Origin of the sequence: Pseudomonas sp. FSL R10-0056 (assembly GCF_009600105.1) — a bacterium.
GTDB lineage: Bacteria > Pseudomonadota > Gammaproteobacteria > Pseudomonadales > Pseudomonadaceae > Aquipseudomonas > Aquipseudomonas bubulae.
Genome location: NZ_WIWL01000248.1, coordinates 1 through 57671, shown reverse-complemented (window position 1 = coordinate 57671; position 57671 = coordinate 1). Strand labels below are relative to the sequence as shown.

Here is a 57671-nt window from a genome sequence, read left to right as displayed (position 1 = left end):
ATGCCCGGCATACCAGGCACGCAGTAAACGATCGGACATGGCCATCAGGGAGTCGTCTGCGCCTCAACCGTGGTCATGCGCAAATGGCTAAAGCCGAGCTTGCCGGCCGCGTCCATCGCGGTGATGACCGCCTGATGTTGCGTTTTGCCATCGGCGCTGATCGACAGCGGCAAACGGGTATCGCCACCGGACTCTTTCTGCAGGGCCTCCATCAGGCTGGCCAGATCATTCTTGGGCAACAACTGGTTATTCACCGAGAAAACCCCGTCTGCGCTGATGGCGATATCCAGTTGCTTGCCATTCTGCTCATCGCTGGGTGAACCGCTGACAGCCTCCGGCAGATCGACGCGCAACTGGGTTTCGCGGGTGAAGGTGGTGGTCACGACAAAAAACAGCAACAGGATAAACACCACGTCAATCAATGACGCGAGGTTGATATCAACTGTTTCCCGTGGCTTGCGGCGAAATTTCACGCTTTACTCCCGACCATATCGACTTCACGGTCGCCCTGAACCACTTCAACCAGCTTGATTGCCTCCTGCTCCATGCCAACCACCAGGTCGTCAACACGACGCTGCAGGAAACGATGGAAGAATACGGCCGGGATACCCACCATCAGGCCTGCGGCCGTGGTGATCAGCGCCTTGGAAATACCACCCGCCAGCACCGCAGCATTGGAGGTCATTCCCGAGCCCATGAACGAGCTGAAAATATCGATCATGCCCAGCACCGTACCCAGCAGCCCCAGCAAGGGCGCCATTGCGGCAATGGTGCCCAGGGTATTGAGGTAGCGCTCAAGCTCATGAATAACGCGCGCGGCGGCCTCTTCAATGCACTCTTTCATGATTTCGCGACCATGACGGGAGTTGGCCAGGCCCGCGGCAAGAATCTCACCCAGAGGCGAATCGGCACGCAATTGCTTGAGTTTTTCCTTGTCCATTTGCTTGTCTTTGATCCAGACCCAGACCTGACCGAGCAGATGCTCCGGGGTCACGCGACTGGCACGCAGGGTCCACAGACGCTCGACAATAATGCCCAGCGCGGCAACAGAGCTCAGAATGATCGGCAACATCATCCAGCCGCCGGATTTGACCAGTTCCCACACAGTGACAATCCCCTCGAAAAAGTGTGCCACTCTACCACAGGGGCAGCGTCAATCGCGCCAGAACCGGCGTTGGTCGCGCATGCTTTCAGCCTTGCCCGACGCCCCCAGGCGAAACTTCACCGCACCCTGCTCGGCGCTGTCCAGTACCTGCACCCCCAGCGCCTGATACCGGGCCATCACCTGTGGATGGGGATGACCGAAGCTGTTGCCATGCCCCCGGGAGATCAGCACGATTTCAGGCGCCAGGGCCTTGAGAAACACCATCGACGACGAGGTCTTGCTGCCGTGATGAGGAGCCTGCAACCAGCGGGTAGGCACGCCCAGCGGGCTTTGCAGCAAGGCACGCTCGGCCCTGGCATCGATATCCCCGGTCAGCAGCAACCGCTCATCACCGGCCTGCACCTGCAACACGCAGGACTTTTGATTACTGTCGCTGGCCCCCGCCCACTGCCAGAGTGAAAAACTCACACCATCCCATTCCCAAGTTTCCCCACTGACACAGGGTTGCGCCCGCAACGGCTCCGCCAGCCCCGGCACATCGCCGCTAATCACCCGTTTCACGCTGACGCCCCGCTGCACCGCCAGCGCCCCACCGGCATGATCCGAATCGGCGTGACTGAGCAGCATCAAATCCAGCTCGGCCACCCCCAATGAACGCAAAACCGGCACCACCACCCGCTCGCCCTGATCCAGATTCCCTGACTTGGGGCCTGCGTCGTACAACAGAGTGTGATTGCGGGTACGCAAGGCAATCGCCAGACCCTGACCAACATCCAGCTGCAGCACCTCGACCTGACCGCGGGGGATCTGTTCACGGGGCGCAAACAGCGCCAGCAGCACCAGCGGCCAACCCAGCGGCCGCAAGACCATCCCCGCAGGCAACAACAGGATCAGCACTCCGGCCGCACTCAACAGCCAAATGTAAATCGGCACGGATACGGGCAACCACGGCGTAAACACATCGGCCAGCAGGCTCAAACCCTGGACCAACCCATCGATCAGGCCACCTGACAGCCACAGCAGGTTTTCCCCCAGCCAGGGCACAGACAACAGCAAGGTCCCCAGCAAAGCTGTTGGCAGCACTGCCAGGCTGATCCAGGGGACGGCTATCAGATTGGCCAGCGGCCCGGTCAGGCTGATGGGCAGATCGAGTATCCACAGCATCGGGAACAAGCCCAGGGCGATCAGGCCGTGAGGGCGCAACCACATGGCCCGCCACCCCCACGCCCCCAAGCGGCCACTGAAGGTAAAGAGAAGCACCGCCACGGCGCTGAATGACAACCAGAACCCCGCCCGCAAACTCGCCAGCGGCTCGACGATCAGCACGGCATTGAGCGCCAGCAAAAAAGGCAGCCACACGCCCAGTTGCCGAAACCACAAACGCCATGCCAGCACCAGTCCGAGCATCATGCACGCGCGCTGCACCGGCACTTCAAAGCCCGCCAGCACGCCGTAACCCGTGGCGCCAATAAACGCCAGGGCACAAGCCCAGGGTAACCACGGCAAACGACGTGGCCACAGCCCATAACGCGCCAGCAAGGCGATAAATCCATAGATCAAGCCGGCAAACAGGCCAATATGCTGGCCCGAGATCACCAGCAGATGCACCGTGCCGGTCGCTTGCAACAACGTCCAGTCATCGCGACTCAGACCCGATCCATCACCCAGTACCAGCGCCGCCAACCACGAAGCCCGGCCCTGGGCATCAATGCGCAGCAGACGCTGACGCAAGCCGTCACGCCAGGCGTGACTGGCAGCCTCCTGTAAATGCCCCTGCTTGACCGTACCGGTCGCACCGATGCGCTGCGCCAGTAACCAGGCCTCAAAATCAAACCCCTGAGGATTGAGCAAGCCTTTGGGTTTCTTGAGTTTGACCGCCAGCCGCCAGCGCTCGCCGCTGTTCACCGCAGGGCCGCCATACCAGCTCAGCCTGATAGTCGCGGGCAAAGCACCGTGGCGCGACTTTGCCCCCTGCAATTCAAAGCGGACGGATGTTCCAGACTGCTGCGGCAAGCCGATCACACGCCCTTCGACCCAGAGCGTACGCCCGTCGAATGAGTCAGCCAGACGGTTATCCAGTGCCCTTTGCCCCTGAAAGCAGGCCCAGCACAGCCCAAGCACATAAAGCCCCACCGGCCAGCCCCTGCAGGCCAATAGCAACACCCCCGCCGCCGTCGCCATCAGCAGCAACCACCCGGCAGACGGTAAACCAGGTAAAAACCGCAGCGTGATCAGGCCCGCTGCCAGCGCAAACATCCCTGTGTACATGCCTATACTCAACTTATCCCTTTGACTCGGATTAGCTGGAATCCCGGGGCCGCGCTTAAGAAATTGTCACAAAGTCTAAATAGGCATCCTGTCGAATTTGGGCATACTGCCCCCTTGACCTAGGGAGAGGCCCATGCCACGGCGTTTGATCAAACGTTTCATGCCAGATCCGGCCCTGATCAGGGAACACAAGTCCTTACGATTTTTGGGCACCTTGCTCCATGACCCCAACCTCTGGCACCTCAACCGTCACTCCGTGGCCCGGGCAATGGCGGTGGGCATTTTCGCGGCCTTTATACCCATGCCGTTCCAGATGCTTCTGGCGGCCTTTCTGGCAATAAGGGTTCGCAGCAATATGCCGATCTCCGTGGGCCTGGTATGGCTGACCAACCCCATCACCATGCCCCCGGTGTTTTATTGCACCTACCAGCTGGGCGCCTGGCTGATGAACGTGCCGGCGCGCACCCTGCCCGACGAACTGACCTGGGAATGGATCAGCGGCCAGCTCTCTACTGTGTGGCAGCCATTCTTGCTGGGCTCGGTGGTCTGCGGCGTGGTGCTCGGCGCATTGGCCTATTGCCTGACCATGCTCTATTGGCGCTGGTGGGTCAGCCATAAATGGAAAGCCCGCAAAAACAGACACCCATAAAAAAGGCCCCGAACAGGGGCCTTTTTTATCCGCATGTCACAACAACTACTGACGCATCCCGCGCCCGCTGACCAGCAGCCTGGCGCAGCCGAAGTAGAGCACGATGGTCGCCACCACCATAAAGGTCAGCGCGACACTGATCTTGATGTCCGAAACGCCCAGGATGCCGTAGCGAAAGGCGTTGACCATATGCAGCACCGGGTTGGCCAGCGACACGCTCTGCCAGAACGGCGGCAGCAGGGTGATGGAGTAGAAAACCCCGCCCAGATACGTCAGCGGCGTCAGTACGAAGGTCGGAATAATCGAAATATCGTCGAAATTGCGTGCAAAAACGGCGTTGATAAACCCCAGCAACGAGAAAATCGTAGCGGTCAGCACCACCACCACAATGGTCAGGCCCAGGTGATGCACCTGCAGATGGGTAAAGAACAGCGACAGCAGGGTCACGATCAGGCCCACGATCAGGCCGCGCAAGATCCCGCCCACGGTAAAACCGATCAGGATCGTGTGGGGCGACACCGGCGAGACCATCAGCTCTTCAATCGAACGCTGGAACTTGGCGCCAAAGAAGCTCGACACCACGTTACCGTAGGAGTTGGTGATCACCGACATCATGATCAGACCCGGCACAATGTACTCCATATAGGTGAAGCCACCCATATCGCCGATTTGCCGACCAATCAGGTTACCGAAGATCACAAAGTACAAAACCATGGTGATCGCAGGTGGCAGCAGGGTTTGCGGCCAGATCCGCATAAAGCGGCGGACCTCACGGTAAATAATGGTGTTCAACGCAATCAGGTTGGGACGCAGCTCCGAGCTCATACCGCCACCTTTGCCAGGTTTTTCTCGACCAACGACACAAACAACTCCTCAAGGCGATTGGTTTTGTTGCGCAAGCTCACCACTTCAATATTTTGCGCGGCCAATTGAGTGAACAGACCGGTAATGCCCACCACCTTGTCGACCTGGACCTCCAGGGTCGCGGCATCGAGCAACTGGCTCGGGTAGCCGATCAACTGAGGGGCAGCCTGCAGCGGTTGCTTCAAGTCGAGCAAAAAGGTCTCGACATGCAACTGCCCAAGCAGTTGGCGCATGCTGGTGTTTTCGACAATGGTGCCGTGATCGATGATCCCGATATTGCGGCACAGCTGCTCAGCCTCTTCCAGATAGTGGGTGGTGAGGATGATGGTGGTGCCCTGCTCGTTCAGCCCGGTGAGGAAGGACCACATCGAGCGGCGCAGCTCAATGTCGACACCGGCGGTAGGCTCATCGAGGATCAACAGACGCGGCTCATGCACCAAAGCCCGGGCAATCATCAGGCGGCGCTTCATGCCACCGGACAACGAACGCGATGGCGTGTCGCGCTTGTCCCAGAGCCCTAACTGCGTCAGGTATTTTTCGGCTCGTTCCTTGGCGATTTTCGCCGGAATACCGTAGTACCCCGCCTGGGTCACGACGATATCGAAGGTCTTTTCAAACTGGTTGAAGTTGAATTCCTGCGGAACCACACCAATCGAACGCTTGAGGGCTGCGGGATTGCGATCAAGATCATGGCCAAAGATATTCACCGTGCCGCCGGTCTTGTTGACCAGGGTCGAGAGAATGCCGATGGTGGTGGATTTGCCGGCACCGTTAGGGCCCAGCAAGGCAAAAAAGTCACCTTCGGCGACATCCAGATCGATACCACTCAGGGCCTGGAAACCGTTGCCGTAGGTTTTGGTTAGCTGCCGTATGGACAGAGCGGAACTCATATCGGATTACGCACCAAGATGGGGGAAAGGGGAATTGTAAATAAGGGCGAACAGCCTGTAGGACAAGTCCGACAAGACCCTATGGTGCTTGGCCTCGCCGCACAAGTACAGTCGCCCGTATTAATAGTGGCTATTAAGTCAACGCGGTCATGACGGCATTTCGATAGGCCGGACGCTGCTTCAAGCGCTCATACCAGGCACTCAGGTGCGGCAGGGGCGGGCGTTCGATGGGCATTTCAAACCAGGCGTAAATGAAGCTACCCAGCGGGATATCACCCATGCCGATTTCATCACCGGACAAGTAGGGTTTTTCAGCCAGGGCCCGATCGGCCACGGCAAGCAATTCGCCGCTGGCCTTGATTGCGGCGTTGATTGCCACCCAGTCCTGCTGCTCGGCAGGCGTACGCAAGACACCCCAGAACACCGTGCGAAACACCCCGGCAAAGGAAGTGCTGGTCCAGTCCATCCACTTGTCCGCCTGCGCCCGCACACGTGCATCGGTTGGGTACCATGACGTATCCGAGCCATATCTGGCAGAGAGGTAACGCACGATGGTGTTTGACTCCCACAGCACGAAGCCGTCGTCCTCTTCAATCACAGGCACCTGGCCATTAGGGTTCAACGCCCGGTACTCAGGGCTGTTGACCACCCCAAAGGCGCCGCCCGCCTCTACCCGGCTATACGGCAACGCCAGCTCTTCAACACACCACAACGCCTTGCGCACGTTTGACGAATTCTTGCGACCCCACACTTTCAGCATGATCTGGCTCCTGATTGATAGACGCCGAAGGAGTCTACGCCGGGATGACGAACTCCGTCTCCAGCGCGAGGTCACTATCCCTACAACCCTGATCGAAAGTTGCGACTAAGCTCACAAGGGTGCACGCCCCTGATTTCATGGAGGATTGAATATGCTGTTGTTGTGGATACTGGTTCTGATTGTTGGCATCGCCTATATGGCCCATCGCCGCATCGCCCCCCTGACGATCATTGCCGTGGTCGCGGTGTATTTACTGGCCATGGGGGTTATCGGCCATGTACCTGGCGGGTTGCTGGCAATCCTCTGGCTGCTGCTGGCCGCGCCCACGGCCCTGCTGCTGTTGCCCGAACTTCGTCGCAAAATCTTTACCGCCCCCCTGTTCAATTGGTTCCAGAAGACCCTGCCGCCGATGTCGCAAACCGAACGCGATGCCATCGATGCCGGCACCGTGTGGTGGGACGGCCAGTTGTTTAGCGGCCGCCCCGACTGGAACCAGCTGCTGGCCTACCCCAAGGCCCGGCTGACCGAAGAGGAACAGGCATTTATTGACGGCCCCACCGAAGAGTTGTGCGCAATGGTCAGCGACTGGGAAATCGGCCAGGCCATGGACTTGCCACCGCAGGCCTGGGCGCACATCAAGGAGCATGGCTTCTTCGCCCTGATCATCCCCAAAGCCTACGGCGGTAAAGGGTTCTCGGCCTACGCCCATTCCCAGGTCGCCATGAAACTGGCCACCCGCAGTGGCGATCTGGCTTCCACCGTAATGGTGCCCAATTCCCTGGGCCCCGCTGAACTGCTGCTGCATTACGGCACCGATGAACAACGCGACCACTATCTGCCACGCCTGGCCCGTGGTGATGACATCCCCTGCTTTGCCCTGACCGGGCCCCTGGCAGGCTCAGATGCCGGGGCAATGCCCGACACCGGGATCATTTGCAAAGGCCAATGGCAAGGTGAGGAAGTTATCGGCCTGCGCCTGAACTGGGAGAAACGCTATATCACTCTTGGCCCCGTCGCCACGCTGCTGGGCCTGGCGTTCAAGGCCCATGACCCGGACCATCTGCTGGGCGACAAAGAGGACCTGGGCATCAGCCTGGCATTGATCCCTACCGACACCCCCGGCGTCGAGATCGGCCGTCGCCATCTCCCCCTGGGCGCAGCCTTCATGAACGGCCCGAACTCGGGCAAAGATGTGTTTATCCCGCTCGACTACCTGATCGGCGGCCAGGAAATGCTCGGCAAAGGCTGGATGATGCTGATGAATTGCCTGTCGGTGGGACGGTCGATTTCGTTGCCGGCAGTGGGCACCGGCGCGGCCAAGTTCACCAGCCTGGTGACCGGCCAATATGCTCAGGTACGCGAACAGTTCAATGTGCCACTGGCCGCCTTCGAGGGCATTCAGGAGGCGCTGGCGCGTATCGGCGGCAATGCCTGGCTGATGGACAGCGCCCGCATGCTGACCGCCAACGCGGTGGATCTGGGGGAAAAACCCTCGGTTCTTTCGGCCATTCTCAAGTACCACCTTACCGAACGCGGCCGCGAGTGCATCAGCCATGCGATGGACGTGCACGGTGGCAAAGGCATCATCATGGGCCCCAACAACTACCTGGGGCGTAACTGGCAAGGGGCTCCGATCTTCATCACTGTAGAGGGCGCCAATATCCTCTCGCGCAACCTGATGATCTTCGGTCAGGGCGCCATCCGTTGCCATCCCTTTGTGCTGAAGGAAATGGCCTTGGCCGGGCGGGAAGATAAAGATCAAGCCATGCTGGAGTTTGACGCCCTGCTGCTCAAACACATTGGTTTTGCCATCAGCAACGCTTCCAGCACGCTGGTGTTGAACCTGGGCATTGGCCGTTTCGAAGCTGCGCCCGGCAACCCGTTGAGCCAGGGTTACTTCCGCGCGCTCAACCGTCAGGCGGCGGCGTTTGCCCTGCTCGCGGACCTGAGCATGATGCTGCTGGGCGGTGAGCTCAAACGCCGCGAGCGCTTGTCTGCGCGCCTGGGCGATGTGCTGAGCCATTTGTATCTGGCGTCGGCCGCCCTCAAGCGTTATCACGACCTCGACTCGCCGCAATACCTTGATCCGCTGTTCAAATGGGCTATGGAAGAAAGCCTGGGCCACGCTGAGCGCGCACTGGATGAACTGTTGAAAAACTTCCCGAGCCGAACGCTGGGCTTTTTGTTGCGCGGCGTGGTATTTCCGTTTGGGCGCCGGCATACCGGTCCGTCGGACGCACTGGATGCCGAGGTCGCTGCAGTGTTGGGCCGCGCCAAAGGGGATCCGGCACTTGAAGCCGTGCTCGCTGGCTGCTACCGCCCGCAATCGCCGGATGACGCTGTGGGCGCCCTGCAACATGCCAGCAACCTGCTGAGCGAAGCGCGCCCCCTGCACAAAAAACTCCACGAAGCGCTGAAAAGTGGCCAGGTAAAACCCGCTGCAGGAGAACCGTCCATCGATGCCGCGCTGCAAGCCGGGGTACTGCAACCGGCCGAAGCTGAAACCTTGCGCACCGCCGAAGCCGCACGACGCAAGGTCATCGACGTGGATGACTTCAGCAAGGAAGAACTCAGCCACACAGAAGGAAAGATTCGATAACAGGACAGCGAGCGCGATGAGCTTTATACTCTCGCGCCCGTTTTACCCTAGAGGACACCCGCAATGGCCACCAACGATCTGAACCACAACCTTGTCCTGCTCGACATTCTGCGCAGCATCCTGGTTGCTGTCGGTGACGCTGAGCAGATCCCCGAGGAAAGCCACGCGCTGTTCCTGGAGCGTTTTGACGACATGCGCAGCTCGTTGCCGGTTGACCCGATCAACAGCCAGTACCTGGGCCAGGACATCATGTGCCAGGTAATCGAGCGCTATCCGCAGATCGCCCACCTGGTCCCGCGCGACCTGCTGTGGTACTTCGGCGGCGCCTGCTTCAACTTCCTGTCGGATGAAGAGCTGGACATGTATCAGGCCCTGGAAGAGCGCCGCCACGAAGCCGAACTGAACGATGAGCCGTTTGACTGGAATCAGGAAAAACAACTGATGGCGCTGCCCACGACACAAGACAGCCCGCAGCACTGATCGCAGTCCGACCCAAAAGCCCGCCCGGTTTTGCCTGGCGGGCTTTTTTTGAAGAAGCAAAAGCTCTGTAGCCGTTCCAACGGCTGCGTTCGGCGGCGCAGCCCTCGGCAGCTGCTACGGATTACGCCACATCTCCAGCGTCGGTTCCTGCGCCATCCGCTCCACCAGAAAGTCGATAAACACTCGCAGCTTGGGCGGCAAATACCGGGTGGGCGTTTGTAGCAACCACACGCCGCCGTGGTAGGAAGCAATAAAATTCCACTCGGGCAGCACCTGCACCACCACCCCCTCCTCCAGCGCCTGGCGTGCCGTAAAGTACGGCAAGCTGCCGATCCCGATATGCTGCAACACCGCATCCAGGCGCACGCCCGTATGATTGGCCGCATAACGTCCGCGCACCCCCACCGTTACCGACCTGCCACCCTGCCTGAATTTCCAGCGCGCATCAGCCGGGGTTTCCCCCAGGTAAATGCAACTATGGTCACGCAAGTCCTCAGGCTGCTGCGGTACCCCGTGCCCGGCCAGATACTGCGGTGTGGCGCAGAGTAAATGCTCGATCGGGAACAGTTGGCGCCCCACCAGCCCCGGTGGCGGCTGGTCGGTAATGCGAATGCTCAAGTCAATGTTGTCATCGATCAAATCGACATAACGATCCTCGAGGATCAATTGCACATCAACCTTGGGGTAACGGCGCAGAAACTCGGGCATATGGGGATGTATCACATACCGCCCCACGGCCTTGGGCACGCTCAGGCGAATGAGCCCCTCGGCCTCCCGGGTAAAACGCCCGCTCAGGTCCATCACCGCCTGAGCCGAACAGGCCATTTCATCGCAACGTTTGAAAACCTCTTCACCTGCATCGGTCAGGCCGAGCTTGCGGGTTGTGCGTTGCAGTAAGCGAATGGCCAGGGCTTTTTCCAGTCGGGCAACACTGCGACTGACCGCCGAAGGCGATGTGCCAAGCTGACGAGCGGCTTCAGAGAAGCTGCCTGCCTCGACCACTTTCACAAACACGACCATTTCAGCCAGTAATGACAACGGGAGATTTATGCTCACAGCGCACAGGTCCATTGAAAATTTGATGGATTATCACACTCCTGGCTCCCCCCTATACTAAAAACGAAACCCGCTCAGGAACACCTCCATGACCCAACGCCTGTTTTTCAATGACGACGCCGTGAGCTGCGAGGTCGAAGTCATCCACTGCGCGCCCCAAGAAGACGGGTTTGCCGTCATCCTCTGCGCCACCCCCTTTCATCCCCAGGGCGGCGGGCAACCCAGCGACACGGGCTGGATCGGCGACAGCCAGGTCATCAAGGTTGTGCAGGGACAGGATGCTATCGTGCACCACGTCAGCGTGCCCGTACCGACAGGCCGGGCACAGGCTCAGGTCGACGAAACCCGCCGTCGGTTGCATGCCCGCCTGCATTCGGCCGGGCATTTGATTGGTGTATGCGGCGAGCAACTGGGCTGGGTACCCACCAAAGCCCATCACTGGCCAGGCGAATGCCGGGTAAGCTTTGTAGCCGGCGACAATCCGCAACCCCTTGAGGCCGACGCCGTACAGCACACCCTGGCACAATGGATCGCTGCCGACCTGCAAAGGCATACCTGCCTGGACTCGGAGCAGCGCGCCATCCGTTTTGGCGAGCTGCCGGGCTATCCATGTGGCGGCACCCATGTGCAATCCCTGGCTGAACTGGGCACCGTCAACGTGTTGTCCGTAAGTCAGAAAAAGGGCGTGCTCTCAGTACGCTACGCTCTGGCCTGACGCAATCAAGGAAGGGATAAAAAAAGCCGCTGCGCCATGGCCCGATCCAGTTTGGCGCGATACACCGCGATATAGTCATGGGAACTCTGTGCCCGGGCGTACAACGCCTGTTCACTCAGGGTGCGCTGTTGGGCCGTTTTCAAGTGGGCCACGTCAAAGTCGGCGGCGAGTGTGTCCATTGCCTTGTAATGAAAATGTGCAAACCACAACTCATTACCCTCCAAAGTGCTAATGGCGTATTCCTCAAGATAATCCTTGCGCTGGCCTTTGGACAAAAACCGCCGCCTCCCCACGCGGGTAATGTTTACCTCGCCCTGGGCCTTTAAATACTCGACGTTGGCACCCGTTGGCGGCAGCCGCTTGATAATGCTGATGCGCAGGCTTCGGCCCTCGGCGCGCAACCTGCCGGCCGCCGCCTTCAGGTCGGTAATTAATGCCAAAGCGCCAGCTCTGCGCTCTTGAGTCAGGGGCTCAACCTCAGGGCTGGATGTGAGCACAATCCGCTCCATCTTCTGCGCCACCTCGTCGAGTGAGCTGGCTTTGAAGCTCAGAATTTCTTCTATTTCGATCGGTATTCTGGATGTTGCAGCGCTTGCCCTGTTCTGTGCAATGACTCCCGAAATCCGCTCCAGCAACGTGCGGGCGTCAGCCTGGAGTCGGGATAACGACTTGGCTTGTGAAGCCTGAAGAGTGGGTGGTCTGCTGCTACCGATTTCTTCCCATTCTCCCGCCTCTGTTTTGCGATAGGAGCGGATATTCATTTGATCGATGCCCTCAGTCACATCGACGATTTCATCTTCAGACTCCGAGGACGGAGGACGACGCTGCCCTACCAGCGTCAGGTTTTTTGTGGTCTTGATTACTTGCTGAGTCCCGCGGGACGATCCTGCCCCGGCTCCTGGCTCATTGATCAGGCGACTGGGGCCTGGCCGGGGCTCTTCTGCTTCAGAAGAGGAGCTTTCGGACTCACGGATAACATTCTGCATCTGGGCTTCTGCAAACGTTCTCAGGCTGCTTAGAACCTCAATAATGTCGGGCAGATATTCATTACGGAAATGCTCGGAGCCAAGACTGACAAGGTTCTGGCAAACGCCTTCCGCTGCGTCGTATTTTTCGATGGTCTTATCGAAGAAATCGAGATGCTCTCCGGGATACTTCGTCTCTTCACGGCGCAAGCTTAATTGCGACCAGGCGGTATCAATCAATGTTCCTTGCCCGAACAGATCAAATGCATATTGCTCTTCAGGTATGAGGTTGACCGCATCACGGCGGATCACCAGTTCGCACAGGGTTTCCAGGTAGGCGGCGGACCAGTGGCGGTCGAAATAATCCCGATTGGGTTGATTGATTATCTCTTCCAGTGCGCTGTATCTGGGCAACGGCCTGGTTCTGACCTCATCAAGGGCATCGCACTCGCGCAGCGAGTTTTTATATAACCGCGCCTCTAGCCGTTCGGCCTGTTTCAAGTTGGTAATCCAGCGCTCATAGGGAGCACTCGAGCCATTGTTTATCTCTGCCAGAACCTCCAGCAGCGAAGCGGTATAAGAGACCCTGGAGTTGGATACCGGCAGTTCACGGAGCGCTTCTTCCAGGTAGTTCTGTAATTTGAACAGCCTCAAGGTCAGCTGTACCCAAGTCTCCTGTGTTCTGGCCTCAAAGCCCTCCAGGGGGATAATTTGGTTCGACCTGGTTTTGACGTTGATCATGTCCAGCACACCCGCGCGCCACGCTTCCAGCTCAGCTTCGTAGCGATCAACAAACGTCGCTCGCCGATCGGGAAATTTAGTCAGCAACTCTTCAGTCAGTTTCAGCACTCGGTCGCGCCTCAGAAGCTCTTCGTCCAGGCGTTCGGCCTCTTGCTGCAACGCGGCCACTTTCTGGGTCTTTTTCTCGCGCAATGCCTGAATGGTTTTTTTGGGACCGCCGCCGCGCAATCCCAAACGCAGATCGAGTTGCCACTGCCCGGCCTCATCCCTTCTCAGGCGCGGGCCAAATCTTTCAGGCTGCCTGTCGTCCTGGATCACCAGCCCATCCGCGTCACGGCCAACGCGATAGGTTTTGGCACCGATCTGCACATATGACTTGCCCTCATGGTTGATAACACCTTTTAAGGGGCCTACTTCGATGCGCGTGCCCTGGCTCAAGTCCAGATCCAGCACAAAAGTGTCCAGGCTTGCCTGCTGCAGCTCTGTCAAACGGGGCTGAGCACTGAACCATGAGAAGTCCAGGGACGAATACTGGCTGGCAGCACGGGGTTCAATATCGGGCTGTTTCTTTTGCGCGATAACGCTAGCGGACACTGGCTCAACCGCCGGGAGGGCCTCAGGTTTATAGATCGTAAACAACGGTTCATCGACAGGGGCACTCAAGCGTAACCGGGCATTGGCTTTTGCCTTGAATCTCAGACCTTCGTGCAGAAGTGCCAGGCTGATATTGAATAAAAGATCGATAACCGTTTGTTGCCCCGCCTCTTTATCGCCATCAATTCGCGCCTGCAAACCGCTATCAAGGCTCAACAGGGTCTGAAAAAGCCAGGCGGCTTTCTGCAAGGGCCCACTGAGGAAAAACGTCAACCCGTTAAACAGGCTCCAGCCATAGTGCTTGAGCAGCATCCAGCGACGCTCAGAGGTCGACACCGTCTGGTTGTCCGCCATGCTCATCAACGCACTGACGTTGGCGTCAAACATCGCCCCGTAGTAGTTGCCCACCAAGCTACGCGTACTCAAGGTCGCCGGGCGACGTGGCAACAGGGCCAAAAAACCCTCCAGCAGTACATTCTCCAGATGCGGTCGCGCAAAACCGCCGTCGGCGTAATAACCACGGGCGTCATCGTCCAGCCAGGTCAATATGCTTTCTTGCAGCTCACCCGGATGCTTGATGGCGTCAAACAATGCGGGCCAGCTGGCATACTCCAACAAGGGTTCAGGGGCAAAAGGCCGGTACAGGATAAAGGGCCCTGTCTGGATATTCAGCGAGCCGAAGACAAACATGTTCGCCGCCGTATCAACTCTGGCCCCTTCATAGGCGTAAAAGCCCAGGGGCCGCACGCACACATAGTCATGGCTGACCGACCGTTGCGCGTCGTGGCGCATGACCTGGGTGACCACATGCAAGCCCTGCGGGGTAAAACCGGCTTGCCCCCTGATTTTTTCTCCAGGGCCAACAGCGGCAATTGAATTCTCAGTTGGGCCGCATATAACGCCTCGCGCTGCATGACTTGCTTGTCGTCGTCCACCAGGTAACCCTTGAGTAGCGCGATATAGCCCACTCCCACATCCAGCTCATCCACAAGGCTTTTCACGTAGCCACTGGTCAACCAGTCAGGTACTGGGGCGCCTGTGCGATCCTTGACCGCGATCAGGCCGACTGGCCAGCCGCCTCTGTAGCCAAGGACAAACTCGACAAAAGACAGCACATCGTCGCTGAAAACAGGCAGCTGCAAGTTTTCGACCCCCACGTCATGTATCTCAATGTGCGAGATATCGAGGCCTGACCGCGGATGATCGCGCTCGATGCGTTGCCTGATCATTTTCTCGGCGTACACCGGCAATGCATCAATACCGTCCAGAAAGGTGCGGCCCCGGGTCTGGCGCTGCCAGATCACTTCTGCGCTCATCAACCTGCTGTAGTCCAATTGATCCACGGAGCTGGCCTGCTTGAGCCACTCGGGCAATACGGAGATCACATTCTCCAGGTGCGGGCGTTCCTGCTCGCTGAAAAACGGGAACATCGCAGCCGCTTCGTCCAGCACCTGCTCCAGTCGCCCGACGCTCCATTTGCCTGCCTGAGCGGCTTGCCCCACACGCACCATGTTGCGCAACTGCTGGTCGAGCAAGGTGCGGGCCAGGCCGGTGATAAAGTCCCCCTCGGGCTCATGCAGACTCCAGCTCAACAACCGAACGGGGGCAACCTGCAACACACGAGTCAGCATGCAGGTAGCGAACGCCTGTACCGAGCTGAAGGACTCAACCCCGTGCTCCAGTGAATAACCGAGCACAATCAGGTGATCGGGCATTTGCCGGGTGATCAGCACCACACCCGGCAGTTGAAAGCGCCGCCGAACGTTGTTCTCTGTACCGTCGATATTGACCAGATAGGCGTGCACCGGGGTTTCGAGGGTTCCTCTGGCCCGATTGTCCCTGTCAGGGAAGGATGCAACCACCGCCAGCACGACTGCCTGATCGGCAGGCAAGGCAGGCACGCGGTTTTGCATCAGGGCGGCACCCCCCAGGGCCATCCGTAACACTTCGCTCAACCATTGAAGCGGGGCCAATGAGCCGTTTTGCCTGTCACTCCAGAATTCGGCCAGCGCCTGTTGATAGGCCGCAATCAATAACCCCGAATGGTCGTTGATGATGCTTTGCAGCTCCGCCATGTTCACCGCCAATGGATGCGCAGACAGTTCGTTTTTATCGACGCTCAGGCGGTGAACCCCCTGGATAAGCACCACCGGCGTTGAGTCGATAAAGCACTGAATCATCACATCCGCAACGGCCATGAAACGATAGCGCCTGGGCATGCCCGGTGAGTTCTCATGGCTCAATGGTTCAGCGATAGCGAGCTGCGTAAAATCCACGTTCAGGGCCGGGTATTTATCCTGTAGCGCTTGCTTGAACCAGCTGGCAACGACACCTTGAAACGTCGGGCGCAGGGCAAAACTGTGACCCGCAAAGCTACTCAGGGCCGAGTAGCGGATCATGGCATCAGGGGTGGTCGAAAGTGTTTTCATGACAGTTCATCGCGTTGAATTAGACGAGGGTTACGCCCGCGAGAGGCAGAACCGGATCGGCTGATTAAACGCAATGAATCCGCATTACAGGCGGTATCTGGATATGTACAGAATCAGGCACTGGTGCGCCGGCGCTGGACGAAACGACCGACGTAGTCATCTGCCGGAGCCTGCAGAATCTCTTGCGGGCTGCCGACCTGGATCAACTGCCCGTCCTTGAGTACGGCAATACGATTGCCAATGCGCAACGCTTCGTCCAGGTCATGGGTGATAAACACGATGGTTTTTTGCAAAGTGCGCTGCAATTCCAGCAACTGATCTTGCATCTCTGCACGGATCAAAGGATCCAGGGCACTGAAAGCTTCGTCCATCAGGATGATGTCGGTGTCGGTGGCCAATGCCCGTGCCAGGCCGACGCGCTGACGCATGCCGCCCGACAGTTGATGAATGAACACCTGCTCGTAACCTTGCAGGCCGACCACGGAAATCCAGTGGAGGGCCCGCTGCTGGCATTGCGCAACACTCTCGCCCCGGACTTTCAGGCCATAGGCGACGTTATCCAGTACGTTGCGGTGAGGCAGCAGGCCAAAATTCTGAAACACCATGCTGATCTTGTGCCGACGAAAATGGCGCAAGGCAGGCATGTCGTAATCCAGGATGTCTTCTCCGTCGACCAGGATCTGACCACTGCTGGGGTCGATCAGCCGATTGAGATGACGCACCAGCGTGGACTTGCCTGACCCGGACAAGCCCATGATGACGAAAACCTCTCCCGCCCTGATCGATAGCGAAATGTCATTGATGCCCACCACACAGCCTGTTTCGGCCAGCACTTGGTCTTTACTCTTGCCCGCGCGGATCATCGCCAGCACGGCTTTTTCGCGATTGCCGAACACCTTGTAAACGTTGCGTATTTCTATTTTGTTGACGGTCATTTCTGATCCCCATGCCGAGGTCGGCCATAAGCCTGGGTAATGCGGTCGATGACCACCGCCAGAATCACGATAGCCAGCCCGGCTTCCAGCCCTTTACCGACGTTGAGGGTCTGAATGCCTACCAGCACGTCTTCGCCAAGACCGCGTGCACCGATCATCGAGGCAATCACCACCATCGACAGGGCCATCATGGTGGTCTGGTTGATACCGGCCATGATGCTGGGCATGGCCAGCGGCAATTGCACACCGAACAACTGTTGCATCGGCGTGGCACCAAAGGCATTGATCGCCTCCATCACCTCGCGGTCGACCTGGCGCAGGCCCAGATCGGTCAGACGGATCAGCGGTGGTACGGCATAAATCACAGTGGCAAAAATCGCTGGCACCTTGCCCAGGCCAAACAGCATCAGCACCGGGATCAGGTACACGAAGCTGGGCATGGTTTGCATGATATCCAGCAGCGGCATCAGCACCGAACGCAGACGGTTGCTGCGGGCGGCCAGAATCCCCAGCGGGATGCCCAGCAGCACAGCAATCACTGTGGCCACCAGCATCAGCGCCAGGGTCTGCATCAGCTTGTCCCACAGGCCAACAGCACCTACCAGGAACAACAGGCCGACAATCAGCAAGGTGCTGAAAATTTTGCGCGTGGCATGCCAGGCAATGGCGCCGACGATGATCAGCATCAGCCACCACGGGGTCAGGCGCAGCAGGTTTTCGAGGTGGATGATGGCCCACAGCAGCGTGTCGGAGATGTGCCGAAACACATCGCCGTAGTTGCTCACCAGCGCATCAACGCCATCATTGACCCATCCTGCGATGGAAAACGTCAGATTTTCAGGAAACATGCGGTGCTCTTGTTCAAGGAATTAATTCGCTTTAAGCGCCGCATCGACCTTGGCCGCCGCTTCAGGAGTAACCCAGGCATGCCAGATCTGCGGTTGCTCGCGCAAAAAGGCCTGCGCCGCCTTACTCGGTTCGGTGCGTTTTTCGCTCATTTGCGCCAGGGTTGTGTTCAGCAGATCGATCGGGAAATCGACCTTCTGGTAGAACTCGACCAGTTGCGGGTATTGCTTGCTGAACGGGGTCGACACGCCGATCGCCAGTTTCGCCGGCAAGGAGCGGGTGCCCTTGGGGTTGGGATTGTTGGCGTCGGCCAGGGTTTTCCAGGCTTCGGCATCGAAGGCAGGCTCTTCGAGTTTTATCAGTTTGTAGCGGCCAATCAGCGGGGTTGGAGACCAGTAGTAAAACAACACCGGTTTGCCACGCTTGATCGATGAGCTGACCTCGGCATCCAGCGCCGCGCCGGAGCCTGTACGAAAGTTCACGAAGTCCTTGTCCAGCCCGTAGGCCTTGAGCTTTTGGCTGTTGACGATTTCAGAGGTCCAGCCGGTAGGGCTATTTAGAAAGCGACCGCGAGAAGGGTCTTCCTGATCGCGGAAAACATCTTTGTAGCGTGCCAGATCGTTGACCGACTTCAAGTCCGGGGCCAGTGCCTTGATGCCTTTTTCAGGGTCGCCCTTGATCACATACTCCGGCACCCACCAGCCCTCGCTGGCGTTCTTGACGATATCGCCCAGCCCCAGCACCTTGCCCTCGGCTTCGGCCTTGATCCACACCGGGCTGCGCCCTGCCCACTCTTCACCAATCACTTGAATATCGTTTTTGGCCAGTGCTGCTTCCAGACTGACTGTGCTGCCGGGCAATGTGTCCGTCGCCACGTCGTAGCCTTTCTCTGTAATCAGGCGCAGCACTTCGGTAATCAGGCTGCCGCTTTCCCAGGTGATATCACCAAAGTGAACCGGTGCCTTCTGCTCGGCCAGCACCGGTTGGGTGATCAATGCACAGGCCAGCAGCGGACCACCGAGCCATTTTTTCAAGTTATTCATGCGGATTCTCTTGTTATGGAGGGGCGGTAGGTGGGTTGCGCGGTGGCGTGCATGGCGCAACGCTTGAGGGCGCGAACCATGTAGTCACTCACGCTGCGCCGGGATATGCCCAGCTGTTGTGCGATTTCGGGATACGTCAGGCCATTGACCCGTGATAGAACGAAGGTTTCCCTTACCTTGTCGGGCAAACCATCGAGCCGGGCATCAATCATCTGCAAGGCTTGAATTGCCTGGGCCAGGGTCTCTGGCGAGGGGAAATGAAGGGGTTCTTGTTGTTGCACGCTCATCAGATAGGCCCGTTCCACATCCCGGCGACGCCACAGTTGAAAGATCAGACGCCGGGCGATAGTCGTCAACAACGCACGCGGCTCGCGGATGACCAGCCCCTGCGGTGCGCTTAAAAGCTGGGCAAACGTATCGGCCGCGATGTCTTCAGCGTAGCTGCTGGAATCGAGGTAACGGCACAAACGTGCATGCAGCCACAAATAGTGGGTGCGATAAAGCTGGCTCACATGGTCGCGGTGAGCGATGTCGGCGCCGGACATAGGGGCTCCAGGAATTAAACAGAACGGTATGTCCGGTGATCCGGTGCGGCGATCCTAGCAAATGGTTTTATGCAATTTAAATACTAAAAAAACATTTGTTTATTCGTTTCAGCTATTAAGTATGGCTCCACTACTGCAACACGTCATACCCGAACTCAGCCGCTTCCTGCCGATAATCGAGAACCATCTGATAATCCGCTTCACTGGCTGGTAAAACTTCCCGCAGCCCCAAGGTTAGAGCTACTTCGGGTAATTGCTCCAAGGCCGTATTCATTGCCTGGCGAATCTGCCCTGCGCCGTCACGTCCGGCACTGAGCGCAGTGATGTAAGGCAAGGTCGGGCTGGAGGCCGTACGCGCCACAATCCGCAGCCCGGCAACTTCTGCCGGCGCATAGCGGGCCAGGTAGGCATAGGTCACGCTGTCGATGGCGGCAAGGTCGGCACAACCTTCGCGCACCCAGCGCAGGCTTTGCCGGTGCGCGCCGCTGACGGCCACGGAGGCAAAAAAGCGCCCACCGCGCTGCAGGGGCGCAAGGCGATGGCGCAATAGATTCATGCCGCTGTTGGAGTGCTGATCATTGATCACCCCGCGGCTGCCCGCGAAAGCGCCCAGATCGCGGCGCGGATCTGCATCACGGCTGACAATCACACTGCAATGCTCCCCCCCATGGCTGTCGGGCCATTCGTAATGCGGGCGACCGACCAATTGCACCTGACCGCGCAACTGGGTCAACAGCGGATAACCACAGGTCTGGCTCAGCAACAACTCGGGGGCCCTGAACAACTCCAGCAGGCCAAGGCCCCGGGCATCGCCACGGGTATGCTGCAAAAGCTCGAGAACACGGGTCAACCAGCGTTCATTGGCTTCGCTGACCTGCTGGGGGGCTACATACATTGCCAATTCGGCATAACGGCCAGACATGGAAGGCACCTTGTGAAATTAACTGAACGGATGCTGCGGGCTATCAATCGCCTGCACCGCGTGACGGCGAATCAGTTCACCGTAGCCTTGCACCAGAAAACCGCCGCTGCGCTGCTGCCACTGCTCTCGTCGCGCACGGTAGACCCTGGGCATGTAAAACCACGGCAAACCCGGTAAATCATGGTGCACCAGATGCAAGTTGAGGTTCAGGAACAGCCAGGTCCAGGGCCAACCGGCTTCATTGAGTACCGTTCGCTGTTCCGGCCGGACTGCGGGACGGTGCTCATAAAAGGAACGAACCATGCCCACTGACAAAACCGGCACGGTAACCAGAAATACATACTGCCAAACAGCCAGTTCGCTGCAGTACGCGATAAAGGCAAACATCAGCATCGTGAAAAAACCGTGGGTCAGCCACATGCACCAGGCTTTCCGCTCGCCGCTGCGCAGGCGATGCAACTCCTCCCTGGCCATGCCAAACAATGCCAGGGGCGGGCCCAGCAGCAGGCGTCCGGGCACCGTTTTGTTCAGCCAGAGCAAACCACGCAGCAGACTGGAACTGCCCTGCCAGTGAGCCTGGCTTAAATAGCGGCTTTCGGGGTCAATGCCGGGCAAGGTCAGGTCATGATCGCGGTGATGCTGCAAATGGCTGTCGCGATAGAGGGTATAGGGGTACCACAGCGCAAAAGGTGCGTAGCCCAGCACCTTGTTAAGGTTGCTGGAACCTGTGGGGTGGCCGTGCAGCAGTTCGTGCTGCACCGACATCCACAGCACCACCACCGGGATCAGCAGCACAATCGTCCAGCCAGCGCCAAGCACCGGGCTGCCCAGCAGCAACGCAAACCAGGCGGTGGGAACGGCAAGCAGCAATAACCAGGTAGGCCACTGGGTTCGACCGGTGAAGGTACGGGACAAGGCCTGGATGTCCCGTTGTTGGGCGCTATCGAAATAATGCGACATCTGATGAACTCAAAACAGGTTTGAATCCTTGTTGCGCCAGTCGCAGTTTTCTTGCAGATCGATTGGTTATGAGCTTAGAGGTGTTTGCGTACGGGTCGAAAAGCAAACCCCGGAAACGCAAAAAGCAGCCCGAAGGCTGCTTTCTGTGTGTTTTTTGAAACTGCGTTGCTCCAAAAAACAAAATTTGGAGCGGGAAACGAGACTCGAACTCGCGACCCCGACCTTGGCAAGGTCGTGCTCTACCAACTGAGCTATTCCCGCAATAATGGCGTCCCCTAGGGGACTCGAACCCCTGTTACCGCCGTGAAAGGGCGGTGTCCTAGGCCACTAGACGAAGGGGACGTTGCCCGAAATGTACACGTACATTTCAGTGCCAGATCACTAACAAACGTTAGTCTCTTGGCTTTCACTCAACTTCGCCCGAAAGCAAAGTTGCTTAAAAATGGAGCGGGAAACGAGACTCGAACTCGCGACCCCGACCTTGGCAAGGTCGTGCTCTACCAACTGAGCTATTCCCGCAATAATGGCGTCCCCTAGGGGACTCGAACCCCTGTTACCGCCGTGAAAGGGCGGTGTCCTAGGCCACTAGACGAAGGGGACGTTGCCCGAAATGCACACGTACATTTCAGTGCCAGATCACTAACAAACGTTAGTCTCTTGGCTTTCACTCAACTTCGCCCGAAAGCAAAGCTGCTTAAAAATGGAGCGGGAAACGAGACTCGAACTCGCGACCCCGACCTTGGCAAGGTCGTGCTCTACCAACTGAGCTATTCCCGCAATGGCGTCCCCTAGGGGACTCGAACCCCTGTTACCGCCGTGAAAGGGCGGTGTCCTAGGCCACTAGACGAAGGGGACACACTACAACTTCACTGGTTACATGCGTTTGGCTGTTCGCTTTACGCTGCAATTGGCGCGCATTCTAGGGATGGATTGGAAGGTCGTCAACCCCAATATGAAAATATATTGAAATCAATGACTTCCCCCCTATTAAGGCGTTTTCCTACAGAGTCTCGAGGCAAGCTCTTGGCGCCTATATTCCGGCACCCTACAAGGAGTTATGATTGCCGGACCTCAGTGATGGCAGTTTGCTGCCCAGTCGATCCTCACCCCCGTCCTAGCCAGGCACTGCGACTTCACCGAGACAGCGCATCTACACCCACAAGAGGTTTTAACGTTGACGCCCACCATGATCGCCCTGCTTGTCGTCGTCGGGATCGCACTGTTGATTGCCATCGTCTACATCAACCATATAGTGGAAAACAACAAACTGGAGAAAGCCCGCCTCAAGGTCGAGCTTAACGACCGCATCCGTCGTTGCAGCGAGGTCAACGAGACCTTCCCCGGCCAGTTGATGTCTCCCGCCCTCAAACTGCTGCTTACCCGCCTTGAGCTCAATGCGACACAGCGCCTGTTGCTCCTGGATAAATCCAGCGCGGCATTAAAGGCACAAGTGACCGAGCTCGGCGGCCTGATTGCCAAGGGCGAGTCAATTCCTGTCAACAACCCGCCCAACCCGGTGCTGACCGAAGCCAAAGCCAAGGACGTACGTTTTTTGCTTGAAACACTCCACGGGCAAATCACCCGTGCGGCCAAGGACGGTTTTTTGCCGACCAACGAAGCCAAGCAGTGGCTCACGGAAATTCGCCACTTGCTGGTGGTGTTGCATATCGAGTTCTTCAACAATCTGGGCAAGCTGGCCCTGCAGAAAAATCAGCCCGCACAGGCGCGCCTGGCTTTCGAACGTGCCGTACAGTACTTGCGCAAACAGCCGGTACCCGCCATGTACAACGCCCAGATCAAGGATTTCGAAGCACAACTGGCACGCGCCAACGCACAAGTGCAGAGCGCACTTGAGCCGACCACGGGTGAAGTCAACGAGCTGACTGAAGGTTTGAAGACAGACGAGGCCGATGCCGACTGGAAGAAGAAGTCGATTTACGACTGACAGACACATGCCACCTGTGCAGCTGTCGGAGGAACCAGGGAATGCGATGTAAAGCCCAGGACGGGCCAGAGGGGTAAAACATATAAAGGCAGCCCTTGGGCTGCCTTTATATTTGACGTCAGGCTACCGGATTGATTGGCTTTTCCGGGTACCACACGTCCAACAGCGGGCTAACTTCAACGGTGGTCAGCTCTGGACGCGCTTTGAGCCAGGCTTCAACAGCAGCACGCTGCTCTTCGCTGACCGAACCGCGCTTCTGCAGGCAAACCAGACCGTAGTCGTCGCCGCCAACATAACCCAAGCCGTTAGCTTCCATGGCTTCTGCCAGGAAAGCTGCCAGGAATGCATCGATAGCCTCTTCCGACAGGTCTTCTTTGAAATCCAGGTTCAGCTCAAAACCCAACTCCTGAAATTCATCAACGCACAGTTTTTTGCGCAGACGCTGGGAACGATTAGTAGCCATTGAACAATCCTCTTAAGTAATAACGGGCGGCACTTTAGCAGCTTCGGCCGCCCGGCGCCCGGTTCCGTGTGAACGGTTCATCGTTTTCTATACTTTATCCGCGAAACCCTGTAACAGGTGGATGCACAACCCCGACAACCTTGGGGCATAATGCCAATACTTTTATGACCATTGAGGGAACTTTTCATCATGCCCTCGTATTTCCCCCCCTCGCCTGCAGGGTTTTACTTAATATGATCAAATCTTTACGGCCACTGTTTCTCGCCAGCTTTTTTCTGCCACTGGCCTTCGGCGCCAACGCCGCCCCTGTCAATACCACCCTCACACCAAAAGTTCAGCAAGCGCTCAAGACCAACAAACTGGGCGACGACGCCCTGTCCCTGGTTCTGCTGCCGTTAAGCGGCCCTGGCATTCCCACTGTCTACAACGCCGATGTATCCATGAACCCGGCCTCCACCATGAAACTGGTGACCACCTACGCCGCCCTGGAAATGCTTGGCCCGACCCATCAATGGAAAACCGAGTTCTACACTGATGGCACGCTGAACAATGGCATTTTGCAAGGCAACCTGTACCTCAAGGGCGGCGGCGACCCCAAGCTCAACATGGAAAAACTCTGGCTGTTGATGCGCGATCTGCGCGCCAATGGTGTGCAACAGATCACCGGCGACCTGGTACTCGATCGCAACTTCTTCAATCAGCCGCAACTGCCGGTATTCAACGACGACGGCAATGACAAGAACAAACCGTTCCTGGTCAAGCCCGACTCGCTGATGGTCAACCTCAAGGCCCTGCGTTTCGTGGCGCGCAACGATGGGGGCAAGGTTCTGATTTCGGTCGAACCACCAATTGCCAGCATCAAGATCGACAACCAGGTCAAGGCCGTCAACACCAAACAATGCACCGGCGACGTGCGCTACAACCCGGTACCGCAAGCCGACGGCTCGGTACTGGTCACCGTCAGCGGGCAACTGGCCGATGGCTGCAACTCGCAGACCTATCTGTCCCTGCTGGACCACGCGACCTACACTGCTGGCGCCGTACGCGCTATCTGGAAAGAGCTGGGTGGCAGCATTCAAGGCCAGGACCGCCAGGCCAGCGTACCCAAAAATGCCAAGCTGCTGGCACGCGCGTTCTCGCCAGACCTGGCCGAAATCATTCGTGACATCAACAAATACAGCAACAACACCATGGCCCAGCAACTGTTCCTGAGCCTGGGCGCGCAGTTCCGCAACGATGCTGACGGTGACGACGCCAAGGCCGCACAGCGCGTAGTACGCCAATGGCTGGCGAAAAAAGGCATTACCGCACCCCATTTGATCATGGAGAACGGTTCCGGCCTGTCCCGTGCAGAGCGCGTCAGCGCGCGGGAAATGGCGCAAATGCTACAGGCTGCCTGGAAAAGCCCCTACGCTGCCGAGTTCATCAGTTCCATGCCCATTGCCGGCAAAGACGGCACCATGCGCAAGCGCCTGAAAACCACGGCCATGAACGGCCAGGCCCATATCAAGACCGGCACCCTGAACACCGTGCGGGCCATTTCCGGCTTTAGTCGCGACAGCAACGGCAATACCTGGGCAGTGGTGGCCATCCTTAACGACCCTCGTCCGTGGGGCGCTTCGGCGATTCTGGATCAGGTTCTGCTCGACCTGTATCGTCAGCCGCAAATCCCGAATAGCGCGGTATCCATCGCGCAGTAAGGCGTTGCCCGGGCAATAAAAAACGCCCCTGATCGTGCGATCAGGGGCGTTTTTCATTGTGGGAGCGAGCCTGCTCGCGAAGCAGGCGACCCGCTCAGGCGCAAAACTGCGGTGATGCCATCGCGAGCAGGCTCGCTCCCACTACAGGCCCACCCCTGCAAGAAGCAGGCAGGCCAGTACTCAGCCGCTATTACCGGGCCATGATTTTCCAGGCACGGTGGATTTTGCTGTTGCGGGCAAAGTCCGGATCGATGGTGCTGGCAGTGATTTCTTCGACCGCGTAACGCGCTTCCAGATTTTCATCGAGGATGAATTTGCGGAAGTTGTTGGAGAAATACAGCACGCCACCCGGCGCCAGACGGGCCATGGCCAGATCCAGCAATTGCACGTGGTCGCGCTGCACATCGAAGATGCCTTCCATGCGCTTGGAGTTGGAGAAGGTCGGCGGATCGATAAAGATCAGGTCGTACTCTTCACGACAGGCATCCAGCCACACCATCACATCGCTCTGCTCCAGACGGTTCTTGTCCGAAAAACCGTTCAGGGACAGGTTGCGACGCGCCCAGTCCAGATAGGTTTTCGACAGGTCAACGCTGGTGGTGCTGCGCGCGCCGCCCTTGGCTGCGTGTACGCTGGCAGTTGCGGTGTAGCAATACAGGTTGAGGAAGCGTTTGCCGGCAGCCTCTTTCTGGATACGCATGCGCATCGGGCGATGGTCCAGGAACAGACCGGTATCCAGGTAGTCCGTAAGGTTGACCAGCAGCTTCACACCGCCTTCGCTGACCTCGGTGAACTTGCCCTGGGCACTTTGACGCTCGTACTGCTTGGTACCGCTCTGGCGCTCGCGACGCTTGACGATTACCCGGCTCTTGTCGATGTTCAACGCCTGCGGGATGGCCGCCAATGCATCGAACATGCGTTCCGAGGCTTTTACCGGATCAATGGATTTCGGTGCCACGTATTCCTGGACGTGAACCCAGTCGTGGTATAGATCGATCGCCATCGCATATTCAGGCATGTCGGCATCGTAGACACGGTAGCAGTCGATACCTTCGCGCTTGACCCACTTGCCCAGCGCCTTGAGGTTCTTTTGCAGTCGGTTGGCAAACATCTGCCCGCCTTCGCTCAAGCGCGGCTGCTCGATCACCACCGGAGCCGGTTTGATCGGGTTACCGTTCTTGTTGAACTTCTCGTACTTGGTTGGCGCTTCGATGTTGGAAGGCAGATCGGACTCAGCCTGTTCGCGCTCAGCCTGACGCTGCTCGGGGGTACGGCGCTCGCCGGTAACGAACTGATCCGGCACCACCTTGATCAACAACAGCTTGCACGGCAAGGCGCCGTTCCAGAACGAATACTGCTTGTGGCTACGGATGCCCATACGCTTGCCCAGATCCGGAGCACCGGTAAACACCGCGGCCTCCCAGTTCAAGCAGGCCTGGCGCAGACGCTCGCCGAGGTTCTGGTAGAGATAAAGCAAGCTCGCCTCATCACCCAGACGCTCGCCGTACGGCGGGTTGCAGATTACCAGGCCTTTCTGGTTCTGGTCCGGGCGCGGCTCGAAGGTCGCCACTTCGCCCTGGTAGATCTTGATCCAGTGGCTCAGGCCCGCGCGCTCGATGTTATTGCGCGCTGGCTGGATCAGGCGCGGATCGGCTTCATAGCCACGAATCCACAGCGGTGGCTTGGCCATGCCGATTTCGGCACGCTCGGTGGCTTCGTCGTGAAGTTTTTTCCAGATGGCCGGTATATGACCCAGCCAGGCATCGAAACCCCAGTGAATACGATTGAGGTTTGGCGCCATATCGGCGGCGATCATCGCGCCTTCGACAAGGAACGTACCTACACCACACATCGGGTCAGCCAGAGCAGCACCTTCGGCGGCCATACGTGGCCAGCCCGCACGGATCAGGATGGCCGCCGCGAGGTTTTCCTTCAGCGGAGCAGCACCCTGCTGCAGGCGGTAGCCGCGCTGGTGCAGGCTGCTGCCTGACAGATCCAGCGACAGAATGGCTTCGCCACGGTCCAGGCGCAGGTGAATGCGCATGTCGGGGCTGATCTTGTCGATGGAAGGACGCTCACCGCTTGGCGTGCGCAGCTTGTCGACGATGGCGTCTTTTACCTTCAACGCACCAAAGTGGGTGTTGTCGATACCCGAGCCGTGACCGCTGAACTCAACGGCCAGGGTGCCATCCGGCACCATATGGTCTTGCCAGTCAACGTCCAGCACACCGTGGTACAGGTCTTCGGCGTCCTTCATCGGGAAGCGCTTGAGTACCAGCAACACACGGTTGGCAAGGCGCGACCACAGGCACAGGCGGTAGGCCGTCTCCATGGTAGCCATGCCTCGAATGGCCGAGGTGTGCTCGCGGGCTTCCTCAAGACCAAGGCCGGTGGCCTCTTCGAGAAGCAGGCCTTCAAGGCCTTTGGGACAGGTAAGGAAGAGTTCGTAACGATCCGACATGGGATTCCTGGGCTATTAGCTATCAGCGAGAAGGCGACGCATCGCCCGCTCCGTTTTCAATCAAGCGCTTTTCTTGAAGAGCGCTCGCGTGGCACGAAACTGTGCCGTTCCACCGAGGCGATCACTCATGCCCGCAGGCATGAACAGTTTAGACGCCGAGGCAGGTCATTCATCTGGAAACAACAGGTCATATACAGACCCTTCGTCGAATAGTCCCCCAGCAAAAGAGGCGGGTATTCGCGACGGGGAATGAAACGCATCCTCTTTGCAAACACTCGGCCTATCAGGCTTTGGTCGTATTCAGTGGTCAAAAAGCGACCTTACTTATGGCCTTAACACCATTATCGTTACGTCCTTATGACAAAACGATCATTCACACGCCTTGGCGCATTGGTTAGAACTCAACTCAGGTTACGGCCGCACAGGCCCTGACAAAATGCTCGCCACGCCGGCAGCGAGCACACCAACGGCAGAACACTCTGCCCCGGCCTCTGGAAGGCCGACGCTAAATAAACAGTCAACAAGTGAGGGCAATACCCTATGAGAAGACTTAAGCGTGATCCGTTGGAAAAAGCGTTCCTTCGCGGATATCAATACGGTGTTAACGGAAAATCCCGCGAGCTTTGCCCTTTTACTCTACCGTCGGTACGCCAAGCCTGGATTAACGGCTGGCGTGAAGGACGCGGCGACAACTGGGACGGTATGACAGGCACTGCGGGCATCCACAGACTCAACGAACTTCACGCCGTCGGCTAACTCCGGGCAAAATCCGACATCACCTCGAAGCTGTACTGACTCAACCTTGCCGCCCTTTCCAGGCGGCGGGCTACGGCCCAAGGGCTCCTTAGGGGAGCCCTTTTTATTACCTGCCAATCAGCGCGCCAAGGCAGATATGGCGTCAACCGACTCGCGAATCAAGGCCGGGCCCTTGTAGATAAAGCCCGAATAAATCTGCACCAGGCTCGCACCCGCAGTGATTTTTTCAGCTGCGTGTTTGCCCTCGGTAATCCCGCCCGCAGCGATGATCGGCATACGACCTGCCAGCTCACCGGCCAGTACTGACACCGTGTGAGTGCTTTTCTCACGAACCGGTGCTCCAGACAGTCCACCCGCCTCGTCGCCATGCTCCATACCTTCAACACCTGTACGACTCAGCGTGGTGTTGGTGGCAATCACTGCGTCCATACCCGTCTCAAGCAGCGCCTGAGCCACAAGCACGGTTTCTTCGTCTGTCATGTCAGGGGCGATCTTGATCGCCAGCGGTACGCGCTTGCCGTGGCGCTGAGTCAGCTCGTTCTGACGCAGCTGCAGGGCCTCGAGCAATTGCTTGAGCGAATCACCGAATTGCAGGCTGCGCAAACCCGGCGTGTTAGGCGAGCTGACGTTTACAGTCACGTAGCTGGCGTGCTCATACACCTTGTCCAGGCAAATCAGGTAATCATCGACCGCTCGCTCAACCGGCGTATCGAAGTTCTTGCCAATGTTGATACCCAGGATACCGCTGTACCTGGCTGCCTGAACCCGTGCAAGCAGGTGATCGACGCCAAGGTTGTTGAACCCCATGCGGTTGATGATCGCTTGCGCTTCAGGCAGTCGGAAAATACGGGGTTTGGGATTGCCCGGCTGAGGTCGCGGCGTCACGGTGCCGATCTCAACGAAGCCAAAACCCAGTTGTGCAAAGCCATCAATGGCCGCACCATTTTTGTCCAGACCTGCGGCCAGGCCGACCGGGTTAGGGAAGTCCAGCCCCATCACCGTCACTGGCAGCCTTGCCGGCGCCTTGCACAACAAACCGTTAAGCCCGAGACGGCCACCTGCGCCGATCAAGTCCAGGGACAGGTCGTGGGAGGTTTCAGGGGAGAGTTTGAAGAGCAACTGGCGGGCCAGGTTATACATGGGCTGATAGGACTCAAAGGGTTGCTTGAAGAGAGCGCGATTATAGCTGCGCGCTTCACTAAATCACAGGCAAAGAAAAACCCGGCCTGAGCCGGGTTTTTCTGAACAGCCTAGCTAAAAATTACTTAGCTTCTGCTTGAACGGTAGCTTCTACGCGACGGTTCAGGGCACGGCCTTCTTCAGTTGCGTTGCTTGCAACTGGGTTGGCTTCGCCGTGGCCAACTGCGTCTACGCGGTTGGCTGCAACACCTTGGTTAACCAGGGCTGCACGAACAGCGTCAGCACGACGCTGCGACAGTTTCTGGTTGTAGGCGTCTGGACCGATGCTGTCAGTGTAACCAGCAACAGTAGTGGTGGTCGCAGGGTACTGCTTCATGAAATCAGCAACGTTGTTGATGTCAGGCATGTACTGCGATTTAACAACCGACTTGTCGAAGTCGAATTTCACGTCAAGTTCAACGCGAACAACTTCAGCGATCGGAGCTTCTGGCTCTGGCTCAACTGGTGCTGGAGCTGGAACTGGAGCAGGAGCGACTTTACCGCCGTTACCGCCGAAGTTCACACCCAGACCAACGGTAGGAGCGTAGTCCCACCTGCCGTTGTCCAGTTTGTAGTCAGCTTCAACGCCAGCACGGGCGAACAGGTTGTCAGTGATGTACCACTTAACACCAGCGCCTGCAGTCAGGAAAGTCGACTTGTCGCGACCGCTGTGGCCGTCAGCCTCAACGTTGGTCATGCTCTTGTGAGCAACACCGCCGGAAACGTATGGACGCAGAGCGTCGCCTACGGTGCCGAAGTGGTACTGAGCGTTCAGACCAAAGTTGTCGCCTTTGATTTTCTGGTGGCCAGTGCCGTCATTCGAACGGGTGTGGTTGGTTTTGTCGTAGGTCAGGTTCAACGAAACGTCGTCGGTCAGGAAGTAACCGATCGATGCGCCTGGGTTGTAACCGTCTTCTACGTGCTTGACGCTGTCGTTGTACTGTTTTTTGTAGAACAGTTCACCCTCGACCGCGCCTTGGCCTTGTGCCAGGGCACCGAACGAAGTTGCGGCTACAAAGGAACCAATGGCAATGCCCAAGGTGTTTTTCAGTTTCATCCGTTAAATCCCCATCTGGTGATTGTAAAGCAGTCCCTCATACCGGGGGACAACTCGGCAGCAAGTCTATCAGACCTTGCCTACACGTAGAGCCATTTGCGCTGAACTAAGTTTCAGCAATGCCTGCAAATTTCTCACGCAATTTATCTAGAGCGCGCTTGTAACGCATCTTTGTCGCACTCAAACCCATATGCATTATGTCCGCGATTTCCTGAAATTCCAGTTCTGCGACAAAACGCAGCACAAGAATCTCACGATCAATCGGATTTACATGCACCAGCCAGCGATCAAGTCCGCCCTTTTCCTCAGGTTTCGGCGCCTTTTCTTCGGACGCTTCCTCGAGGGGGTCAATACTTAATGCGTCCATCAAGCGACGCTTTCGCCGTTCCTTTCGATACTGTGTAATGCACTCGTTGTAGGTGATGCTATACAGCCATGTCTTGAATTTCGACTTGCCTTCAAAATTTTTCAAACCGTACAGCACTTTCAGCATGACTTCCTGACAGACATCATCAGCGTCCCTATCGTTCCCTAAATACCTTGAACAAACGTTGAACAAAGTACGCTGATAGCGCCGCATCAGCTCTTCATAGGCACGTGTCACGTGAAACAACTCATCATGCGAGCGCGCCACCAGCTCCTCATCAGAGAGCTCGCGGGGGTCATAGCGCATGGATAGCGATTGTGCTTTATTCAAAACGAGTTGTGCCAACAGTCAGGTCAATGTCCGCCGCAACCAGTCAATCTTGGCTTTTTTGCGGCGGCGTACATTAGCAGGGTTTGCCGTGTTAGCGGCTGGTTACGTGCTGCTCCAGCAAGATCCGGTTCGAGATGGAGACTAGCTCACCCTCATCGGTCAGCAACGTGGTTTTAACCGTGCCAATTTCTTCGATCTGCCCTTCAACCTCGCCAATCCGCACTTCCTGACCAACCTGATACAGCTCACGCACATAGATCCCGGCCAGTATTTGCCCGGCGATTTCCCGGCTGCCCAGCCCCATTGCCAGTGCAATAGCCAGACCAACGGTAATCAACACAATAACAATCACATGGTTTAGCAGGTCGGTCTTGACCTCCAGCTGGCTGATAGCCACGGAGATGCTGATGATGATGACCAGCCCCTGGGTCACCCTGCCCAGCCCGCCGGCATAATCGAAGCCCACGCTCTCGGCAGCGCCACGCACCAGGCCGTTGAGCACCTGGGCCAGCAACACGCCTGCCAGCAGAACCAGCAGCGCACCAAAGACCTTGGGCAGATACACCGTCAACAGATCCAGCGCGGATGACACACGATCCAGGCCCAGAGACTGCGCTGCAGAAACCAGGAATACCAGCAGCACAAACCAGTAGACGATTTTGCCAATCAGCGTCGAAATGGGCACCTGAATCCCGACCCGGGCCAGAATCTTGGTCAAGCCCGTACCGCCCATCAGGCGATCAAGGCCCAACTTGGCAAGCAGTTTGGACAGCAAGGCGTCGAGCAGTTTGGCAACCACGAAGCCGAGCAGTACTACCACCAACGCGCCGAAGAGGTTGGGAATAAAGTTGGCAATCTTGGTCCACAAGGCAGTCATTGCCGCGACCAGGCTTTGGGTCCAGACATTCAATTCCATGTTCAATCAGCCTTATCAACAGGGCGAGCAGCAGATTTGCGTCGCGAAACGGGCGCAATATGAGCCGAACCGCTATTCAAAGCAATCATCAGTGCTTGCATCCAGCGGCCCAGCAGGCTGAAAAGGTCTCCCGCACCGACCTGTCGGTTGGCGGTTTTCAGCACGCGACCCAGGCACGCATCGTCATCCCGGTTGGACGGCTCGGCCTTGAGCATTTCACGTAAGGACTGTTCAAACGGATCGTGCATAAGCACCTCTCGGTAAGTCAGTAAATGACGAAGGGACATTTGCCGGGGTCACATTCACCCGGTCACAGCCACTGCAAACGACGGTAAAACCACCATTGCCCCGCCCCGATAACCAGCATCACGCCGCAGGTTATGGCAAAGCCATAAGAGTCATCGGAGAACGGTACGCCCCCCACATTGATGCCCAGCAAACCGGTAATAAAGGTGATCGGCAGAAAGATCCCCGTCAGCACGCCAAAGCGATACATGATGCGGCTCATACGCACGTTCAAACGCCGGTCTTCAGACTCGAGCACCAGCCCCACGCGCTCGCGGGTCAGTTCGAGCTCCTCCAGATAGCGGGTCAGGCTGTTGTTCAGTTCGTTCCAGTAGTCGGCATCATCGGCACTGAACCAGGGTAATTTGATACGCGTAAGCTGACCGAAAATATCCCGCTGAGGTGCCAGGAATCGACGCAAGGCGGCTGCCCTTCGACGAACCTGCAAGAGGCTGTTGTGATCAGGTGTGTACCGTTCGTCGGCATCTATTTTATCTTCTTCGTCATCGACGATTTCTGACAGTTCGCCGATCAAGTCCTGCACCTTCAATGTCAGGTGCTGGGCCAGGTACAGGATCAATTCAGAGGGATTTTTCGGGCCTTCACCCTGGGAAAACTCACTGAGCAACTCATCGGTGGCCCGCAATGGTCGCATGCGCAATGAGATCAAGCGCTGCGCACTGCCGAAAATACGCAGTGAAACCATGTCTTCAGGCTCTGCGCCGGGGTTCAGGTTGACCCCGCGCATAAACAGCAGCAGCTCATTGTTGGGGGCAGGCACCAGGCGCGGACGGGTATTTTCTTCAAGCAGCAGATCACAGTTGAAATCACTCAAGCCACTGGAATCACGCAGCCAGCTCTGGGTTTGCGGATGACTGCGATCCCAATGCAGCCAGAGGCTTTCGTGGGCCTGCAACTGAAGGTCGTTCAGCTCGGTGCGCGCAATCGAACGTGCGCCGCCTTCACCATCCAGCACCAGCGCATGCACCAGCCCCCATTGAGCGTTTTCTTCCTCGAACATCCGTGATCCTTAGTGGTAATGCGTTTAGCCCGGCATTTTCAGAGCGGTTGGCGAAATGATAACGCCATTATTGTCGGCATAAATGAATTCACCGGGGCGGAACGTGACACCCGCAAACGTCACGGGCACGTTGACATCGCCCACACCGCGACGGTTGCTCTTGAGCGGATGACTGGCCAAAGCCTGCACGCCGAGATCGGTTTGCGCGAGCACATCGACGTCGCGAATGCAGCCGTAAATAACAATACCTTCCCAGCCATTTTTTGCCGCCCTGTCTGCAATCATGTCGCCCAGCAAGGCATGACGCAGGGAACCGCCCCCATCGACCACCAGCACTTTGCCTTCACCGCTGAGTTCAGCCTGTTCCTTGACCCGGGAGTTGTCCTCGAAGCACTTGATGGTCACGATCTCGCCGCCAAAGGAGTCGCGCCCGCCGAAATTGCTGAACATGGGCTCAAGTACCTGCACCAGCTCAGGGTAGGCATCGCACAGATCGGGGGTGATGTAGTGATTCACGGGAAAGCTCCTGTTCAGGGTGGGCACAACAGTGAAAACAACGATAGCACTATGGGTTATAGACGCTTTGGACAAGCCCGGCTTTAAAAGTCGTCCAAGCCTCGAGCGGCAACCAATATCACATAAAAGAACACGTTATGACCACCTTGCGATATCGGGTCACACGCCATCCGCACCAGCTGCCGTATGAACGAAGCAGCTGCAGAAACACTGCAACTGTGGGAGCGAGCCTGCTCGCGAAGATCGTTCGCGAGCAGGCTCGCTCCCACAATAGAGGGCTTGACCTGCAACAGAGTATCTACAACGATTTCGTCGTGCCTTTTAGTAGCCAATCACGCACCAATGGCCACACTTCCTGCTGCGCAGACTGGCTGACCAGCATTTCAACGTGACTGTAATCAGAGCTGAAGCCATGCTCACGGCCAAGGGACACGAACATGCGCTGTTCTGAGCCCAACTGGTCGAACAGCTTGCGACACGCCCACTCCGGCGTTTGCCGATCACCCACCGCTGCCACCACCAGTGCCGGGACCTGAACCTCGGCCAAACCGGCCCACCAGTCGCGCTCGGCGTCCTTGAAACACCCCATAAAACCATTCCAGCGCAGGGTTTCCAGGGCGATGCTGACCGGCTCGTCTTCCGGGCCACGCTTGAGTCGCGTCCCCGACAGTTGCTTGAAGCGCTTCAACAACAGATAGGCACCCCACTCAATCGGAGGAATTTTCAGTGACCAGTAACGGCGATTGATCTGACAGCCAAAAAACGCCGCCGACGCCACATCCGACTCACTCAGATACTTGCCCCCCAAGGCCGCGGCCAAACTGATGGCACCCTGAGAATGGCCGAGCCAGTGCGGAACTTGCCCGCTTTGCTCGCGAACAAATGCCGCTATGGCTGGCAAGTCGTAGCGGGCATAGTCCGCCACGCGATTTTTAGCCCAGCTAATATTTCGTGACGAAAGACCATGGCCACGCATTTCGGGCAGCCACACATCAAACCCGGCACGCGCCAAAAACGCCCCTAGCCCTGCCCCCTTGGGCGAGTACCAAAAACGCCGATTGGAAAAACTGCCATGCAACAGGATGACCGGCACGCCGCGTACCTGGCTGTCGTCGGCCATCCCCAGGCGGGTCACCACCAGCTCAACGGAAATATCCGGGCTGTTGGCCGGTTTCAAGCGATAAACGTCTTCGCTCAGATCGCCCCGACGCTCAGCGCTGATCAGGGCAACGGGAAAAAGGAGACTGCTGCTTTGCATAATGCTCTTGCACAAAAAAGGGCGATTTCACACAGGAACTCGCCCTACCACTGCCTATAAAGAGCAGGGCAGCCCTTTGGCTGCCCTGCTCCACGCTCAACGACTCAAGCCTGCGCCTGACCCTCTGCAAGGAAGAACCAGGTTTCCAGAACGGTGTCCGGGTTCAGGGAAACACTTTCGATACCCTGCTCCATCAGCCATAGCGCCAGATCCGGGTGATCGGACGGGCCCTGGCCGCAAATACCGATGTACTTGCCAGCCTTGTTGCACGCCTGAATGGCGTTGGACAGCAGCTTTTTAACCGCCGGGTTGCGCTCATCAAACAGGTGCGCAATGACACCGGAGTCGCGGTCCAGACCCAGGGTCAGCTGAGTCAGGTCGTTGGAACCGATGGAGAAACCGTCGAAGAACTCCAGGAACTCTTCAGCCAGGATCGCGTTGGAAGGCAGTTCGCACATCATGATCACGCGCAGACCGTTTTCACCACGCTTGAGGCCGTTTTCCGCCAGCAGATCTATCACCTGGCTCGCTTCACCCAGGGTACGGACGAACGGCACCATGATTTCAACGTTGGTAAAGCCCATTTCGTTACGCACACGCTTGAGCGCACGGCATTCAAGCTCGAAGCAGTCGCGGAAGTTTTCACTGATGTAACGCGAAGCACCGCGGAAGCCCAGCATCGGGTTCTCTTCTTCAGGCTCGTACAGCTTGCCGCCGATCAGGTTGGCGTATTCGTTGGACTTGAAGTCCGACAGGCGCACGATAACTTTTTTCGGTGCAAAAGCGGCGGCCAGGGTGCTGATGCCTTCAACCAGTTTTTCGACGTAGAAGCCCACCGGATCGTTGTAGCCGGCGATGCGTTTGTCGACGCTGTCCTTGATTTCCTGTGGCAGGCCATCGTAGTTCAGCAGGGCTTTGGGGTGTACACCGATCATGCGGTTGATAATGAACTCCAGACGGGCCAGGCCCACACCGGCGTTCGGCAATTGCGCAAAGTCAAAGGCACGGTCCGGGTTGCCGACGTTCATCATGATCTTGAACGGCAGGTCCGGCATGGCGTCCACGGAGTTCTTCTTGATATCGAAGCCCAGTTCGCCTTCAAAGATAAACCCGGTATCGCCTTCAGCGCACGAAACGGTAACGCCCTGGCCGTCTTTCAACAGCTGGGTGGCGTTGCCGCAACCCACCACGGCCGGGATACCCAGCTCGCGAGCGATGATCGCCGCATGACAGGTACGACCGCCGCGGTTGGTGACGATGGCGCTGGCGCGCTTCATCACGGGTTCCCAGTCCGGGTCGGTCATGTCGGAGACCAGTACGTCGCCCGGCTGGACTTTATCCATTTCCGACACGTCCTTGATGATGCGGACCTTGCCTGCACCGATACGCTGGCCAATGGCGCGGCCTTCAGCCAGTACCGTACCGGTTTCCTTGAGCAGGTAACGCTCCATGACATTGCCGGCGCTGCGGCTTTTCACGGTTTCCGGGCGCGCCTGTACGATGTACAGCTTGCCGTCATCGCCGTCTTTGGCCCACTCGATGTCCATCGGGCACTTGTAGTGCTTCTCGATGATCATGGCTTGCTTGGCCAGTTCGCTGACTTCAGCATCGGTCAGGCAGAAACGCGCGCGATCGGCCTTTTCAACGTCGATCACCTTGACCGACTTGCCGGCCTTGGCTTCGTCACCGTAGATCATCTTGATGGCTTTGCTGCCCAGGTTGCGGCGCAAAATAGCCGGGCGACCCGCTTCCAGGGTTTGTTTGTGAACGTAGAATTCGTCCGGATTTACCGCACCTTGCACGACGGTCTCACCCAGGCCGTAGGCGCCGGTGATAAACACTACATCACGGAAGCCTGATTCAGTGTCCAGGGTAAACATCACGCCCGCGGTGCCGGTTTCGGAGCGCACCATGCGCTGTACGCCTGCAGACAGGGCGACCAGTTTGTGGTCAAAGCCCTGGTGCACGCGGTAAGAAATAGCGCGGTCGTTGAACAGGGAGGCAAATACTTCCTTGGCCGCACGAATGACGTTTTCAACGCCGCGGATATTCAGGAAGGTTTCTTGCTGACCGGCAAAGGACGCGTCCGGCAAGTCTTCGGCGGTGGCCGAGGAGCGCACGGCAACGGCCATGTCAGGGTTGCCCTGGGACAAAGCGGCAAAGGCGGTACGAATTTCGGCGTTAAGCTTCTCCGGGAACTCGGCTTCCATGATCCATTGACGGATCTGGGCACCGGTTTTGGCCAGGGCATTGACGTCATCTACATCGAGCGCATCCAGCGCAGCGTGGATCTGGTCGTTCAAACCACTCAGTTCGAGAAAATCACGATATGCCTGAGAAGTCGTGGCGAAGCCACCGGGAACTGAAACACCAGCGCCTGCAAGATTACTGATCATCTCGCCGAGGGATGCGTTCTTGCCCCCCACATGCTCCACGTCATGGGCGCCGAGCTTATCGAGGGAAACTACGTACTCTACCAAGGTGATCTCTCCACTAACGGTGTTGGGAAAAGCTCAGGGCGCTGGATCCTCATCATGAGGCATCACAGCGATTGTGGCCTGGACCTGGAAAATAAGTGACACTGCCTGTCATGTAGCGCGACAAAAGCGCGCCTATCATATCCAAGAATCGTCACCAGCTTAAGGCCCAAGGCGCAAATGAAACGATCTGCTTTCTTTATATCCGATGGCACCGGTATTACTGCCGAAACCCTGGGCCAGAGTTTGCTGGCACAATTCGAAAATGTGACCTTCAGCAAGTTCACGCGCCCCTACATAGACAGCGTGGAAAAAGCGCGGGCAATGGTACAACAAATCGATAACGCCGCCGAAAAAGACGGATTCAGCCCGATAATTTTCGACACTATCGTCAATCAGGACATTCGCGAAATCCTCGCCACGTCCAATGGTTTCATGATCGACATCTTCTCCAGTTTCCTTGCTCCACTGGAGCAGGCGCTGGGTGAACATTCCTCGTATTCGGTTGGCAAGTCCCACTCCATTGGCCACAACTCCAACTATATGGAGCGCATCGAGGCGGTGAACTTTGCCCTCGACAATGATGACGGCGCCCGCACACACAAGTACGACAAGGCCGACCTGATCCTGGTTGGCGTGTCCCGTTGCGGCAAAACCCCGACCTGCCTTTATATGGCCATGCAATTCGGCATCCGCGCTGCCAACTACCCGCTGACCGATGACGACATGGAAAGCCTCAAGCTGCCGGCTGCCCTGCGTGAACACAAACACAAGCTCTTCGGCCTGACCATCGACCCGGACCGCCTGACGGCCATCCGCAACGAACGCAAGCCCAACAGCCGCTACTCAAGCTTTGCCCAGTGCGAATTTGAAGTGCGCGAAGTTGAACGCCTGTTTCAGCGCGAAAACATTCCGCATATCAACTCCACGCATTTCTCGGTGGAAGAAATATCGGCCAAGATCCTGGTCGAAAAAGGCGTGGAGCGGCGATTCAAGTAACAGCCCTGAACACATGAAACCTGTGGGAGCGAGCCTGCTCGCGAAGCCGGTAAAGCCCTTTCGCGAGCAGGCTCGCTCCCACTTCTGGCTCAAATCACCAACAGGTCCACAAACCGGTTAACCGGCGTGGCCTCCAGCGCCTGCTGATCCTTGCACAGGGTAAAAATCTGCGCACACCGCTGGCTCACAAAACGGGTGGCCAGGTTGGCCCTGAACTTGTCCTCCAGCAATGGAATCCCCGCATCACGACGCCGACGATGGCCAATGGGGTATTCCACTTCCACCTGCCCGGTGCTGGTGCCATCGCTGAAAAAAACCTCGATGGCATTGGCAATTGAGCGTTTGTCTGCCTCCAGGTACTCGCGTGTGTAGCGCGGATTTTCGACCACTACCATTTTTTCCCGCAATTGGTCGATGATCGGGTGGGCCGCGTGAAAATCATCTTCGTAGTGTTCTGCTATCAGATTGCCAAACGCCAGCGGTACCGCGGTCATGTATTGAATACAGTGATCACGGTCCGCCGCGTTGGCCAATTTGCCTTGCTTGGAAATGATCCGAATCGCCGATTCGTGGGTTGTAATCACAATTTTCTCGATATCGTGCAAGCGGTCCTTGACCTGGGGATGCAAGGTCACCGCTGCTTCGCACGCAGTCTGCGCATGGAATTCGGCCGGGAAGCTGATCTTGAACAGCACGTTTTCCATTACATAGGTGCCATAGGGCTGGCTCAGGCTGAACTGGCGCTGATCCTCGGGCTTGAGCGCCAGATCCTTGTTGGTATGGCTGAACAGCACATCGTAGAAGCCCCATTGCGGCGCCGTCAGCACCCCGGGGATGCCCATTTCACCGCGTAACGCAATGTCAGCCAGACGCACCCCGCGACTCGACGCATCCCCGGCGGCCCAGGATTTACGCGATCCGGCGTTCGGCGCATGACGATAGGTGCGCAACGCCTGCCCATCCACAAAAGCATGGGACAGCGCCGACAGCAACTGCTCGCGAGTGGCGCCCATCAGTTTGGCGCACACCGCCGTCGAGGCGACCTTGACCAGCAGAACATGGTCCAGGCCAACACGATTGAAAGAGTTTTCCAGGGCAATCACGCCCTGAATTTCATGGGCCATGATCATTGCTTCGAGCACCGCCCGCATCGTCATCGGCGCTTCGCCATTGGCTACACGTTTTTGCGAGAGGTGGTCGGCTACCGCCAGAATACCGCCCAGATTATCCGAAGGATGGCCCCACTCCGCCGCCAGCCAGGTGTCGTTGTAGTCCAGCCAGCGCACGATACAGCCGATGTCCCATGCCGCCTTGACCGGGTCCAGGCGGAACGAAGTACCTGGGACCCTCGCGCCAAAAGGTACAACCGTGCCCTCGACGAAAGGCCCCAGGTGCTTGGTGCACTCCGGAAAACGCAGCGCCAGCAGGCCGCAGCCCAAGATATCCATCAGGCAGTTGCGGGCAGTATCGAGGGCTTCGGGGGAGGTGATGGTGTAGGTCAGGACATAATCGGCAATGTCCTGCAAAACCTTGTCGTAATCGGGGCGGTTGTTGAGGTCGACGTTGGCGCTCATGGGGCAGTCTCCAAAGAGTGGGTAAGGGTCGTTTTCCATCCTCAGGTTCATCGTGATTTTGCGGGTCTAAATGCCCGTTTGATGTATCAGAATCAAAAGCCCCTCACCCTGGCCCTCTCCCGGAGGGAGAGGGCCAGGGTGAGGGCAAAGGGTTCACCCGATCAAAAAGAATCACCCGGCACCCGCACCCAGCCTTCCATCAGTACCCGCGCACTGCGGCTCATGATGGCTTTGGTCACGGTCCATTCGCCGTCAACCTGCCGGGCTTCGGCACCCACGCGCAAGGTGCCCGAGGGATGGCCAAAGCGCACGGCATCGCGCTGTTCACCACCGGCCGCCAGGTTGACCAGCGTGCCCGGGATCGCCGCAGCCGTACCGATGGCCACCGCAGCGGTGCCCATCATGGCGTGGTGCAACTTGCCCATCGACAAGGCCCGCACCAGCAAATCCACACTCTGGGCACTGACCGGCTTGCCGCTGGATGACACGTAGTCCGCAGGCCCGGCAACAAAGGCGACCTTGGGCGTGTGCTGACGCTTGGCCGCGTCTTCAAGCTTGTCTATCAGGCCCATGCGCAACGCACCGTGAGCACGGATAGTTTCGAACATGGCCAGGGCTTTAGGGTCGCTGTTGATGTCGTTCTGTAGCTCTGCACCGCTGTAACCGATATCCCGCGCATTGACGAAAATCGTCGGAATCCCGGCATTGATCATGGTCACATTCAAGGTGCCGACACCCGGTACTTCAAGGTCGTCCACCAGGTTACCGGTTGGAAACATCGAACCGCCTGCCCCCTCTTCATCCGCTGCCGGGCTGATAAATTCCAACTGCACCTCTGCGGCCGGGAAGGTCACGCCGTCGAGTTCAAAATCGCCGGTTTCCTGTACCGCACCGTCGGTGATCGGCACATGGGCAATGATGGTCTTGCCAATATTGGCCTGCCAGATACGTACCACCGCCGTACCATTGCGGGGGATACGAGCGGGATCCACCAGGCCGCTGCTGACCGCGAACGACCCGACCGCCGCAGACAGGTTGCCGCAGTTGCCGCTCCAGTCCACAAAGGGCTTGTCGATCGCGACCTGACCGAACAGGTAATCGACATCATGATCCGCACGCAGGCTTTTGCTGACGATCACGGTTTTGCTGGTGCTGGAAGTGGCCGCGCCCATGCCGTCGATCTGTTTTTCGTAAGGGTCTGGGCTACCGATCACGCGCAACAACAAGGCATCACGGGCGGCACCCGGTACCTGAGCCACGGCGGGAAGGTCCAGCAGACTGAAGAACACGCCTTTACTGGTGCCGCCACGCATATAGGTCGCGGGAATTCTGATTTGCGCTGCGTAGGCCATATCACTGAGTCCTGTAGTAGCCGGGGCTCGTGGCCCCGGCGCTGGGGTTAGGCTGTCGCCGATTCCAGGAAGTCCTGGGCAAAACGCTGCAACACGCCGCCTGCTTCGTAGATCGAGACTTCTTCCGCAGTATCCAGGCGGCAGGTCACCGGCACTTCCAGGCGCTCACCATTTTTGCGGGTGATCACCAGGGTCAGCGTGGCACGCGGGGTGCGTTCGCCGATCACGTCGTAGGTTTCACTGCCGTCGATTTGCAGGGTTTTGCGGTTGGTGCCCGGCAAAAATTCCAGTGGCAACACGCCCATGCCCACCAGGTTGGTACGGTGAATACGCTCAAAGCCCTCGGCCGCAATGGCCTCGACCCCTGCCAGGCGCACCCCTTTGGCCGCCCAGTCACGGGACGAACCCTGACCGTAATCGGCGCCCGCGATAATGATCAACGGCTGCTTGCGCTCCATGTAGGTTTCGATGGCTTCCCACATGCGCATCACCTGCCCTTCGGGCTCAAGGCGAGTCAGGGAGCCCTGTTTGACCTTGCCGTCCTCGATCACCATTTCGTTGAACAGTTTCGGGTTGGCGAAGGTCGCGCGCTGGGCCGTCAGGTGGTCGCCGCGGTGCGTTGCGTATGAGTTGAAGTCGACTTCCGGCAAGCCCATTTTCGCCAGATATTCGCCTGCGGCGCTGTCGAGCATGATGGCGTTGGAGGGCGACAAGTGGTCTGTGGTGATGTTGTCCGGCAGTACCGCCAGCGGGCGCATGCCCTTGAGCGGACGAGCCCCGGCCAACGCACCTTCCCAGTACGGCGGACGGCGGATGTACGTGCTCTGCGGGCGCCAGTCATACAGCGGCTCGACTTTCGGGCCGGTGTCTTCATGAATGGCGAACATCGGGATATACACCTGGCGGAACTGCTCCGGCTTCACGGCGGCCTTGACCACAGCGTCGATTTCTTCATCGCTCGGCCAGATGTCTTTCAGGCGGATTTCCTTGCCATTGGCGTCCAGGCCCAATACATCTTTCTCGATATCGAAGCGGATAGTGCCGGCAATCGCGTAGGCCACCACCAGCGGCGGCGAGGCGAGAAACGCCTGTTTGGCGTAAGGGTGAATACGCCCGTCAAAGTTGCGGTTGCCCGACAGTACAGCCGTGGCGTACAGGTCGCGGTCGATGATTTCCTGCTGGATGGCCGGGTCCAGGGCACCGGACATACCGTTGCAGGTGGTGCAGGCAAATGCCACCACGCCAAACCCCAGTTTTTCCAGTTCATGGGTCAAACCGGCTTCGTCCAGATACAGGGCCACGGTTTTGGAGCCCGGCGCCAGCGAGGTTTTGACCCACGGTTTGCGGCTCAGGCCAAGCTGGTTGGCATTGCGCGCCATCAAGCCCGCAGCGATCACGTTGCGCGGGTTGCTGGTATTCGTGCAGCTGGTGATCGCCGCGATGATGACCGCGCCGTCGGGCATTTGCCCCGGCACTTCGTCCCATTGACCGGCGATGCCTTTGGCCGCCAGATCAGTGGTGGCCACACGGGCGTGCGGGTTGCTCGGTCCGGCCATGTTGCGCACTACCGACGACAGGTCAAAGCTCAGGCTGCGCTCGTACTGCGCACCCTTCAGGCTGTCGGCCCACAGGCCGCTGACCCTGGCGTAGTTCTCCACCAGTTGCACTTGCTGATCTTCACGACCAGTCAGCTTGAGGTAGTCAATGGTTTGCTGGTCGATGTAAAACATCGCAGCCGTGGCGCCGTATTCAGGAGCCATGTTGGAAATGGTGGCACGGTCGCCCAGGGTCAGCGCTGCGGCACCTTCACCGAAGAACTCCAGCCAGGCACCGACCACTTTCTGCTTGCGCAGGAACTCGGTGAGCGCCAGCACCATATCGGTGGCGGTAATGCCCGGTTGCAGCTTGCCGGTCAGTTCGACGCCGACGATTTCCGGCAGGCGCATCCACGAGGCACGGCCAAGCATCACGCTTTCGGCCTCAAGACCACCGACACCAATGGCGATCACGCCCAGCGAATCCACGTGAGGGGTGTGGCTGTCAGTGCCTACGCAGGTATCCGGGAAGGCCACACCGTCGCGCACCTGGATCACCGGAGACATTTTCTCCAGGTTGATCTGGTGCATGATGCCGTTGCCCGGCGGGATCACATCAACGTTTTTAAAGGCTTTTTTGGTCCACTCGATAAAGTGGAAGCGGTCTTCGTTGCGACGGTCCTCGATGGCGCGGTTCTTTTCGAACGCCTCGGGGTCGTAGCCGCCGCATTCCACCGCCAGCGAGTGGTCGACGATCAGTTGGGTCGGCACTACCGGATTGACCTGGGCCGGATCACCACCCTGCTGGGCGATGGCGTCACGCAGGCCGGCGAGGTCGACCAGCGCGGTCTGGCCGAGAATGTCGTGGCACACCACACGCGCCGGGAACCACGGAAAGTCGAGATCGCGCTTGCGATCGATCAACTGGCTCAGCGATGCATTCAGGGTGGCAGGATCACAGCGGCGTACCAGGTTTTCGGCCAGTACGCGGGAGGTGTAAGGCAATGTGTCGTACGCACCGGGCTTGATCGCATCGACGGCCGCACGGGTGTCGAAATAATCCAGCCGGGTGCCCGGTAATGTTTTGCGAAATTCAGTATTCATTGGCGCAGGACTCGATCACGGTAGTTACAAAAGAGGGAACCGGCTCCCACCTTCAGCGGGAGCCAGTGGCCTCACTCAGCGACGTTCGATTGGCACGAACTTGCGCTGTTCTACGCCGATGTATTCGGCGCTCGGACGGATGATGCGGTTGTTGGCACGCTGCTCGAACACATGCGCCGCCCAGCCGGTCAGGCGTGAGCAGACAAAGATCGGGGTAAACAGCTTGGTCGGGATACCCATGAAGTGATACGCCGAGGCATGGTAGAAATCGGCGTTGGGGAACAGCTTCTTTTGTTCCCACATGGTTTTGTCGATCGCTTCGGAGACCGGGAACAACACGGTGTCGCCCACTTCGTCGGCGAGTTTTTTCGACCAGCCCTTGATCACTTCGTTACGCGGGTCGCTGTCTTTGTAGATCGCATGGCCAAAGCCCATGATCTTGTCCTTGCGCGCCAGCATGCCGAGGGTGCCTTGCACCGCCTCTTCTGCCGAGTCGAAGCGTTCGATCATTTCCATCGCCGCCTCGTTGGCGCCGCCGTGCAGCGGGCCGCGCAGCGAGCCGATCGCTGCAGTGATGCATGAATACAGGTCGGACAAGGTCGAGGCACAAACACGGGCAGTAAAGGTCGAAGCGTTGAACTCGTGCTCGGCGTAAAGGATCAGTGACACGTTCATCACCTTGACGTGCAACTCGCTCGGTTTTTTGTCGTGCAGCAAGTGCAGGAAGTGGCCGCCGATCGACTCTTCGTCGGTTACGCAGTGAATGCGCTTGCCGTCATGGCTGAAGCGATACCAGTAGCACATGATCGCCGGGAAGGCGGCCAGCAGGCGGTCGGTCTTGTCCTGTTGCTCGGCGAAGTCTTTCTCCGGCTCGATATTGCCCAGGAACGAGCAACCGGTGCGCATCACGTCCATCGGGTGGGCGTCGGCGGGAATGCGCTCCAGCACTTCTTTCAATGCCTGGGGCAGATCGCGCAGCTTTTGCAGCTTGGCCGTGTAGGCAGCCAGTTGGGTCTTGGTCGGCAGTTCGCCATATAACAGCAGGTAAGCCACTTCTTCAAAGCGTGCTTCGGCCGCCAGTTCACGTACGTCATAACCACGATAAGTGAGGCCTGCGCCTTCCTGGCCTACGGTGGACAGGGCCGTTTGCCCGGCCACCTGGCCGCGTAGTCCGGCACCACTCAATACTTTTGCTTCGGCCATTGCGCTTCTCCAATCTTGAATTTGTTAGGGATTCGGCAACTACTGGGTTCAATACATACCTGTGTGGGAGCGAGCCTGCTCGCGATTCAGGCAACACGGTTTGCCTGAATCACTGCGGTGACCCTATCGCGAGCAAGCCCGCGCCCACAGAGTCACAGTGTTCTGTTACTTCTTCGCGGCAAACAACGCATCGAGTTTCTGCTCGAACTCGTGGTAGTTGATGGCATCGTAAAGTTCCATGCGGGTTTGCATGGTGTCGATCACGTTTTGCTGGGTGCCGTCGCGGCGGATCGCGGTGTAGACGTTTTCGGCCGCCTTGTTCATGGCCCGGAATGCCGACAGCGGATACAGCACCAGCGATACGTCAGCACCGGCCAGTTGCTCGGTGGTGTACAGCGGCGTGGCACCGAATTCGGTGATATTGGCCAGGATCGGGGCTTTGACCCGGTTGGCAAACAGTTTGTACATCTCAAGCTCGGTAATGGCTTCCGGGAACACCATGTCAGCACCCGCTTCAACACAGGCCGCGGCACGTTCCAGGGCTGACTCAAGCCCTTCCACCGCCAGCGCATCGGTTCGCGCCATGATCACGAAGCTGTCATCGGTACGCGCATCGACGGCGGCCTTGATACGGTCGACCATTTCCTGCAGCGAAACGATTTCCTTGTTCGGGCGATGACCGCAACGCTTGGCGCCTACCTGGTCTTCAATGTGAATCGCCGCAGCGCCGAACTTGATCATCGACTTGACCGTGCGGGACACGTTGAAAAACGAAGAGCCGAAGCCGGTATCCACGTCCACCAGCAATGGCAGATCACATACATCGGTAATGCGTCGTACATCAGTCAGTACATCGTCCAGACCCGTAATACCCAGATCAGGTACGCCCAGCGACCCGGCTGCGACGCCTCCACCCGATAGATAGATGGCCTTGAAACCCGCACGCTTGGCCAGCAGCGCATGATTGGCGTTGATCGCACCCACCACTTGCAAAGGATGTTCGCTTGCAACTGCATCACGGAAACGCTGGCCTGGACTGTTTTTATTGCTCATGACTCACCTCGTGGAGTGGCTGTCTGCTGGGCACCGTCTTGGTAATGACGGGCAATATTGCGTTTAGATGCGCCGATATGTCGGCGCATCAACAATTCGGCCAGTTCGCCGTCGCGATCGGCAATGGCATCGAGAATCCGGTGATGCTCGGCAAACGCCTGATGTGGACGGTTGGGCGTGGCGGAAAACTGGATGCGGTACATGCGCACCAACTGGTACAACTCGCCACAGAGCATTTGCGTCAGGGTGCGATTGCCACTGCCCTGAATAATTTTGTAATGAAAATCGAAGTCGCCTTCTTGCTGGTAGTAACCGACGCCCGCCTGAAACGCCTCATCGCGCTCATGGGTTTCGAGCACCTGGCGTAGCTCAGCGATGTCTTCGTCACTCATGCGTTCGGCGGCCAGGCGGCAGGCCATGCCTTCAAGGGACTCGCGAATTTCGTAGAGTTCGATCAGCTCGGCATGGCTCAGCGACACGACCCGCGCCCCGACATGGGGGACGCGCACCAACAAACGCTGGCCTTCAAGGCGATGGATGGCTTCGCGCAATGGCCCGCGGCTGATGCCGTAGGTGCGCGCCAGTTCGGGCTCGGAGATCTTGCTTCCCGGGGCGATTTCGCCTTTGACAATAGCCGCCTGAATGCGCCGAAAAACGTTCTCGGAAAGGGTTTCCGAGTCGTCCTGGGCGATCGTGGCAGGTTCCAGTGCTTGCAGCATATTGTCGACACCTTGAAAATCAATAGTGCTGAAATTAGCTATTTCAGCCCTGATAGTCAAAGAATAAATCGACATTGTCGACAATCCAAGAATACGACCTTGGTTGTATCGACAGGGTTGATCGCCGCTTGCAAGCGCCTCGGCGCTGGCGCCATAAAACCATCATGTTAGAATGCCGACCGCATCCGCCCTGCCCTCATCCATAGGGCAGCCGCACGAGGAAACTTGCGCTCCTGCCAGTCGCCTTGAACTGAAGATTGCAAGAGACGTGCTTCGATTTATGAAATTGCTTCCCCTCTATATCCTCGCCTTCCTGCTGTGCATACCCGGCCTGAGCCTGGCTGGCGAAAAAACCGTGTACGGCCTCAACGAATACGCTGAACTGGCAGGTATCGACCTGCAGGTGGCGGCCAAACTCGACACCGGCGCCAAGACCGCCTCGCTCAGCGCCCGAGATATCAAGCGCTTCAAGCGTGATGGCGAGAGCTGGGTACGCTTTTACCTGGCCATCGATGATGCCCACTCGCACCCCATCGAACGCCCGCTGGCCCGTGTCAGCAAGATCAAGCGACGCTCGGGTGATTACGATCCTGAGTCCGACAAGAACTACACCTCGCGCCCGGTTATTTCCCTGGAAATCTGCATGGGCAAGGCTTTACGCACCATCGAAGTGAACTTGACCGATAGAAGTGCGTTCCAATACCCGCTGTTGATTGGCTCCGAAGCGCTCAAACGCTTTGATGCGCTGGTCGACCCAAGCCTTAAATACGCTGCTGGCAAACCTGCCTGCGTCGCCAACGCTCAAACCGCAGAGTAATTGAAATGCGCGCTCTTACCCTTCACCTGAAAATCTTGATCACCATCCTTGTGGTGCTGGGCATTTCGATTACGGCCTATCAGATTTTCGTCCTCGGCATTCCTGTGACCGAAGACGCCACGGACGACTTGTGGAATATCGACGCCAAGGTCGAGTTCGTCGCCAGCTCCAAAGACCCGGTCAAGATCCAGATGTTCGTGCCGCCGCTTAACCGCGACTACGTCAGCCTCAACGAGAGCTTTATCTCCAACAACTACGGGGTGAGCGTCAACCGGGTTGACGGCAACCGCAAGGTCACCTGGTCGGCACGCCGGGTCAGTGGCAAGCAAACCCTGTACTACCGCCTGGTGTTGACCAAGCGCTACTCGGGCGACAAGACCAAGGTCAAAGGCCCGGTGTTCCGCGACAGCATCGCCGTGGAAGGCCCGGAAAAAATCGCCGCCGAAGCCTTGCTTGCACCTATCCGCCAGCACTCGGCCGATGTCGAAACCTTTATCAGCGAAACCATCAAGCGCGTCAGCAATGCCAATGATGACAACGTGAAACTGCTGCTGGCGGGTGATCCTTCGACTGCGCACAAGGCACAAATCATCGAGCTGCTGCTGTCGATTGCCCACGTTCCAATGGAAAAAGTCCACACCATCCGCCTGGTGGCCGACCAGCCGCAAACCCCGGAACTGTGGCTGCGCAGCTTTAACGGCAACGACTGGCTGTACTTCAACCCGGAAACCGGCGAACAGGGCCTGCCATCCGACCGCCTGCTGTGGTGGATCGGCGACGAACCGATGGTAACCGTCGATGGCGGCAAAAAAGCCAACGTTACCTTCAGCCTGAACAACAGCGAAATGAACGCCATTCGCCTGGCCAAGCTGACCGACGAAAACACCGACGCCAACTTCCTCGAATACTCACTGTACGGCTTGCCGCTGCAGACCCAGCAAACCTTCATGATCATGGTCATGATCCCGATCGGGGTACTGGTGATCCTGATTCTGCGCAACCTGATCGGCCTGCAAACCCTGGGCACATTCACCCCGGTACTGATTGCCCTGGCCTTCCGCGAGACCCAACTGGGCTTCGGCATCATCCTCTTTACGGTGATCACCGCACTTGGGCTGACGCTACGTTCCTACCTTGAACACTTGAAGCTGCAGATGCTGCCACGCCTGTCTGTAGTACTGACCTTTGTCGTTATCCTGATCGCGGCCATCAGCCTGTTCAGCCACAAGCTGGGTCTGGAGCGCGGGCTTTCAGTCGCCTTGTTCCCGATGGTGATTCTGACGATGACCATCGAGCGCCTGTCGATCACCTGGGAAGAGCGCGGTGGCGGGCATGCCATGAAGGTCGCGATCGGCACCCTGTTCGCAGCCACCCTGGCGTATCTGGTCATGAGCGTGCCGGAACTGGTGTACTTCGTGTTCACCTTCCCGGCGATCCTGCTGATCATGGTGGGCTTCATGCTGGCAATGGGTCGCTATCGTGGCTACCGCCTGACCGAACTGGTGCGTTTCAAAGCATTCTTGAAGGCTGACTCCTGATGTTCGGCTTCTGGAAGACCTGGAAGGCCCTGGAAGCCCGGGGCATCATGGGCATTAATCGGCGCAATGCGGACTACGTACTCAAGTACAACAAACGCAGCCTGTATCCGATTGTGGATGACAAGATCATCACCAAGGAACGTGCAATCAAAGCGGGCATTCACGTACCTGAGATGTACGGCGTGATTTCCACCGAGAAAGAAATCGAAAAGCTGGATGACATCATCGGTGACCGCAACGACTTCGTGATCAAGCCCGCACAAGGCGCGGGCGGTGACGGCATTCTGGTGATCGCGGACCGCTTCGAAGACCGCTTCCGTACCGTCTCGGGCAAGATCATCAGCCATGAAGAGATCGAACATCAGATTTCCAGCATCCTCACCGGCCTGTACTCCCTGGGTGGTCACCGGGACCGGGCATTGATCGAATACCGAGTAACCCCGGACCAGATCTTCAAAAGCATCAGCTACGAAGGCGTGCCGGATATCCGCATCATCGTGCTGATGGGTTACCCGGTAATGGCCATGCTGCGCCTGCCTACCCGGCAATCGGGCGGCAAGGCCAACCTGCACCAGGGCGCCATCGGTGTTGGCGTCGACCTGGCCACCGGCCTGACCCTGCGTGGCACCTGGCTGAACAACATCATCAGCAAGCACCCCGACACCACCAACGCGGTGGACGGCGTGCAACTGCCCAACTGGGACGGTTTCATGAAGCTGGCGGCCGGTTGCTACGAGTTATGCGGCCTGGGCTACATAGGCGTGGACATGGTTCTCGATCAGGATAAAGGCCCGCTGATTCTGGAACTCAACGCCCGTCCGGGCCTGAATATCCAGATTGCCAACGATTGCGGCCTGACCCTGCGCACCCACGCAGTCGAGGCCCACCTCGAAGAACTGGCCGCCAAAGGCATCAAGGAAACACCGGAAGAGCGCGTGCGCTTTGCCCAGGAACTATTCGGCCATATTCACCCGCCCGAATAAGCGTTTTCACACCTTTGGGAGCGGGCTTGCTCGCGATGCTATCAACGCGTTTTACCTGCTAAACCGCGTCGCTTCTATCGCGAGCAAGCCCGCTCCCACAGTTCTCGCAGTCCCCACAAGCCGCATAGATTTGCAACCCTGCACAGGACTACAATCAGCCCCCCCCGCTCCGATGGCTGATTTGCTGCGCATGTTGACCTGCTCCGTACACCCGCTGCCTTACCTCGCCAACCCTGCCGACTATTTTTCGGCCATTCGCAATGCACCCGGCGCCGTGCTGCTCGACAGTGGCCGCCCCACTGCAGACCGTGGTCGCTTTGACCTGATGAGCGCATGGCCTGAGGCGGAACTGACCCTGCAGCCAGACGAGTCGGGGCGCGACTTTCTGCAACGCCTGCGTGAAGGCCTCAAGCAACTGGGCGCTGCCAGCCTCCCGGACGAATACGAGCTGCCGTTTGCTGGCGGTCTGATCGGTTACCTGAGTTACGACTTTGGCCGACAACTCGAACAGCTGCCCGCCAACGCCCGGGATGACCTGCACCTGCCCGAAGCGCAATTGGGCCTGTATGCCTGGGCGCTGATCAGTGACCATTATGCAGCCACCAGCCAGCTTGTATTTCACCCAAGCCTCGAAACAGCAGAGCGCCAGCGCCTGATCCAGTTGTTCAGCCAGCCTGCCCCGTCGCACAACAAGCCATTCAATCTCAAGCAACCGATGCAGCCGGATATCAGCGCCAGCCAGTACCAGCAGGCTCTGGAACAGATCCATCGGTATATCCAGGCGGGCGACTGCTATCAGGTCAATTACACCCAGCGCTTCAGCGGCCAGTGCGAGGGCGATGCCTGGAGTGCCTATGGCGCATTGCGCGCGGCCTGCCCCACACCTTTTTCCGGCTTTATGAGCCTGGCGGGCGGCAACGCGATCCTGAGCCTCTCTCCTGAACGCTTTGTACGGATAAGTCAGAATCAAGTGGAAACCCGACCGATCAAAGGCACCCGCCCAAGGGGCAAAGACAGCCGCGAAGATGCAGCCAACGCCGCCGAACTGCTGGCCAGCCCCAAGGATCGCGCAGAAAACCTGATGATCGTCGATTTGCTGCGCAACGACCTGGGGCGCACCTGCCGCACCGGTTCGGTGAGCGTGCCGCAGTTGTTTACACTCGAAAGCTATCCCAACGTCCATCACCTGGTGAGCAGCGTGATCGGCGAACTGGCCGATGGCAAAGACGCCCTGGACCTGATTGGCGACAGCTTCCCGGGCGGCTCGATTACCGGTGCCCCGAAAATCCGCGCCATGCAGATCATCGACGAGCTGGAACCCACCCGACGCAGCATTTACTGCGGCTCTCTGCTGTACCTCGACGTGCGTGGCGAAATGGACAGCTCCATCGCCATCCGCAGCCTGCTGGTCAAGGACGGGCGCATCAGTTGCTGGGGCGGCGGCGGCATTGTGGCCGACTCCGACTGGCAGGATGAATACCAGGAATCCATCACCAAAGTGAAGGTACTGCTCGATACGCTGCAAACCCTGTAGCCCGCGCTTTTTGATAAGATCACGAGACTAGAGAGCGCCCAGCGCCATTCACTGCAGGAAGCCGCCTGATGAGCCATCCGTTTGACGTCGCCGAACTCGCCGCGACATACGCCAGCAAGTCCCCGCAAGATATTCTCAAACTCGCCTTTGAACATTTTGGCGACGAACTCTGGATCTCCTTCAGCGGCGCCGAAGACGTGGTGCTGGTGGACATGGCCTGGAAGCTCAACAAGAACGTCAAGGTGTTCAGCCTCGACACCGGCCGCCTGCACCCCGAGACCTACCGATTTATCGAACAGGTACGTGAACATTACAAGATCCAGATCGAGCTGATCTCGCCGGATCAAAGCAAGCTCGAACCCTTCGTCAAAGAGAAAGGCCTGTTCAGCTTCTATAAAGACGGCCATGGCGAATGCTGCGGCATACGCAAGATCGAGCCGCTGCGACGCAAGCTGTCGACAGTCAAGGCCTGGGCCACCGGCCAGCGCCGCGACCAGAGCCCCGGCACCCGCAGCCAGGTTGCCGCCCTGGAAATTGACGGCGCGTTCTCCACACCCGAGCGCACACTGTACAAGTTCAACCCGCTGGCACAAATGACCAGCGAGGAAGTCTGGGGCTATATCCGCATGCTGGAGCTGCCTTACAACAGCCTGCATGAACGCGGCTTTATCAGCATCGGCTGCGAGCCCTGCACCCGTCCGGTACTGCCCAACCAGCACGAGCGCGAAGGCCGCTGGTGGTGGGAAGAAGCCACGCAAAAAGAATGCGGGCTGCATGCCGGCAATTTGATCGCGAAGAACTAAAACACCCGCCTCCACACTCTGTGGGAGCGGGCTTGCTCGCGATGGATACAACGCGGTGTACCTGCCACACCGAGGCGATCCCATCGCGAGCAAGCCCGCTCCCACAGTTGCAAGTGACCGCTTCATTTCATCGCCCGCCTTGCGTTTACCCCGGACTTTCGCTGAGAATTGGTAATTATTCTCAATAACATTTAGGCAGCGTCCTATGTCTTCGGGTGAACCGTCCTACCAGAGCGCTATTACCGAACTGTACTGCGAGCATCACGGCTGGCTGTTTGGCTGGCTACGCAGAAAGCTCGGTTGCGCGCAAAATGCCGCCGATCTGGCCCAGGACACCTTCGCCCGAATTCTCAATGCCCGCGAGTCGGTAGCCACCCTGCGCGAGCCCCGGGCCTTTTTGAGCACCACGGCACGCCGCCTGATCATCGATCAGGTGCGCCGCAAACAGATAGAAAACGCCTACTTGCAAGAACTTGCGCTGACCGCCGAGGCACTCGAAGGCTATCAATCACCCGAGCAAATTCTTACCACCCTGGAAGCCCTGGAGCAGATCGCCTTTATTCTCGAAGGCATGCAGGACAAAGCCCGCCAGGCCTTTGTGCTGTATTACCTGGACGGCCTGACCCAGTGCCAAATCGCCCGGCAACTGGGCCTGTCTGACCGCACCGTGCGCAAGTACCTTATCCAGGCCCTGCTGCATTGCAGCCACAGCCTGAACACCTGAGCCCGCATGCCCGAACAGCCCGATTCAATAGACGAACAAGCCGCCGAATGGATCCTTCGCCTGCACGAGGAAGGCTTCAGCGAGGGCTTGCGCCTGGAATTCGAGCGCTGGAAACAGCAAAGCCCGCAACACGCCGCCGCAGCCCGGCGCATGCAAGATGTCATCAACCGCCTACAGGCGTTGCGCCAGCAGTCGACGCCAGCCAAGGCAGCGCTCAATGCCGCTTTTGCCGGGCGCAAGGCAGTCACCCGACGCAAACATGCCTTGCGCGCCCTGCTGATTGCCGGCTGCCTGGCCCTGCCGGCCACCCTGCTGGTGCAAAGCCATTATCCCGAGCAATGGCTGGCCGATATCAGCACCGGCCCCAATGACTGGAAAACACAGCGCCTGGCCGACAACTCGAGCATTACCCTCAGCGGCACCAGCGCGCTCAATGTACATTTTGACGGCCAGGCGCGGCGCATTGAACTACTGCAAGGTGAAGTACTGGTCGACGTCGCCCATGACAGCGCCCGGCCATTTTTCGTGGAAACAGCCCAAGGCAGCATGCGCGCCCTGGGCACCCGCTTTGTAGTCAAGCGCCAGGGTGACACCACCGTATTGAGCATGTTGCAGTCTCGCGTCGCCGCGCAAAGCGCGAACGAGCAGCAAACCCTGGAGGTGAGTGCAGGCTCCCGGGCGCTGATTCGCCAGGGCTCGGTCGAACTGGCTGGCAGCATCTCCCCGGCCAGCATCGATCAGGCTTGGGAGCGCCATCAACTGGTGGTTGAAGATCAGCCGCTGCCACAGGTGCTTGATGAAATTTCCCGCCATCGACGCGGGCACCTGCAGTTTGATCGCAACACCCTGGCCGGCCTGCGCGTCTCGGCTGTACTGCCTCTGGACGATACCGACCGGGCGTTGCAACTGATCGCCGACACCTTGCCCCTGCAGATCAAAACCTACACACCCTGGCTGGTTGTGATCAGCCAGCTGCACACCCCTGAAAAATAATAATTCCCATTCGTTCCGCTTTTGTCGAGTCAGCCGTCAAGGTAGGTAACAACGACTCATAAAGGACTACGTCTTCCATGCTGACCTCCTACAAACCCCTTGCGCTGGCGATTCACTTGATCGTTGCGTCGGCGGCTGGCGTGGCATACGCCGCCACTGCCCAGGCACAAACTGCAGCCGTACAGAGCTACGACATACCCGCAGGCCCGCTGAGCAACGCACTGAACCGCTTCGCGCAACAAGCCGGCGTGGCGATCATTTTTCAGTCGAGCAACCTGGAAGGCCTGTCGACTCCGGGCCTGCAGGGTGCCTACAACGAACATGACGGATTCGAAGCCTTGTTGCGGGGCAGCGGCTATACCATGGTCAAAGGCGCCAACGGCTACAGGCTCGACGCCCTGCCCGCGGCAGGCGGCGCACTGGAGTTGGGCGCCACCCAGGTCAGCGCCAACCAGCTCGGGACTATCACCGAAGGCACCGGTTCCTACACCCCCGGCTCCATCGCGACAGCAACACGCATGGTACTGACGCCAAGGGAAACCCCCCAGTCCATTTCCGTGGTGACCCGCCAGGCCATGGACGATTTCGGCATGAACTCCATCGATGACGTGATGCGCCACACCCCCGGCATCACCGTGGCCACCTATGACAGCGATCGCACCAGCTATTACTCCCGTGGTTTTGCGATCAAGAACTTCCAGTACGACGGCATCCCCATCTTGCAAGACCCGCAGTACTCGGCCGGGCACACCCTGACTGACACCGCCATCTATGACCGGGTCGAAATCCTGAAAGGCGCAACCGGCCTGCTCACCGGCGCTGGCGGACCGGGCGGTACCATCAATATGGTGCGCAAAAAACCGACCCGCGAATTCAAGGTCCATATCGATGTGGGCGCAGGCTCCTGGGAAAACTACCGCTCCGAAATCGATGTCAGCGGGCCATTAACCGAGAGCGGCAATGTGCGTGGCCGGGCCGTGGCGGCTTACCAGGACAAGCACTCATTCATGGATCACTACAAGCGTGACAGCGAGGTTTACTACGGCATTCTTGAAGTGGATCTGAGCCCCGACACCCTGCTGACCCTGGGTGCCGATTATCAGGACAACAACCCCAAAGGTTCCAGCTGGTCAGGTAGCGCATCACTGTTCAACTCCAAAGGTGACCGGATCAGCACCCCGCGCTCATTCAACAATGGCGCCAAATGGAGCAGTTGGGAGCAATACACCCGCACGGTGTTCTCAACCCTGGAACACAACTTTGCCAACGGCTGGGTAGTCAAAGGCCAGTACAACCACCAGATCAACGGCTATAACGCCCCGCTGGGCGCCCTGCTTGACCCGGACGCCACTACCGGGCTGGCAAAAATGCTCGCCCGCAAATACACCGGCGAATACGTCAGCGACAGCGGTGACCTGTTTGCCACCGGTCCGTTCAGCCTGCTGGGGCGCGAACATGAACTGGTCGTCGGCGGCTCGGTGTCCAAATCGCACTGGACTGGCAAGGACTATACCAATGCCAATATGGTCAACAACGCCTACGACTACTACAACTGGAAAGGCAACAGCCTTGAGCCGGACTGGGGCAATGTCACTTCATACAACGATGAAACAACACGCCAGACCGGTACCTACGTGACCGGCCGCTTCAGCCTGACCGACGACCTTAAACTGATGCTGGGCACCCGGGTTGCCAATTACACCCTGACCGGCACCAGCCAGGCCAAGGACACGGGCAAAGTGCTGCCCTACGCAGCCCTGATCTACGACATCAATGACAATATTTCGGCCTATACCAGCTACACGGAGATTTTCCTGCCGCAGTCGTATTACCGCGATCGCGACAACAAGATGCTTGAGCCGGATGAAGGCACCAACTACGAGCTGGGGCTGAAAGGCGAGTTCTTTGATGGCCGCCTGAATTCAAGCCTGGCCTACTTTGAAGTGCATCAGGACAACCGTCCTGAAGCAGACATGGCCTACAACGGCAATCCGACCAACCCGGACATCGACTACGCCTACAAGGGTATCAAGGCCACGACCAAGGGTTACGAAGCAGAGATCTCCGGTGAACTGATGCCAGGCTGGCAATTGCAGGCGGGGTACACCCACAAGGTCAGCCGTGACCAGGGCGGCACAAAGGTCTCGACCTGGGAACCGGAAGACCAGATCAACCTGTACATCAGCTACAAGCTGACCGGCGATCTGGACAAACTGACCCTGGGCGGCGGCGTTCGCTGGCAGAGCACCGGCTGGCAGATGCTGACCAACTGGAACAAGGGCGGCACCGTGGAAAAATTCTCCCAGGACCCGTACTGGCTGGTTGATCTGATGGCGCGCTATCAGATTTCGAAAAACCTGTCGGCCACGGTCAATCTGAACAACGCATTCGACAAGTCGTATTACACCAATATCGGTTTTTATAACTCGTCGTACTACGGTGACCCTCGCAATGTGATGGTGACCACGCGCTGGGATTTCTAAACCCCACACACCACAAAACACCCGCGCACAAAAAAGCCTGCACTAAGCAGGCTTTTTTGTTGATCACAAGCGTTCAAGGGGCCTGTGTTCAGAATATGGCGCAGCGGACGGGACTCGAACCCGCGACCCCCGGCGTGACAGGCCGGTATTCTAACCGACT

Annotated in this window: 49 protein-coding genes and 6 tRNA genes (1 of these 55 running past the window's edge); 16 read left to right on the top strand and 39 right to left on the bottom strand. The window is 58.1% G+C overall.

The window, feature by feature from the left end; translation table 11 throughout:
• The 4 genes in view from lpxK to GHO42_RS25350 are tightly spaced (at most 48 nt apart) and all read right to left on the bottom strand, a layout consistent with a single transcriptional unit that may run on beyond the window.
• Positions 1 to 45, bottom strand: partial view of a tetraacyldisaccharide 4'-kinase gene (gene lpxK, locus GHO42_RS25365; RefSeq protein ID WP_153327742.1) — the 5' portion only. 966 nt of this gene lie to the left of the window's left edge; 45 of the gene's 1011 nt are visible here — the first part of the coding sequence; the start codon lies at positions 43 to 45; its stop codon lies off the left edge, out of view.
• A complete protein-coding gene (locus GHO42_RS25360) occupies positions 45 to 473 on the bottom strand; it encodes a biopolymer transporter ExbD (RefSeq protein ID WP_095003145.1) in 429 nt (142 codons plus the stop codon). Before GHO42_RS25360 ends, lpxK begins: the two co-directional genes overlap by 1 nt.
• Positions 470 to 1105 (bottom strand): MotA/TolQ/ExbB proton channel family protein, encoded by a 636-nt coding sequence (locus GHO42_RS25355; RefSeq protein WP_095003171.1) that lies wholly within the window; start codon positions 1103 to 1105, stop codon positions 470 to 472. The genes GHO42_RS25360 and GHO42_RS25355 overlap by 4 nt, the downstream gene beginning before the upstream one ends.
• A 48-nt stretch (positions 1106 to 1153) precedes the next feature.
• A complete protein-coding gene (locus tag GHO42_RS25350; RefSeq protein WP_178114955.1) occupies positions 1154 to 3373 on the bottom strand; it encodes a DNA internalization-related competence protein ComEC/Rec2 in 2220 nt (739 codons plus the stop codon).
• Positions 3374 to 3506: 133 nt separating this feature from the next.
• Here GHO42_RS25350 and GHO42_RS25345 point away from each other — a divergent pair, with 133 nt between their 5' ends.
• A complete protein-coding gene (locus GHO42_RS25345) occupies positions 3507 to 4022 on the top strand; it encodes a DUF2062 domain-containing protein (RefSeq protein ID WP_095003143.1) in 516 nt (171 codons plus the stop codon).
• A gap of 45 nt (positions 4023 to 4067) precedes the next feature.
• Here the strand turns inward: GHO42_RS25345 and GHO42_RS25340 are convergent, their stop codons facing one another.
• The 3 genes from GHO42_RS25340 to GHO42_RS25330 form a co-directional block, all read right to left on the bottom strand.
• Positions 4068 to 4847: an ABC transporter permease gene (locus GHO42_RS25340; protein ID WP_095003142.1), complete on the bottom strand. Its 780-nt coding sequence runs from the start codon at positions 4845 to 4847 to the stop codon at positions 4068 to 4070.
• Positions 4844 to 5776: an ABC transporter ATP-binding protein gene (locus GHO42_RS25335; protein WP_095003141.1), complete on the bottom strand. Its 933-nt coding sequence runs from the start codon at positions 5774 to 5776 to the stop codon at positions 4844 to 4846. The genes GHO42_RS25340 and GHO42_RS25335 overlap by 4 nt, the downstream gene beginning before the upstream one ends.
• Before the next feature lie 133 nt (positions 5777 to 5909).
• Positions 5910 to 6536 (bottom strand): glutathione S-transferase, encoded by a 627-nt coding sequence (locus GHO42_RS25330; RefSeq protein WP_095003140.1) that lies wholly within the window; start codon positions 6534 to 6536, stop codon positions 5910 to 5912.
• 151 nt (positions 6537 to 6687) lie between these two features.
• On the opposite strand from GHO42_RS25330, the gene GHO42_RS25325 reads away from it, so the two are divergent.
• Positions 6688 to 9135: an acyl-CoA dehydrogenase gene (locus tag GHO42_RS25325; RefSeq protein WP_095021014.1), complete on the top strand. Its 2448-nt coding sequence runs from the start codon at positions 6688 to 6690 to the stop codon at positions 9133 to 9135.
• A 63-nt stretch (positions 9136 to 9198) separates the two neighbouring features.
• The gene (locus GHO42_RS25320) at positions 9199 to 9615 is read left to right on the top strand and encodes a PA2817 family protein (protein ID WP_083369822.1); all 417 of its coding nucleotides are present in this window, start codon (positions 9199 to 9201) and stop codon (positions 9613 to 9615) included.
• Positions 9616 to 9729: 114 nt separating this feature from the next.
• On the opposite strand, the gene GHO42_RS25315 is transcribed toward GHO42_RS25320, so the two are convergent.
• Entirely contained in the window at positions 9730 to 10671 is a 942-nt protein-coding gene (locus GHO42_RS25315; protein WP_095019651.1) for a LysR family transcriptional regulator, read from the bottom strand.
• Between the two features lie 88 nt (positions 10672 to 10759).
• On the opposite strand from GHO42_RS25315, the gene GHO42_RS25310 reads away from it, so the two are divergent.
• Positions 10760 to 11386, top strand: coding sequence for an alanyl-tRNA editing protein (locus GHO42_RS25310; protein ID WP_153327738.1), 627 nt, complete (start codon positions 10760 to 10762; stop codon positions 11384 to 11386).
• A 5-nt stretch (positions 11387 to 11391) separates the two neighbouring features.
• Here GHO42_RS25310 and GHO42_RS25305 read toward each other — a convergent pair whose 3' ends face one another.
• The 14 genes from GHO42_RS25305 to GHO42_RS25240 all read right to left on the bottom strand — a co-directional run bounded on the left by GHO42_RS25305 (position 11392) and on the right by GHO42_RS25240 (position 22221).
• The gene (locus GHO42_RS25305; protein ID WP_153384204.1) at positions 11392 to 14040 is read right to left on the bottom strand and encodes a hypothetical protein; all 2649 of its coding nucleotides are present in this window, start codon (positions 14038 to 14040) and stop codon (positions 11392 to 11394) included.
• Between the two features lie 314 nt (positions 14041 to 14354).
• Positions 14355 to 16115: a hypothetical protein gene (locus GHO42_RS25300; RefSeq protein ID WP_153327734.1), complete on the bottom strand. Its 1761-nt coding sequence runs from the start codon at positions 16113 to 16115 to the stop codon at positions 14355 to 14357.
• 113 nt (positions 16116 to 16228) lie between these two features.
• Entirely contained in the window at positions 16229 to 17050 is an 822-nt protein-coding gene (locus GHO42_RS25295; protein WP_095019631.1) for a glycine betaine/L-proline ABC transporter ATP-binding protein, read from the bottom strand.
• Positions 17047 to 17898, bottom strand: coding sequence for a proline/glycine betaine ABC transporter permease (locus GHO42_RS25290; RefSeq protein ID WP_095003135.1), 852 nt, complete (start codon positions 17896 to 17898; stop codon positions 17047 to 17049). The genes GHO42_RS25295 and GHO42_RS25290 overlap by 4 nt, the downstream gene beginning before the upstream one ends.
• A gap of 21 nt (positions 17899 to 17919) precedes the next feature.
• Positions 17920 to 18939, bottom strand: coding sequence for an ABC transporter substrate-binding protein (locus GHO42_RS25285; RefSeq protein WP_095019630.1), 1020 nt, complete (start codon positions 18937 to 18939; stop codon positions 17920 to 17922).
• The gene (locus GHO42_RS25280; RefSeq protein ID WP_153327732.1) at positions 18936 to 19484 is read right to left on the bottom strand and encodes a sigma-70 family RNA polymerase sigma factor; all 549 of its coding nucleotides are present in this window, start codon (positions 19482 to 19484) and stop codon (positions 18936 to 18938) included. The genes GHO42_RS25285 and GHO42_RS25280 overlap by 4 nt, the downstream gene beginning before the upstream one ends.
• A 130-nt stretch (positions 19485 to 19614) precedes the next feature.
• Complete coding sequence (locus tag GHO42_RS25275) at positions 19615 to 20406, bottom strand: phosphate/phosphite/phosphonate ABC transporter substrate-binding protein (RefSeq protein ID WP_153327730.1); 792 nt, start codon at positions 20404 to 20406, stop codon at positions 19615 to 19617.
• A gap of 18 nt (positions 20407 to 20424) precedes the next feature.
• Positions 20425 to 21366, bottom strand: coding sequence for a fatty acid desaturase (locus tag GHO42_RS25270; RefSeq protein ID WP_153327728.1), 942 nt, complete (start codon positions 21364 to 21366; stop codon positions 20425 to 20427).
• 185 nt (positions 21367 to 21551) lie between these two features.
• Positions 21552 to 21627: transfer RNA gene (locus tag GHO42_RS25265), tRNA-Gly, on the bottom strand.
• A gap of 5 nt (positions 21628 to 21632) precedes the next feature.
• A tRNA-Glu gene (locus tag GHO42_RS25260) sits at positions 21633 to 21708 on the bottom strand.
• Positions 21709 to 21809: 101 nt separating this feature from the next.
• Positions 21810 to 21885 (bottom strand) — tRNA-Gly (locus GHO42_RS25255).
• Positions 21886 to 21890: 5 nt separating this feature from the next.
• Positions 21891 to 21966: transfer RNA gene (locus GHO42_RS25250), tRNA-Glu, on the bottom strand.
• Between the two features lie 101 nt (positions 21967 to 22067).
• Positions 22068 to 22143: transfer RNA gene (locus GHO42_RS25245), tRNA-Gly, on the bottom strand.
• A 2-nt stretch (positions 22144 to 22145) separates the two neighbouring features.
• Positions 22146 to 22221 (bottom strand) — tRNA-Glu (locus GHO42_RS25240).
• A 331-nt stretch (positions 22222 to 22552) separates the two neighbouring features.
• Between GHO42_RS25240 and GHO42_RS25235 the strand changes: the two genes are divergently transcribed.
• Positions 22553 to 23311, top strand: coding sequence for a hypothetical protein (locus GHO42_RS25235; protein WP_095003130.1), 759 nt, complete (start codon positions 22553 to 22555; stop codon positions 23309 to 23311).
• Positions 23312 to 23429: 118 nt separating this feature from the next.
• Here GHO42_RS25235 and GHO42_RS25230 read toward each other — a convergent pair whose 3' ends face one another.
• A complete protein-coding gene (locus GHO42_RS25230; protein WP_095003129.1) occupies positions 23430 to 23774 on the bottom strand; it encodes a YggL family protein in 345 nt (114 codons plus the stop codon).
• 233 nt (positions 23775 to 24007) lie between these two features.
• Here GHO42_RS25230 and dacB point away from each other — a divergent pair, with 233 nt between their 5' ends.
• A complete protein-coding gene (gene dacB / locus GHO42_RS25225) occupies positions 24008 to 25474 on the top strand; it encodes a D-alanyl-D-alanine carboxypeptidase/D-alanyl-D-alanine-endopeptidase (protein WP_095003128.1) in 1467 nt (488 codons plus the stop codon).
• Positions 25475 to 25664: 190 nt separating this feature from the next.
• Here the strand turns inward: dacB and rlmKL are convergent, their stop codons facing one another.
• Entirely contained in the window at positions 25665 to 27935 is a 2271-nt protein-coding gene (rlmKL, locus tag GHO42_RS25220; RefSeq protein ID WP_095019627.1) for a bifunctional 23S rRNA (guanine(2069)-N(7))-methyltransferase RlmK/23S rRNA (guanine(2445)-N(2))-methyltransferase RlmL, read from the bottom strand.
• A gap of 540 nt (positions 27936 to 28475) precedes the next feature.
• Between rlmKL and rmf the strand changes: the two genes are divergently transcribed.
• Positions 28476 to 28691, top strand: a complete 216-nt coding sequence (gene rmf, locus GHO42_RS25215) for a ribosome modulation factor (protein ID WP_095003125.1) — start codon at positions 28476 to 28478, stop codon at positions 28689 to 28691.
• Positions 28692 to 28808: 117 nt separating this feature from the next.
• Here the strand turns inward: rmf and GHO42_RS25210 are convergent, their stop codons facing one another.
• The 9 genes from GHO42_RS25210 to ppsA form a co-directional block, all read right to left on the bottom strand.
• A complete protein-coding gene (locus tag GHO42_RS25210; RefSeq protein WP_095003124.1) occupies positions 28809 to 29831 on the bottom strand; it encodes a quinone-dependent dihydroorotate dehydrogenase in 1023 nt (340 codons plus the stop codon).
• 121 nt (positions 29832 to 29952) lie between these two features.
• Positions 29953 to 30927: an OmpA family protein gene (locus GHO42_RS25205; RefSeq protein WP_153328266.1), complete on the bottom strand. Its 975-nt coding sequence runs from the start codon at positions 30925 to 30927 to the stop codon at positions 29953 to 29955.
• Positions 30928 to 31033: 106 nt separating this feature from the next.
• The gene (gene sigX / locus GHO42_RS25200) at positions 31034 to 31624 is read right to left on the bottom strand and encodes an RNA polymerase sigma factor SigX (protein ID WP_029611289.1); all 591 of its coding nucleotides are present in this window, start codon (positions 31622 to 31624) and stop codon (positions 31034 to 31036) included.
• A gap of 91 nt (positions 31625 to 31715) precedes the next feature.
• Positions 31716 to 32540 carry a mechanosensitive ion channel domain-containing protein gene (locus GHO42_RS25195; protein ID WP_095003122.1) on the bottom strand — a complete coding sequence of 275 codons (825 nt, stop codon included), beginning with the start codon at positions 32538 to 32540 and terminating at the stop codon, positions 31716 to 31718.
• Positions 32541 to 32542: 2 nt separating this feature from the next.
• Entirely contained in the window at positions 32543 to 32788 is a 246-nt protein-coding gene (locus GHO42_RS25190) for a CrfX protein (protein ID WP_095003121.1), read from the bottom strand.
• Positions 32789 to 32850: 62 nt separating this feature from the next.
• Entirely contained in the window at positions 32851 to 33846 is a 996-nt protein-coding gene (locus tag GHO42_RS25185) for a CorA family divalent cation transporter (protein WP_095021009.1), read from the bottom strand.
• 24 nt (positions 33847 to 33870) lie between these two features.
• Positions 33871 to 34362 (bottom strand): ribonuclease E activity regulator RraA, encoded by a 492-nt coding sequence (gene rraA / locus GHO42_RS25180; protein WP_095019625.1) that lies wholly within the window; start codon positions 34360 to 34362, stop codon positions 33871 to 33873.
• A gap of 298 nt (positions 34363 to 34660) precedes the next feature.
• Positions 34661 to 35620, bottom strand: coding sequence for an alpha/beta fold hydrolase (locus tag GHO42_RS25175; RefSeq protein WP_153328264.1), 960 nt, complete (start codon positions 35618 to 35620; stop codon positions 34661 to 34663).
• A 104-nt stretch (positions 35621 to 35724) separates the two neighbouring features.
• Positions 35725 to 38100, bottom strand: coding sequence for a phosphoenolpyruvate synthase (ppsA, locus tag GHO42_RS25170; protein WP_095003117.1), 2376 nt, complete (start codon positions 38098 to 38100; stop codon positions 35725 to 35727).
• 177 nt (positions 38101 to 38277) lie between these two features.
• Here ppsA and GHO42_RS25165 point away from each other — a divergent pair, with 177 nt between their 5' ends.
• Positions 38278 to 39096: a pyruvate, water dikinase regulatory protein gene (locus tag GHO42_RS25165; protein WP_016779906.1), complete on the top strand. Its 819-nt coding sequence runs from the start codon at positions 38278 to 38280 to the stop codon at positions 39094 to 39096.
• A gap of 89 nt (positions 39097 to 39185) precedes the next feature.
• Here the strand turns inward: GHO42_RS25165 and prpD are convergent, their stop codons facing one another.
• The 6 genes from prpD to GHO42_RS25135 all read right to left on the bottom strand — a co-directional run bounded on the left by prpD (position 39186) and on the right by GHO42_RS25135 (position 47636).
• A complete protein-coding gene (gene prpD, locus GHO42_RS25160) occupies positions 39186 to 40670 on the bottom strand; it encodes a 2-methylcitrate dehydratase (RefSeq protein WP_153328262.1) in 1485 nt (494 codons plus the stop codon).
• Between the two features lie 161 nt (positions 40671 to 40831).
• On the bottom strand, positions 40832 to 42022 hold the full coding sequence (gene prpF / locus GHO42_RS25155) for a 2-methylaconitate cis-trans isomerase PrpF (RefSeq protein ID WP_095027251.1): 1191 nt from the start codon (positions 42020 to 42022) through the stop codon (positions 40832 to 40834).
• Between the two features lie 47 nt (positions 42023 to 42069).
• Positions 42070 to 44661, bottom strand: a complete 2592-nt coding sequence (acnD, locus tag GHO42_RS25150; protein WP_095003114.1) for a Fe/S-dependent 2-methylisocitrate dehydratase AcnD — start codon at positions 44659 to 44661, stop codon at positions 42070 to 42072.
• 75 nt (positions 44662 to 44736) lie between these two features.
• Positions 44737 to 45864 (bottom strand): 2-methylcitrate synthase, encoded by a 1128-nt coding sequence (prpC, locus tag GHO42_RS25145; RefSeq protein ID WP_133144870.1) that lies wholly within the window; start codon positions 45862 to 45864, stop codon positions 44737 to 44739.
• 165 nt (positions 45865 to 46029) lie between these two features.
• Entirely contained in the window at positions 46030 to 46917 is an 888-nt protein-coding gene (gene prpB, locus GHO42_RS25140) for a methylisocitrate lyase (protein ID WP_019827683.1), read from the bottom strand.
• Positions 46914 to 47636, bottom strand: a complete 723-nt coding sequence (locus GHO42_RS25135; RefSeq protein ID WP_095003169.1) for a GntR family transcriptional regulator — start codon at positions 47634 to 47636, stop codon at positions 46914 to 46916. Before GHO42_RS25135 ends, prpB begins: the two co-directional genes overlap by 4 nt.
• A gap of 280 nt (positions 47637 to 47916) precedes the next feature.
• Here GHO42_RS25135 and GHO42_RS25130 point away from each other — a divergent pair, with 280 nt between their 5' ends.
• From GHO42_RS25130 to GHO42_RS25095, 8 genes are all read left to right on the top strand, one after another.
• A complete protein-coding gene (locus GHO42_RS25130; RefSeq protein WP_095003112.1) occupies positions 47917 to 48453 on the top strand; it encodes an ATP-dependent zinc protease in 537 nt (178 codons plus the stop codon).
• 5 nt (positions 48454 to 48458) lie between these two features.
• The gene (locus GHO42_RS25125) at positions 48459 to 49991 is read left to right on the top strand and encodes an inactive transglutaminase family protein (protein ID WP_095003111.1); all 1533 of its coding nucleotides are present in this window, start codon (positions 48459 to 48461) and stop codon (positions 49989 to 49991) included.
• Positions 49991 to 50974: an alpha-L-glutamate ligase-like protein gene (locus GHO42_RS25120; protein WP_095003110.1), complete on the top strand. Its 984-nt coding sequence runs from the start codon at positions 49991 to 49993 to the stop codon at positions 50972 to 50974. The genes GHO42_RS25125 and GHO42_RS25120 overlap by 1 nt, the downstream gene beginning before the upstream one ends.
• 190 nt (positions 50975 to 51164) lie before the next feature.
• On the top strand, positions 51165 to 52508 hold the full coding sequence (pabB, locus tag GHO42_RS25115; RefSeq protein WP_095019650.1) for an aminodeoxychorismate synthase component I: 1344 nt from the start codon (positions 51165 to 51167) through the stop codon (positions 52506 to 52508).
• 68 nt (positions 52509 to 52576) lie between these two features.
• Complete coding sequence (locus GHO42_RS25110; protein WP_095003109.1) at positions 52577 to 53311, top strand: phosphoadenylyl-sulfate reductase; 735 nt, start codon at positions 52577 to 52579, stop codon at positions 53309 to 53311.
• Between the two features lie 205 nt (positions 53312 to 53516).
• Positions 53517 to 54035, top strand: coding sequence for a sigma-70 family RNA polymerase sigma factor (locus GHO42_RS25105; RefSeq protein WP_095003108.1), 519 nt, complete (start codon positions 53517 to 53519; stop codon positions 54033 to 54035).
• Positions 54036 to 54041: 6 nt separating this feature from the next.
• A complete protein-coding gene (locus GHO42_RS25100; protein WP_095019620.1) occupies positions 54042 to 55028 on the top strand; it encodes a FecR family protein in 987 nt (328 codons plus the stop codon).
• 77 nt (positions 55029 to 55105) lie between these two features.
• The gene (locus GHO42_RS25095) at positions 55106 to 57511 is read left to right on the top strand and encodes a TonB-dependent siderophore receptor (RefSeq protein WP_153328260.1); all 2406 of its coding nucleotides are present in this window, start codon (positions 55106 to 55108) and stop codon (positions 57509 to 57511) included.
• The last annotated feature ends 160 nt before the right edge of the window (positions 57512 to 57671 follow it).

What these genes read in the sequence shown, in the direction of transcription:
- GHO42_RS25235 (WP_095003130.1), top strand. Translation starts at nt 22,553, where the DNA reads ATGATCGCCCTGCTTGTCGTCGTCGGGATCGCACTGTTGATTGCCATC.
- GHO42_RS25165 (WP_016779906.1), top strand. Translation starts at nt 38,278, where the DNA reads ATGAAACGATCTGCTTTCTTTATATCCGATGGCACCGGTATTACTGCC.
- GHO42_RS25110 (WP_095003109.1), top strand. Translation starts at nt 52,577, where the DNA reads ATGAGCCATCCGTTTGACGTCGCCGAACTCGCCGCGACATACGCCAGC.
- GHO42_RS25340 (WP_095003142.1), bottom strand. Translation starts at nt 4,847, where the DNA reads ATGAGCTCGGAGCTGCGTCCCAACCTGATTGCGTTGAACACCATTATT.
- rlmKL (WP_095019627.1), bottom strand. Translation starts at nt 27,935, where the DNA reads ATGTCGGATCGTTACGAACTCTTCCTTACCTGTCCCAAAGGCCTTGAA.
- GHO42_RS25305 (WP_153384204.1), bottom strand. Translation starts at nt 14,040, where the DNA reads ATGGCGGACAACCAGACGGTGTCGACCTCTGAGCGTCGCTGGATGCTG.
- GHO42_RS25195 (WP_095003122.1), bottom strand. Translation starts at nt 32,540, where the DNA reads ATGGAATTGAATGTCTGGACCCAAAGCCTGGTCGCGGCAATGACTGCC.
- pabB (WP_095019650.1), top strand. Translation starts at nt 51,165, where the DNA reads ATGTTGACCTGCTCCGTACACCCGCTGCCTTACCTCGCCAACCCTGCC.
- GHO42_RS25350 (WP_178114955.1), bottom strand. Translation starts at nt 3,373, where the DNA reads ATGTACACAGGGATGTTTGCGCTGGCAGCGGGCCTGATCACGCTGCGG.
- rmf (WP_095003125.1), top strand. Translation starts at nt 28,476, where the DNA reads ATGAGAAGACTTAAGCGTGATCCGTTGGAAAAAGCGTTCCTTCGCGGA.
- GHO42_RS25210 (WP_095003124.1), bottom strand. Translation starts at nt 29,831, where the DNA reads ATGTATAACCTGGCCCGCCAGTTGCTCTTCAAACTCTCCCCTGAAACC.
- GHO42_RS25345 (WP_095003143.1), top strand. Translation starts at nt 3,507, where the DNA reads ATGCCACGGCGTTTGATCAAACGTTTCATGCCAGATCCGGCCCTGATC.
- GHO42_RS25230 (WP_095003129.1), bottom strand. Translation starts at nt 23,774, where the DNA reads ATGGCTACTAATCGTTCCCAGCGTCTGCGCAAAAAACTGTGCGTTGAT.
- GHO42_RS25100 (WP_095019620.1), top strand. Translation starts at nt 54,042, where the DNA reads ATGCCCGAACAGCCCGATTCAATAGACGAACAAGCCGCCGAATGGATC.
- GHO42_RS25295 (WP_095019631.1), bottom strand. Translation starts at nt 17,050, where the DNA reads ATGACCGTCAACAAAATAGAAATACGCAACGTTTACAAGGTGTTCGGC.
- GHO42_RS25105 (WP_095003108.1), top strand. Translation starts at nt 53,517, where the DNA reads ATGTCTTCGGGTGAACCGTCCTACCAGAGCGCTATTACCGAACTGTAC.
- prpF (WP_095027251.1), bottom strand. Translation starts at nt 42,022, where the DNA reads ATGGCCTACGCAGCGCAAATCAGAATTCCCGCGACCTATATGCGTGGC.
- GHO42_RS25330 (WP_095003140.1), bottom strand. Translation starts at nt 6,536, where the DNA reads ATGCTGAAAGTGTGGGGTCGCAAGAATTCGTCAAACGTGCGCAAGGCG.
- GHO42_RS25135 (WP_095003169.1), bottom strand. Translation starts at nt 47,636, where the DNA reads ATGCTGCAAGCACTGGAACCTGCCACGATCGCCCAGGACGACTCGGAA.
- GHO42_RS25205 (WP_153328266.1), bottom strand. Translation starts at nt 30,927, where the DNA reads ATGAAACTGAAAAACACCTTGGGCATTGCCATTGGTTCCTTTGTAGCC.
- GHO42_RS25335 (WP_095003141.1), bottom strand. Translation starts at nt 5,776, where the DNA reads ATGAGTTCCGCTCTGTCCATACGGCAGCTAACCAAAACCTACGGCAAC.
- prpB (WP_019827683.1), bottom strand. Translation starts at nt 46,917, where the DNA reads ATGAGCAATAAAAACAGTCCAGGCCAGCGTTTCCGTGATGCAGTTGCA.
- GHO42_RS25325 (WP_095021014.1), top strand. Translation starts at nt 6,688, where the DNA reads ATGCTGTTGTTGTGGATACTGGTTCTGATTGTTGGCATCGCCTATATG.
- GHO42_RS25125 (WP_095003111.1), top strand. Translation starts at nt 48,459, where the DNA reads ATGCGCGCTCTTACCCTTCACCTGAAAATCTTGATCACCATCCTTGTG.
- GHO42_RS25280 (WP_153327732.1), bottom strand. Translation starts at nt 19,484, where the DNA reads ATGTCCGGCGCCGACATCGCTCACCGCGACCATGTGAGCCAGCTTTAT.
- dacB (WP_095003128.1), top strand. Translation starts at nt 24,008, where the DNA reads ATGATCAAATCTTTACGGCCACTGTTTCTCGCCAGCTTTTTTCTGCCA.
- GHO42_RS25270 (WP_153327728.1), bottom strand. Translation starts at nt 21,366, where the DNA reads ATGTCGCATTATTTCGATAGCGCCCAACAACGGGACATCCAGGCCTTG.
- GHO42_RS25290 (WP_095003135.1), bottom strand. Translation starts at nt 17,898, where the DNA reads ATGTTTCCTGAAAATCTGACGTTTTCCATCGCAGGATGGGTCAATGAT.
- GHO42_RS25130 (WP_095003112.1), top strand. Translation starts at nt 47,917, where the DNA reads ATGAAATTGCTTCCCCTCTATATCCTCGCCTTCCTGCTGTGCATACCC.
- GHO42_RS25175 (WP_153328264.1), bottom strand. Translation starts at nt 35,620, where the DNA reads ATGCAAAGCAGCAGTCTCCTTTTTCCCGTTGCCCTGATCAGCGCTGAG.
- GHO42_RS25120 (WP_095003110.1), top strand. Translation starts at nt 49,991, where the DNA reads ATGTTCGGCTTCTGGAAGACCTGGAAGGCCCTGGAAGCCCGGGGCATC.
- GHO42_RS25300 (WP_153327734.1), bottom strand. Translation starts at nt 16,115, where the DNA reads ATGAAAACACTTTCGACCACCCCTGATGCCATGATCCGCTACTCGGCC.
- GHO42_RS25285 (WP_095019630.1), bottom strand. Translation starts at nt 18,939, where the DNA reads ATGAATAACTTGAAAAAATGGCTCGGTGGTCCGCTGCTGGCCTGTGCA.
- acnD (WP_095003114.1), bottom strand. Translation starts at nt 44,661, where the DNA reads ATGAATACTGAATTTCGCAAAACATTACCGGGCACCCGGCTGGATTAT.
- GHO42_RS25320 (WP_083369822.1), top strand. Translation starts at nt 9,199, where the DNA reads ATGGCCACCAACGATCTGAACCACAACCTTGTCCTGCTCGACATTCTG.
- GHO42_RS25310 (WP_153327738.1), top strand. Translation starts at nt 10,760, where the DNA reads ATGACCCAACGCCTGTTTTTCAATGACGACGCCGTGAGCTGCGAGGTC.
- prpC (WP_133144870.1), bottom strand. Translation starts at nt 45,864, where the DNA reads ATGGCCGAAGCAAAAGTATTGAGTGGTGCCGGACTACGCGGCCAGGTG.
- GHO42_RS25275 (WP_153327730.1), bottom strand. Translation starts at nt 20,406, where the DNA reads ATGTCTGGCCGTTATGCCGAATTGGCAATGTATGTAGCCCCCCAGCAG.
- GHO42_RS25095 (WP_153328260.1), top strand. Translation starts at nt 55,106, where the DNA reads ATGCTGACCTCCTACAAACCCCTTGCGCTGGCGATTCACTTGATCGTT.
- GHO42_RS25190 (WP_095003121.1), bottom strand. Translation starts at nt 32,788, where the DNA reads ATGCACGATCCGTTTGAACAGTCCTTACGTGAAATGCTCAAGGCCGAG.
- prpD (WP_153328262.1), bottom strand. Translation starts at nt 40,670, where the DNA reads ATGAGCGCCAACGTCGACCTCAACAACCGCCCCGATTACGACAAGGTT.
- GHO42_RS25185 (WP_095021009.1), bottom strand. Translation starts at nt 33,846, where the DNA reads ATGTTCGAGGAAGAAAACGCTCAATGGGGGCTGGTGCATGCGCTGGTG.